The 53322-nt window shown below is 65.8% G+C and carries 60 protein-coding genes (1 of these 60 only partly in view); 28 read left to right on the forward strand and 32 right to left on the reverse strand.

Annotation, left to right across the window (positions count from 1 at the left end; translation table 11 throughout):
• On the reverse strand, nucleotides 1–262 hold a 262-nt coding region (locus tag OEJ36_RS23715; protein ID WP_263403616.1), incomplete at its 3' end, for a hypothetical protein.
• Nucleotides 263–292: 30 nt separating this feature from the next.
• Between OEJ36_RS23715 and OEJ36_RS23720 the strand changes: the two genes are divergently transcribed.
• The 5 genes from OEJ36_RS23720 to OEJ36_RS23740 all read left to right on the forward strand — a co-directional run bounded on the left by OEJ36_RS23720 (nucleotide 293) and on the right by OEJ36_RS23740 (nucleotide 3150).
• On the forward strand, nucleotides 293–1003 hold the full coding sequence (locus OEJ36_RS23720) for an FKBP-type peptidyl-prolyl cis-trans isomerase (RefSeq protein WP_263403617.1): 711 nt from the start codon (nucleotides 293–295) through the stop codon (nucleotides 1001–1003).
• Between the two features lie 422 nt (nucleotides 1004–1425).
• On the forward strand, nucleotides 1426–1869 hold the full coding sequence (locus OEJ36_RS23725; RefSeq protein WP_263403618.1) for a YkvA family protein: 444 nt from the start codon (nucleotides 1426–1428) through the stop codon (nucleotides 1867–1869).
• 134 nt (nucleotides 1870–2003) lie between these two features.
• Nucleotides 2004–2318, forward strand: a complete 315-nt coding sequence (locus OEJ36_RS23730) for a helix-turn-helix domain-containing protein (protein ID WP_021221315.1) — start codon at nucleotides 2004–2006, stop codon at nucleotides 2316–2318.
• Nucleotides 2315–2680, forward strand: coding sequence for a hypothetical protein (locus OEJ36_RS23735; RefSeq protein WP_021221314.1), 366 nt, complete (start codon nucleotides 2315–2317; stop codon nucleotides 2678–2680). The genes OEJ36_RS23730 and OEJ36_RS23735 overlap by 4 nt, the downstream gene beginning before the upstream one ends.
• Nucleotides 2680–3150, forward strand: coding sequence for a sel1 repeat family protein (locus tag OEJ36_RS23740; protein WP_263403619.1), 471 nt, complete (start codon nucleotides 2680–2682; stop codon nucleotides 3148–3150). The genes OEJ36_RS23735 and OEJ36_RS23740 overlap by 1 nt, the downstream gene beginning before the upstream one ends.
• Nucleotides 3151–3172: 22 nt before the next feature.
• Here OEJ36_RS23740 and OEJ36_RS23745 read toward each other — a convergent pair whose 3' ends face one another.
• Together OEJ36_RS23745 and OEJ36_RS23750 are read right to left on the reverse strand one after the other, a co-directional pair.
• On the reverse strand, nucleotides 3173–4918 hold the full coding sequence (locus OEJ36_RS23745; protein ID WP_263403620.1) for a bifunctional diguanylate cyclase/phosphodiesterase: 1746 nt from the start codon (nucleotides 4916–4918) through the stop codon (nucleotides 3173–3175).
• A gap of 93 nt (nucleotides 4919–5011) precedes the next feature.
• Nucleotides 5012–7096 (reverse strand): carboxy terminal-processing peptidase, encoded by a 2085-nt coding sequence (locus OEJ36_RS23750; RefSeq protein WP_263403621.1) that lies wholly within the window; start codon nucleotides 7094–7096, stop codon nucleotides 5012–5014.
• Nucleotides 7097–7224: 128 nt separating this feature from the next.
• Between OEJ36_RS23750 and OEJ36_RS23755 the strand changes: the two genes are divergently transcribed.
• The 3 genes from OEJ36_RS23755 to ahpF all read left to right on the forward strand — a co-directional run bounded on the left by OEJ36_RS23755 (nucleotide 7225) and on the right by ahpF (nucleotide 10626).
• Nucleotides 7225–8187: an NAD(P)H-quinone oxidoreductase gene (locus OEJ36_RS23755; protein ID WP_263403622.1), complete on the forward strand. Its 963-nt coding sequence runs from the start codon at nucleotides 7225–7227 to the stop codon at nucleotides 8185–8187.
• Nucleotides 8188–8365: 178 nt separating this feature from the next.
• A complete protein-coding gene (gene ahpC / locus OEJ36_RS23760; protein ID WP_021221309.1) occupies nucleotides 8366–8929 on the forward strand; it encodes an alkyl hydroperoxide reductase subunit C in 564 nt (187 codons plus the stop codon).
• A gap of 140 nt (nucleotides 8930–9069) precedes the next feature.
• Complete coding sequence (gene ahpF, locus OEJ36_RS23765) at nucleotides 9070–10626, forward strand: alkyl hydroperoxide reductase subunit F (protein ID WP_021221308.1); 1557 nt, start codon at nucleotides 9070–9072, stop codon at nucleotides 10624–10626.
• Between the two features lie 102 nt (nucleotides 10627–10728).
• Here ahpF and OEJ36_RS23770 read toward each other — a convergent pair whose 3' ends face one another.
• The gene (locus OEJ36_RS23770; RefSeq protein ID WP_263403623.1) at nucleotides 10729–11280 is read right to left on the reverse strand and encodes an RNA 2'-phosphotransferase; all 552 of its coding nucleotides are present in this window, start codon (nucleotides 11278–11280) and stop codon (nucleotides 10729–10731) included.
• Nucleotides 11281–11410: 130 nt separating this feature from the next.
• On the opposite strand from OEJ36_RS23770, the gene OEJ36_RS23775 reads away from it, so the two are divergent.
• Together OEJ36_RS23775 and OEJ36_RS23780 are read left to right on the forward strand one after the other, a co-directional pair.
• Nucleotides 11411–11653, forward strand: a complete 243-nt coding sequence (locus OEJ36_RS23775) for a DUF465 domain-containing protein (protein WP_263403624.1) — start codon at nucleotides 11411–11413, stop codon at nucleotides 11651–11653.
• 13 nt (nucleotides 11654–11666) lie between these two features.
• Complete coding sequence (locus OEJ36_RS23780) at nucleotides 11667–11849, forward strand: hypothetical protein (protein ID WP_263403625.1); 183 nt, start codon at nucleotides 11667–11669, stop codon at nucleotides 11847–11849.
• A 3-nt stretch (nucleotides 11850–11852) separates the two neighbouring features.
• Here OEJ36_RS23780 and OEJ36_RS23785 read toward each other — a convergent pair whose 3' ends face one another.
• Complete coding sequence (locus OEJ36_RS23785; protein ID WP_263403626.1) at nucleotides 11853–12245, reverse strand: VOC family protein; 393 nt, start codon at nucleotides 12243–12245, stop codon at nucleotides 11853–11855.
• A 122-nt stretch (nucleotides 12246–12367) separates the two neighbouring features.
• Between OEJ36_RS23785 and OEJ36_RS23790 the strand changes: the two genes are divergently transcribed.
• Entirely contained in the window at nucleotides 12368–12853 is a 486-nt protein-coding gene (locus tag OEJ36_RS23790; RefSeq protein ID WP_263403627.1) for a GNAT family N-acetyltransferase, read from the forward strand.
• A gap of 63 nt (nucleotides 12854–12916) precedes the next feature.
• Here the strand turns inward: OEJ36_RS23790 and OEJ36_RS23795 are convergent, their stop codons facing one another.
• Genes OEJ36_RS23795 through OEJ36_RS23820 form a run of 6 tightly spaced genes read right to left on the reverse strand, consistent with a single transcriptional unit; the run spans nucleotide 12917 to nucleotide 18100 of the window.
• Nucleotides 12917–13570, reverse strand: coding sequence for an HAD family hydrolase (locus tag OEJ36_RS23795; protein WP_021221301.1), 654 nt, complete (start codon nucleotides 13568–13570; stop codon nucleotides 12917–12919).
• Nucleotides 13570–14559, reverse strand: a complete 990-nt coding sequence (locus OEJ36_RS23800; protein ID WP_263403628.1) for an ABC transporter ATP-binding protein — start codon at nucleotides 14557–14559, stop codon at nucleotides 13570–13572. The genes OEJ36_RS23795 and OEJ36_RS23800 overlap by 1 nt, the downstream gene beginning before the upstream one ends.
• On the reverse strand, nucleotides 14556–15353 hold the full coding sequence (locus tag OEJ36_RS23805; protein WP_263403629.1) for an ABC transporter permease: 798 nt from the start codon (nucleotides 15351–15353) through the stop codon (nucleotides 14556–14558). Before OEJ36_RS23805 ends, OEJ36_RS23800 begins: the two co-directional genes overlap by 4 nt.
• A complete protein-coding gene (locus tag OEJ36_RS23810; RefSeq protein ID WP_043245477.1) occupies nucleotides 15340–16200 on the reverse strand; it encodes an ABC transporter permease in 861 nt (286 codons plus the stop codon). The genes OEJ36_RS23805 and OEJ36_RS23810 overlap by 14 nt, the downstream gene beginning before the upstream one ends.
• A complete protein-coding gene (locus tag OEJ36_RS23815) occupies nucleotides 16179–16985 on the reverse strand; it encodes an alkaline phosphatase family protein (protein WP_263403630.1) in 807 nt (268 codons plus the stop codon). The genes OEJ36_RS23810 and OEJ36_RS23815 overlap by 22 nt, the downstream gene beginning before the upstream one ends.
• A 56-nt stretch (nucleotides 16986–17041) precedes the next feature.
• Nucleotides 17042–18100: an ABC transporter substrate-binding protein gene (locus OEJ36_RS23820; protein WP_263403631.1), complete on the reverse strand. Its 1059-nt coding sequence runs from the start codon at nucleotides 18098–18100 to the stop codon at nucleotides 17042–17044.
• Nucleotides 18101–18401: 301 nt separating this feature from the next.
• Here OEJ36_RS23820 and OEJ36_RS23825 point away from each other — a divergent pair, with 301 nt between their 5' ends.
• Complete coding sequence (locus OEJ36_RS23825) at nucleotides 18402–19118, forward strand: UTRA domain-containing protein (protein WP_021221295.1); 717 nt, start codon at nucleotides 18402–18404, stop codon at nucleotides 19116–19118.
• Between the two features lie 181 nt (nucleotides 19119–19299).
• Here OEJ36_RS23825 and lpcA read toward each other — a convergent pair whose 3' ends face one another.
• The 7 genes from lpcA to minC form a co-directional block, all read right to left on the reverse strand.
• Nucleotides 19300–19887, reverse strand: coding sequence for a D-sedoheptulose 7-phosphate isomerase (gene lpcA / locus OEJ36_RS23830; protein ID WP_263403632.1), 588 nt, complete (start codon nucleotides 19885–19887; stop codon nucleotides 19300–19302).
• A 14-nt stretch (nucleotides 19888–19901) separates the two neighbouring features.
• A complete protein-coding gene (locus OEJ36_RS23835) occupies nucleotides 19902–21191 on the reverse strand; it encodes a M18 family aminopeptidase (protein ID WP_043245473.1) in 1290 nt (429 codons plus the stop codon).
• A gap of 122 nt (nucleotides 21192–21313) precedes the next feature.
• Nucleotides 21314–21889, reverse strand: coding sequence for a class I SAM-dependent methyltransferase (locus OEJ36_RS23840; RefSeq protein ID WP_263403633.1), 576 nt, complete (start codon nucleotides 21887–21889; stop codon nucleotides 21314–21316).
• A gap of 4 nt (nucleotides 21890–21893) precedes the next feature.
• Entirely contained in the window at nucleotides 21894–22529 is a 636-nt protein-coding gene (locus OEJ36_RS23845) for an RluA family pseudouridine synthase (protein ID WP_263403634.1), read from the reverse strand.
• A 65-nt stretch (nucleotides 22530–22594) separates the two neighbouring features.
• Nucleotides 22595–22849, reverse strand: a complete 255-nt coding sequence (minE, locus tag OEJ36_RS23850) for a cell division topological specificity factor MinE (RefSeq protein WP_021221290.1) — start codon at nucleotides 22847–22849, stop codon at nucleotides 22595–22597.
• Complete coding sequence (gene minD, locus OEJ36_RS23855; RefSeq protein ID WP_263403635.1) at nucleotides 22846–23661, reverse strand: septum site-determining protein MinD; 816 nt, start codon at nucleotides 23659–23661, stop codon at nucleotides 22846–22848. The genes minE and minD overlap by 4 nt, the downstream gene beginning before the upstream one ends.
• Nucleotides 23662–23760: 99 nt before the next feature.
• Entirely contained in the window at nucleotides 23761–24507 is a 747-nt protein-coding gene (gene minC / locus OEJ36_RS23860; protein WP_263403636.1) for a septum site-determining protein MinC, read from the reverse strand.
• Nucleotides 24508–24649: 142 nt separating this feature from the next.
• On the opposite strand from minC, the gene OEJ36_RS23865 reads away from it, so the two are divergent.
• Nucleotides 24650–25570: a lipid A biosynthesis lauroyl acyltransferase gene (locus OEJ36_RS23865; protein WP_263403637.1), complete on the forward strand. Its 921-nt coding sequence runs from the start codon at nucleotides 24650–24652 to the stop codon at nucleotides 25568–25570.
• A gap of 55 nt (nucleotides 25571–25625) precedes the next feature.
• Nucleotides 25626–26822 (forward strand): patatin-like phospholipase family protein, encoded by a 1197-nt coding sequence (locus OEJ36_RS23870; protein WP_263403638.1) that lies wholly within the window; start codon nucleotides 25626–25628, stop codon nucleotides 26820–26822.
• On the opposite strand, the gene OEJ36_RS23875 is transcribed toward OEJ36_RS23870, so the two are convergent.
• The 3 genes from OEJ36_RS23875 to OEJ36_RS23885 form a co-directional block, all read right to left on the reverse strand.
• On the reverse strand, nucleotides 26819–27667 hold the full coding sequence (locus OEJ36_RS23875; RefSeq protein ID WP_263403639.1) for a pirin family protein: 849 nt from the start codon (nucleotides 27665–27667) through the stop codon (nucleotides 26819–26821). The genes OEJ36_RS23870 and OEJ36_RS23875 overlap by 4 nt on opposite strands.
• Nucleotides 27668–27811: 144 nt before the next feature.
• The gene (locus OEJ36_RS23880; protein WP_411861048.1) at nucleotides 27812–28579 is read right to left on the reverse strand and encodes a VacJ family lipoprotein; all 768 of its coding nucleotides are present in this window, start codon (nucleotides 28577–28579) and stop codon (nucleotides 27812–27814) included.
• Nucleotides 28572–29867, reverse strand: a complete 1296-nt coding sequence (locus OEJ36_RS23885) for a serine/threonine protein kinase (RefSeq protein WP_263403640.1) — start codon at nucleotides 29865–29867, stop codon at nucleotides 28572–28574. Before OEJ36_RS23885 ends, OEJ36_RS23880 begins: the two co-directional genes overlap by 8 nt.
• Nucleotides 29868–30103: 236 nt before the next feature.
• On the opposite strand from OEJ36_RS23885, the gene OEJ36_RS23890 reads away from it, so the two are divergent.
• Nucleotides 30104–30484, forward strand: coding sequence for a hypothetical protein (locus OEJ36_RS23890; RefSeq protein WP_021221281.1), 381 nt, complete (start codon nucleotides 30104–30106; stop codon nucleotides 30482–30484).
• Nucleotides 30485–30882: 398 nt separating this feature from the next.
• Here OEJ36_RS23890 and OEJ36_RS23895 read toward each other — a convergent pair whose 3' ends face one another.
• Together OEJ36_RS23895 and OEJ36_RS23900 are read right to left on the reverse strand one after the other, a co-directional pair.
• On the reverse strand, nucleotides 30883–32433 hold the full coding sequence (locus OEJ36_RS23895) for a beta (1-6) glucans synthase (RefSeq protein WP_263403641.1): 1551 nt from the start codon (nucleotides 32431–32433) through the stop codon (nucleotides 30883–30885).
• Nucleotides 32434–32554: 121 nt separating this feature from the next.
• Nucleotides 32555–32779 (reverse strand): DUF2061 domain-containing protein, encoded by a 225-nt coding sequence (locus OEJ36_RS23900; RefSeq protein WP_263403642.1) that lies wholly within the window; start codon nucleotides 32777–32779, stop codon nucleotides 32555–32557.
• 228 nt (nucleotides 32780–33007) lie between these two features.
• On the opposite strand from OEJ36_RS23900, the gene OEJ36_RS23905 reads away from it, so the two are divergent.
• Both OEJ36_RS23905 and OEJ36_RS23910 read left to right on the forward strand, forming a co-directional pair.
• Nucleotides 33008–33319, forward strand: a complete 312-nt coding sequence (locus OEJ36_RS23905; RefSeq protein WP_263403643.1) for a DUF485 domain-containing protein — start codon at nucleotides 33008–33010, stop codon at nucleotides 33317–33319.
• Nucleotides 33316–34983, forward strand: coding sequence for a cation acetate symporter (locus tag OEJ36_RS23910; protein ID WP_263403644.1), 1668 nt, complete (start codon nucleotides 33316–33318; stop codon nucleotides 34981–34983). Before OEJ36_RS23905 ends, OEJ36_RS23910 begins: the two co-directional genes overlap by 4 nt.
• 301 nt (nucleotides 34984–35284) lie before the next feature.
• Here the strand turns inward: OEJ36_RS23910 and OEJ36_RS23915 are convergent, their stop codons facing one another.
• The gene (locus OEJ36_RS23915) at nucleotides 35285–35443 is read right to left on the reverse strand and encodes a DUF3309 family protein (protein WP_021221276.1); all 159 of its coding nucleotides are present in this window, start codon (nucleotides 35441–35443) and stop codon (nucleotides 35285–35287) included.
• Nucleotides 35444–35668: 225 nt separating this feature from the next.
• On the opposite strand from OEJ36_RS23915, the gene OEJ36_RS23920 reads away from it, so the two are divergent.
• The 8 genes from OEJ36_RS23920 to OEJ36_RS23955 all read left to right on the forward strand — a co-directional run bounded on the left by OEJ36_RS23920 (nucleotide 35669) and on the right by OEJ36_RS23955 (nucleotide 42157).
• Nucleotides 35669–36040, forward strand: coding sequence for a DUF2784 domain-containing protein (locus OEJ36_RS23920; protein ID WP_263403645.1), 372 nt, complete (start codon nucleotides 35669–35671; stop codon nucleotides 36038–36040).
• Between the two features lie 137 nt (nucleotides 36041–36177).
• A complete protein-coding gene (locus tag OEJ36_RS23925; RefSeq protein ID WP_263403646.1) occupies nucleotides 36178–36990 on the forward strand; it encodes an SDR family oxidoreductase in 813 nt (270 codons plus the stop codon).
• Nucleotides 36991–37196: 206 nt separating this feature from the next.
• A complete protein-coding gene (locus OEJ36_RS23930; RefSeq protein WP_263403647.1) occupies nucleotides 37197–38327 on the forward strand; it encodes a CynX/NimT family MFS transporter in 1131 nt (376 codons plus the stop codon).
• 90 nt (nucleotides 38328–38417) lie between these two features.
• Nucleotides 38418–38846 carry a hypothetical protein gene (locus tag OEJ36_RS23935; RefSeq protein ID WP_111260484.1) on the forward strand — a complete coding sequence of 143 codons (429 nt, stop codon included), beginning with the start codon at nucleotides 38418–38420 and terminating at the stop codon, nucleotides 38844–38846.
• An 89-nt stretch (nucleotides 38847–38935) separates the two neighbouring features.
• The gene (locus OEJ36_RS23940) at nucleotides 38936–39268 is read left to right on the forward strand and encodes a YnfA family protein (RefSeq protein ID WP_021221271.1); all 333 of its coding nucleotides are present in this window, start codon (nucleotides 38936–38938) and stop codon (nucleotides 39266–39268) included.
• A 137-nt stretch (nucleotides 39269–39405) separates the two neighbouring features.
• The gene (locus OEJ36_RS23945) at nucleotides 39406–39714 is read left to right on the forward strand and encodes a hypothetical protein (RefSeq protein WP_263403648.1); all 309 of its coding nucleotides are present in this window, start codon (nucleotides 39406–39408) and stop codon (nucleotides 39712–39714) included.
• A gap of 278 nt (nucleotides 39715–39992) precedes the next feature.
• Nucleotides 39993–41507 (forward strand): sensor domain-containing diguanylate cyclase, encoded by a 1515-nt coding sequence (locus tag OEJ36_RS23950; protein WP_263403649.1) that lies wholly within the window; start codon nucleotides 39993–39995, stop codon nucleotides 41505–41507.
• 224 nt (nucleotides 41508–41731) lie between these two features.
• Nucleotides 41732–42157 carry an organic hydroperoxide resistance protein gene (locus OEJ36_RS23955; RefSeq protein WP_021221268.1) on the forward strand — a complete coding sequence of 142 codons (426 nt, stop codon included), beginning with the start codon at nucleotides 41732–41734 and terminating at the stop codon, nucleotides 42155–42157.
• Between the two features lie 81 nt (nucleotides 42158–42238).
• Here OEJ36_RS23955 and mmsB read toward each other — a convergent pair whose 3' ends face one another.
• The 6 genes from mmsB to OEJ36_RS23985 form a co-directional block, all read right to left on the reverse strand.
• On the reverse strand, nucleotides 42239–43132 hold the full coding sequence (gene mmsB / locus OEJ36_RS23960; protein ID WP_021221267.1) for a 3-hydroxyisobutyrate dehydrogenase: 894 nt from the start codon (nucleotides 43130–43132) through the stop codon (nucleotides 42239–42241).
• A 29-nt stretch (nucleotides 43133–43161) separates the two neighbouring features.
• Entirely contained in the window at nucleotides 43162–44265 is a 1104-nt protein-coding gene (locus OEJ36_RS23965) for an enoyl-CoA hydratase/isomerase family protein (RefSeq protein ID WP_263403650.1), read from the reverse strand.
• 34 nt (nucleotides 44266–44299) lie between these two features.
• A complete protein-coding gene (locus OEJ36_RS23970) occupies nucleotides 44300–45118 on the reverse strand; it encodes an enoyl-CoA hydratase (protein ID WP_184487789.1) in 819 nt (272 codons plus the stop codon).
• A gap of 10 nt (nucleotides 45119–45128) precedes the next feature.
• A complete protein-coding gene (locus OEJ36_RS23975) occupies nucleotides 45129–46292 on the reverse strand; it encodes an isobutyryl-CoA dehydrogenase (RefSeq protein ID WP_263403651.1) in 1164 nt (387 codons plus the stop codon).
• Nucleotides 46293–46298: 6 nt separating this feature from the next.
• Entirely contained in the window at nucleotides 46299–47546 is a 1248-nt protein-coding gene (locus tag OEJ36_RS23980) for an ABC transporter substrate-binding protein (RefSeq protein ID WP_263403652.1), read from the reverse strand.
• Between the two features lie 95 nt (nucleotides 47547–47641).
• Nucleotides 47642–49135: a CoA-acylating methylmalonate-semialdehyde dehydrogenase gene (locus OEJ36_RS23985; RefSeq protein WP_021221262.1), complete on the reverse strand. Its 1494-nt coding sequence runs from the start codon at nucleotides 49133–49135 to the stop codon at nucleotides 47642–47644.
• Nucleotides 49136–49266: 131 nt separating this feature from the next.
• Between OEJ36_RS23985 and OEJ36_RS23990 the strand changes: the two genes are divergently transcribed.
• Entirely contained in the window at nucleotides 49267–50148 is an 882-nt protein-coding gene (locus OEJ36_RS23990) for an AraC family transcriptional regulator (protein ID WP_021221261.1), read from the forward strand.
• A 6-nt stretch (nucleotides 50149–50154) separates the two neighbouring features.
• On the opposite strand, the gene OEJ36_RS23995 is transcribed toward OEJ36_RS23990, so the two are convergent.
• The gene (locus OEJ36_RS23995; protein ID WP_263403653.1) at nucleotides 50155–51006 is read right to left on the reverse strand and encodes an HDOD domain-containing protein; all 852 of its coding nucleotides are present in this window, start codon (nucleotides 51004–51006) and stop codon (nucleotides 50155–50157) included.
• Nucleotides 51007–51131: 125 nt separating this feature from the next.
• Here OEJ36_RS23995 and ung point away from each other — a divergent pair, with 125 nt between their 5' ends.
• Together ung and OEJ36_RS24005 are read left to right on the forward strand one after the other, a co-directional pair.
• Nucleotides 51132–51827, forward strand: a complete 696-nt coding sequence (gene ung / locus OEJ36_RS24000; protein WP_263403654.1) for a uracil-DNA glycosylase — start codon at nucleotides 51132–51134, stop codon at nucleotides 51825–51827.
• A gap of 108 nt (nucleotides 51828–51935) precedes the next feature.
• Nucleotides 51936–52475: a hypothetical protein gene (locus OEJ36_RS24005; protein WP_263403655.1), complete on the forward strand. Its 540-nt coding sequence runs from the start codon at nucleotides 51936–51938 to the stop codon at nucleotides 52473–52475.
• A 7-nt stretch (nucleotides 52476–52482) separates the two neighbouring features.
• Here OEJ36_RS24005 and OEJ36_RS24010 read toward each other — a convergent pair whose 3' ends face one another.
• Nucleotides 52483–53322: the 3' portion of a DUF6279 family lipoprotein gene (locus tag OEJ36_RS24010; protein ID WP_263403656.1), read on the reverse strand. 27 nt of this gene lie beyond the right edge of the window; only the last 840 of its 867 coding nucleotides appear in the window; its start codon lies off the right edge, out of view; its stop codon occupies nucleotides 52483–52485.

Below are 53322 nucleotides of genomic sequence, written 5' to 3' on the forward strand. Positions count from 1 at the left end.
ACCGGCCTGTCACGCCGGGGGTCGCGGGTTCGAGTCCCGTCCGCTGCGCCATATATAGAAAGCCCTCAGGTAGCGATACCTGGGGGCTTTTTCTTTGCCTGCGAAAAAGCCTCCCGACGTCCCGTCCCGCCTCCGCAAAAAAATGCTGGCAATTCATGCGTTTCTCGCCGTCCAGCGCTGAACTATTTGCCTGTTCTTCGATCCTATATGCCCATAGCCACTGGTCGCAGGGGCCTGCTAAGCTCGCGACTTCATAGAACATGCCATCACGGCGGACAGACAAGGAATCAGCATGAAACAACATCGGTTGGCAGCGGCTGTGGCTCTGGTGGGCCTGGTGCTCGCGGGCTGCGATTCGCAGACCAGCGTCGAGCTCAAGACTCCGGCACAGAAGGCCTCCTATGGCATCGGCCTGAACATGGGCAAGAGCCTGGCCCAGGAAGGCATGGACGATCTGGATTCCAAAGCTGTCGCCCAGGGCATCGAAGATGCCATCGGCAAGAAGGAACAGCGCCTGAAGGACGACGAGCTGGTCGAAGCCTTCGCCTTCCTGCAGAAGCGTGCCGAAGAGCGCATGACCAAGCTCAACGAGGAATCCGCCAAGGCGGGCAAGAAGTTCCTCGAAGAGAACGGCAAGCGTGAGGGCGTGACTACCACCGCTTCCGGCCTGCAGTACGAAGTTGTGAAGAAGGCCGATGGCGCGCAGCCCAAGGCCACCGACGTGGTGACCGTTCACTACGAAGGCAAGCTGACCGATGGCACCGTCTTCGACAGCTCCATCCAGCGTGGCAGCCCGATCGACCTGCCGGTCAACGGCGTGATCCCGGGTTGGGTCGAAGGCCTGCAACTGATGCACGTTGGCGAGAAGTACAAGCTCTATATCCCGAGCGAGCTGGCCTACGGCGAGCAGAGCCCGAGCCCGGCGATTCCGGCGAACTCCGTTCTGGTGTTCGACCTGGAACTGATCGGCATCAAGGACCCGGCTGCCGCTCCCCAGCAGTAAGCCGTTGTCTTTCGAGACGCCCCGCATTGCGGGGCGTTTTCGTTTCTGCGGTCGGGGCCACTCTTTCGGATAGCCGCGCTGCGTTTCGGTAACCGTTTTTGCCGGTGCGGTCGCGGAGCGAACCTGACGCTGACTGCTGGGTCTGAACGAAGGTGTTCCGGCATCCTGGTGTTACGGTTATGCACATGACCGAGTAACCACGGGACTTGTCACTGCGGTTTGCTGTCGCAGGCGCTGGTCGATTTTCAACCAGTTGATTTTGTTGGTGTTTTTAGCTTGGCCAAAAAATCGCCGATCTGTAGCGAAGCCGCGTGGCGCGGGCTTTTGCAGGTTGTCGGGATAAACTGCTAACAAGGTTATCCACAGCTTCTGTGGGTAACCGCCCATAGGCCCGTTCCCATGCGGTTTGCCGAGGAGCGACCATGAAAATACCCCCGAATCTCGAGCGTTACCTGCCCATTGCGCGGCGTTTCCTGGCGCGCGGAAGATTGCCTGCGTTGTTGCTGGCGGTGACCCGCAAGAGCGCGAAACAGAGCGGCCGCCTGGGTGCGGTGAAGGACGACCTGCAGGTGTTACTGGCCCTTTGCGTGGCGCGCCTGCGTGGCCAGTACCGTGACATCAGCCCCAAGGCGCTGCTCTCCATCGTCGCCGGCCTGGTGTATTTCCTCACCCCGGTGGATGCCATCCCTGATTGGGTGCTCGGTGTCGGCCTGATCGATGACCTCGGCGTGCTCGCCTGGGTGCTCAAGACCTGGAGCGCCGAGATCGACGCCTTCCGCCATTGGCGCGAGGTGCAGACGCCGGAAGTGAGCGCTTCCCTGGAGCGCATACCGGCTCGTGAAGAGGTGATCGACGAGGTGCTCTGAGGCCGGCGAAGTGCAGGCGCACACGGTTCACAGCTTGTTCACTGATGGCCCCCGGAGGCTGATTCGCCCTGTTAATATGGCGATCTGCAAGGAAAGTGCTGAAGCTGTCGGCACTGCTGTCCACGGGAGTTTCAATGAACGTGCAAGTGATCATGCGTGACGGTGAAGCAGAGTACGCAGTGTTGCCCTGGGCTGATTACCAGGCACTGCTACAGGCTGCCGGACAAGCCACCCAGGCGCCCAGCAGCGCCGCCGCCACCCCTGCTTTCTCGCAGCTGCAGGCATTGCGTGAGGCGCAGGGGCAGAGCCAGGAACAATTGGCCCGCGCCGTTGGTATCAGCCCGGTTTACCTGGCCCTGATCGAGAGCGGCGAGCGCGAGCCGGATACGGCCATCAAGCGCTCGCTGGCCCATATTCTGGGTGTCGCCGGTTGGGAGTCCGAATCTTGAGCGTGCGCATCAGCCGCCAGCACTGGCAGGCCTTGCTCGGTGAGCTCGAAGATGCGCGCCGCCAGCGCCACCTGCTGACCTATCGCGCGTTGGTTGAGCGGCTGCAGCTCCCCACCCCCGCGATGCAGACCCTTACCGCTGCGCTGGAGCACCTGGCTGCACTGGATGCCCGGGCCGAACGCCCGCTGCGCAGCTCGCTGGTGATCAGCCAGGGTGCCAGCCGCCTGCCGCGCACCGGCTTCTTCGAATGCGTGATACGCCTGGGGCGTTTTCCCGGCCCGCCGGATGGCATCGCCGCGGCCTCCTGGCATGCCGCGGAAGTGGTCCGGGTATTCGAGTTCACCTACCCCGAGGAAGTCTGATGCTGCTGTGGAAGCTGCGGGCCCATGTTGGCTACCGGGTCGCCCGCTGGTTGCTGCGTTGGCCTTCGCTGGTCCGCCAGCCGCGTGCCTGGAACTGGATGCAGGGCCAGTACGCGCGCATGGCGAACCTCGGCGATGTGGCTGCACAGAGCTTCTATGGCCATCTCCTGCTGCACCGTGGCCAGGGCTTCGGTGCTCGGGAAGAGGGCATCCGCATGCTGCGCCTGGCGGCCCACGCCGGTGACGGCAAATCCGCCTACCAGCTCGGTGTGGTGACCTTGGCAGGCGATACCCGTAACCCGCCGGACGCCGGTGAAGCCGCGTCCTGGTGGGCGCTCGCCGAGGCCGCCGGGCACCCGCTGGCGGCCAAGCGCCTGGCCGACCTGTACCGTGATGGTGGGCCCGGCCTGGCACCCGACCCAGCCGCTGCCGAGCGCATGGCTGCCAGCGCCGCGCAACGGGGCTTCTGACCCCACCGCCGATCACCTCGGATCAAACCGCGTCGATGATGTGCAGGCTGTAGCCGGGCACTTCCTTGGCGTGGCGCTTGGCTTCCGAGGCGAGGGCGGCGAGCTGGCTGGCATCCAAGTGGGCGCAGGCGTCGGCACTGAGATTGACCACGCCGATGGACAGTGACAGCAGCGGGAACTCCTCGCGCTCGCCACGGCGGTTGTGGGCGATGAAGCAGCCCGCTTGCAGGTGGTCATTGCGATAGAAGCGCCGGCACTGGCCCTGGAAATCCTCCAGCAGGTAGTTGAGCTTGGCGCGCCAGTCTTCCGAGCCCAGCACCAGCATGAAGTCGTCGCCGCCGATATGGCCGACGAAGTCCCGCGCGGGATCGACGCGCTCGTTCAGGCATTGCGCCAGGCACAGCAGCACTTCATCGCCCTTGGCGTAGCCGTAGAGGTCGTTGAAGGGCTTGAAGCTGTCGATGTCCACGTAGCAGACCATCGCCGGGCGGCTCTGCTGCAGCAGGCGCGCCAGGCACTGCTGGATGGGCACGTTGCCAGGCAGCAGGGTCAGCGGATTGGCATGGCGGGCCTGCTGGATCTTCATCTCGGTGATCAGTTTCAGCACGTCGATCACCCGCCCCAGGCCCAGGTAGCGGCCTTCGGAAACGATGATGAAGTCTTCCTCGATACGCTGACGCGCGCGACTGGTGAGCAGGCGGCTGACCCGCTGCAGGGACTGGCTCAGCTCCACCGCGAGGAAGTCGTCGCTCATCAGCCGGCTGATGGGTTTGCGCGCGAACAGATCAGTGGCGAAGGGCTTGAGCAGGGCATCGGAAAGCAGGTGGCGATGGACGATGCCCACCGGCTGCTGTTGGGCGTCGATCACTGCCAGGGAGTTGAGGTTGGCCTGGGCGCGGAAGGCTTCCAGGACCACGGCGATGGGGGTGTTCTGGTCCACCGCTGCCTGCTCGTTGAGCAGGGCCTGCAGGTCGGAGCCATCGTCGGCGAGGGTGCTGGTGCTCTCCAGTTGTGGCAGCAGCGGCCGGGCATCCCGGGGCGGCTGCTCCTGGGGGCGGCAGAGCAGGTAGCCCTGGACCAGATCCAGGCCCATCTCGGCGAGTACTGCCAGTTCTTCGGGCAGTTCGATGCCTTCGGCGATCACCTGCGCTCGCGAAGCCTTGGCCATCTTGAGGATGGAGCCGACGAATTCGCGCTTCACCGCGTCCTGGTGGATGCCGTCGATGAAGTGGCGGTCGATCTTCACGTAGTCGGGGCGCAGTTCCGACCACAGGCGCAGACTGGAGTAGCCGGCACCCAGGTCATCCAGGGCGATGGAGAAGCCCATGGCGCGGTAGTGGTGCAGGGCGGTGTCCAGCAGGCCGAAGTCCTCGGTGGGGGCGTGCTCGGTCAGCTCGATCACCACCTGGCCCGGCGGGATGCCGAAGGACTGCAGCAACTGCAGGGTGCGACCGGGCTGGTGAGCCGGGTCGAGCAGGGATTCGGGGGACACGTTGAGGAACAGCTTGCCGTCGAGCTTCAGCTCGTGGAAGCGCGTGCAGGCGCGTTTGCGGCAGGCCATTTCCAGCTCGCTGAGGCGCCCTGCATGACGGGCGACGGCGAACAGGGTGACGGGGGAGTGCAGGGGGCTGTTGGAGGGGCCTCGGGTAAGGGCCTCGTAACCCAGGATGCGGCGTTCGGAAAGCGAGATGATCGGCTGGAAAAGGCTGTTCAGGTCGCCGTGAGCGAGGATCTGGCCCAAGGCGCTCAACTGCTCGGTGACTGTCATGTTGGCTCTCGTGAATGCGGCTCAAAAGCAAAGGGGCCGCATCAGCGGCCCCTGCATTTCACGACAGTTTCGTGACGTTCTGATGACGTTCGATCAGTGCTTGGCGACCGTCGAATTCAGACCCAGGTAGTCGAGCAGGATCTGCCCGGTCTCGGTCAGGTAGGCATCGTCTTCCGGCTTGGTCTTGTCATCGTCCAGCGGCAGCGCGTCCTCGTCTTCCTTCTTCAGTTCCTTCAGCGGCTCCTCACCCTTGCCCTTGCGACGGGTGTTTTCCATCGCCAGCTGCTTGGCCTCGATATCGGCCTGCTGGGCACGACGCTTGGCCTCGTTGAGGGTGATGGTGGTTTCCTTCATCAGCTTCTGGGCCAGGGCCAGGCGCTCGCGGCTGTAGACGAAGTCGGGATTGTGCGCAGTGCGCGAATCGTGACGGGCCTTGAGCTCGGAGAGGAAGGGCTTGAAGGGGTCGACCTCGGGCTTGATGGCCGGGCGGATGCTGTCCCAGGGCATGGCCTCGGGCAGCGCGCTTTCGCCGATTTCCTTGGTGTCGACCACCGAGGGGTACTCGATGTCCGGGATCACGCCCTGGTGCTGGGTGCTCTGGCCGGAGACGCGGTAGAACTTGGCCAGGGTCAGCTTCAGCTCACCATGGTTCAGCGGCTGGATGGTCTGCACGGTGCCCTTGCCGAAGGTCTGGCCACCGATTATCAGCGCACGGTGATAGTCCTGCATGGCGCCGGCGAAGATCTCCGAGGCCGAGGCAGACAGGCGGTTCACCAGCACGGCCATCGGACCCTTGTAGAAGATGCCGGTGTTCTCGTCGGCCAGCACGTCGACACGGCCGTCGCTGTTGCGTACCAGCACGGTCGGGCCCTGGTCGATGAACAGACCGGTCAGCTCGGTGGCTTCCTGCAGAGAGCCGCCGCCGTTGTTGCGCAGGTCGATGACCACGCCGTCGACCTTCTCCTTCTGCAGCTCGCCGAGCAGCTTCTTCACGTCGCGGGTGGTGCTCTTGTACTCGGGATCACCGGCGCGGAACGCCTTGAAGTCGAGGTAGAAGGCCGGCACTTCGATCACGCCGAGCTTGAAGGTGTGGCCTTCATGTTCGAGGTTGAGCACGGACTTCTTCGCGGCTTGCTCTTCGAGCTTCACTGCCTCGCGGGTGATGGAGACGATCTTGCTGCTCTGGTCGTTGGGCGCGTTGTTCGCGGGGACCACTTCCAGGCGTACCACCGAGCCTTTCGGGCCACGGATCAGCTTGACCACTTCGTCCAGGCGCCAGCCGATCACATCGACCATCTCGCCCGTGCCCTGGGCGACGCCGACGATCTTGTCGGCGGGGGCGATCTGCTTGCTCTTCTCGGCGGGGCCGGCAGGCACCAGGCGCACCACCTTGACGTGCTCGTTGTCGCTTTGCAGCACCGCACCGATGCCTTCCAGCGACAGGCTCATGTTGATGTCGAAGTTCTCCGCGTTATCCGGGGAGAGGTACTGGGTGTGCGGGTCGTAGGTCTGTGCGAAGGCGTTGATATAGGCCTGGAACACATCCTCGCCACGGGTCTGCTCGAGGCGCGAAAGCTGGTTCTTGTAGCGCTTGACCAGCAGCTCCTGGATCGCCTTCGGCTCTTTATTGGCGATCTTCAGGCGCAGGACTTCGTCCTTCACGCGCTTGCGCCAGAGGTCGTCGAGGGCGGCACGGTCCTTGGCCCAGGTGGCCTTCTCGCGGTCGGTCTCGAGGCTCTCGTCGACGCTGAAGTCGATCTTGTCGACGCCCTTGTCGAGCATCGCCAGGGCGAAGTCCAGGCGCTCCTTGAGGCGGTCGAGATGACGCTTGTAGATGGTGAAGCCCGGGTCCAGGTCGCCGCTCTTGAGGAAGTCGTCGAACTGGGTTTTCCACTGGTTGAATTCGGCGATGTCGCCGGCGGTGAAATACATCTTCGCCGGGTCGAGGAGCTTGAGGTAGCCCTCGTAGATCTTCACCGAGCGCTCATCGTTGAGTGGCGGCTTGTTGTAGTGGTGGCGCTTGAGCAGCTCCACCACATTGAGGCTGGCTATCACCTGCTCACGGTCGGGCTGGATGGAGTCCCAGCTGTCGCTTGCCGAGGTGGTGGACGCATGCAGCGGCAGAACGCTGATGCTGAATACAAACGCAAGGGCGGAGCAGATCAGTGAACGCTTCATGCTGATTCGACGTCGGGGGAGGTGATAACGCATATTAGGCCGTATTTGAGGGCGCCGGGTTCCATCGGCGCAAAGCAAAAGCCCGGCGGTCAGCCGCCGGGCGAGTCCTGGGTCACTATGGAGGCAGCGTGAAAGCATTGCAAGGCGTTGAAGGGCGCGTGGAATGGGCTGAACGCCCCATTCCTGACTGTGATGTGGGGCAGGTCCGCATTCGTGTGGCGGCCGCGGGATTGAACCGCGCCGATCTGTTGCAGGCGGCGGGGCATTACCCTCCGCCTCCCGGTGCGAGCGACATCATCGGCCTTGAGTGTTCGGGCGTGATTACCGAAGTGGGGGCGGGTGCGGCGTGGAAGGTGGGCGACCGTGTCTGCGCGTTGCTGGCTGGCGGCGGCATGGCCGAAGACGTGGTGGTGGATGCTGGTCACGTGCTGCCGGTGCCCGAGGGCCTCAGCCTGGCGGAGGGCGCAGCGCTGCCGGAGGTGTACGCCACTGCCTGGCTCAACCTGTTCCAGCTGGCCGGCCTGAAGCCCGGTGAGAAGGTGCTGTTGCACGCGGGGGCCAGCGGCGTCGGCTCCGCCGCCATCCAGCTGTGCAAGGCCTTTGGCAGCCCGGTCTGGGTCAGCGTCGGTTCTGCCGAGCGCCTGGCCTATTGCGAGGGCCTCGGCGCCCAGGGCGGCGCACTGCGCGGCGAGACGCTGGAGAGCCTGCGCGACTTCGGCCCCTTCGATGTGATCCTCGACCCGGTCGGCGGCAACTATGCCGCGCTCAACCTCGACTTGCTGGCCCGCGATGGCCGCTGGGTGAATATCGGCCTCATGGGCGGCCGCAAGGCCGAGCTGGATATGGCCCTGGTGCTGGGCAAGCGCATCCAGCTGATCGGCTCGACCCTGCGCAACCGCGACGACGCCTTCAAGGCCGACCTGCTGCGTGATCTTGGCCAGCATGCCTGGCCGCTGTTCGCCGAAGGCCGCCTGAAGCCGCAGCTGGAACAAAGCTTCGCCGCCAAGGACGTGGAAGCCGCCTTCGCCGCTCTGAACAGTAACCAGGTGTCGGGTAAGGTGGTTGTCGTACTGGACGAATCCCTCGTCTAGTTTCCTTTCGATACCCTGGGTGACAGGCTGGAAGGCCCGTGGTTACTGGGCTTCAGAGCGATATAGGAAATCAATGAGGTCGATTCCTTCAATCAATAAGCTCTTTACAGCGCAACCACCTAGTATTCGTCTGGTAAATTTCTCAACCCACACTTCCAACTCATAAGAGGTCCACTCGATGTCTCTGATCAACACCGCAGTTCAACCTTTCAAGGTCAACGCTTTCCACAACGGCAAGTTCATCGAAGTCACCGAAGAATCCCTCAAGGGCAAGTGGTCGGTCCTGATCTTCATGCCGGCAGCCTTCACCTTCAACTGCCCCACCGAGATCGAAGACGCCGCCAACAACTACGGCGAGTTCCAGAAGGCCGGTACCGAGGTCTACATCGTGACCACCGATACCCACTTCTCCCACAAGGTTTGGCACGAGACTTCCCCGGCAGTGGGCAAGGCCCAGTTCCCGCTGATCGGTGACCCGACCCACCAGCTGACCAACGCCTTCGGCGTGCACATCCCGGAAGAAGGCCTGGCTCTGCGCGGCACCTTCGTGATCAACCCGGAAGGCATCATCAAGACCGTTGAGATCCACTCCAACGAAATCGCTCGTGATGTCGGCGAGACCCTGCGCAAGCTGAAAGCTGCCCAGTACACCGCTGCCCACCCGGGTGAAGTCTGCCCGGCCAAGTGGAAGGAAGGCGAGAAGACCCTCGCTCCGTCCCTGGACCTGGTTGGCAAGATCTAAGCTACAAAACGCAGTACCTCCCCCCGGTGGTCGGCCTCATGCCGACCACCCTGCAAAAAGCCCGAATCCGAGCGAGCAGGGCGGACGCGCACGCGTCCGCCGCGGGGTCCCCTTTGCCCGAAACAAGCAGGAGCCGAATCATGTTGGACGCCAATCTTAAAACCCAGTTGAAGGCCTATCTGGAAAAGGTCACCCAGCCGTTCGAGATCGTCGCGTCCCTCGATGACAGCGACAAATCCAAGGAGCTGCGCGACCTGCTGCACGACATCGTCGGCCTGACCGACAAGATCACCCTGCGCGAAGACGGTGGCGATGCCCGCACGCCTTCCTTCTCGCTGGAACGCCCCGGTGCGGATATCAGCCTGCGTTTCGCCGGCATCCCCATGGGCCACGAATTCACCTCCCTGGTGCTGGCACTGCTGCAGGTCGGCGGCCACCCCTCCAAGCTCGAAGCCGATGTGATCGAGCAGGTGAAGGGCATCCAGGGCGAGTTCAACTTCGAAACCTACTTTTCGCTGTCCTGCCAGAACTGCCCGGATGTGGTCCAGGCGTTGAACCTGATGGCCGTGCTCAACCCGAACATCCGTCACGTCGCCATCGATGGCGCGCTGTTCCAGGATGAAGTCGAGCAGCGCCAGATCATGTCGGTGCCGAGCATCTACCTGAACGGCGAGCTGTTCAGCCAGGGCCGCATGGGCGTGGAGGAAATCCTCGCCAAGATCGACACCGGCGCTTCCGCCCGTGATGCCGAGAAACTCAATGCCAAGGACGCCTTCGACGTTCTGGTGATCGGCGGTGGCCCGGCCGGTGCATCGGCCGCCATCTACGCCGCCCGCAAGGGCATCCGTACCGGTGTCGCGGCCGAGCGTTTCGGCGGCCAGGTGCTGGACACCATGGCCATCGAGAACTTCATCTCCGTGCAGGAGACCGAAGGCCCGAAACTGGCCCGTGCCCTGGAAGAGCACGTCAAGCAATACGACGTCGACATCATGAACCTGCAGCGTGCCAGCCAGCTGATCCCGGCCAAGGCCGAAGGCGAGCTGCATGAAGTGAAGTTCGAGAGCGGTGCCAGCCTCAAGGCCAAGACCGTGATCCTCTCCACCGGCGCCCGCTGGCGCGAAATGAACGTACCCGGCGAGCAGGAATACCGTGGCCGTGGCGTCGCCTACTGCCCGCACTGCGACGGCCCGCTGTTCAAGGGCAAGCGCGTGGCGGTGATCGGTGGCGGCAACTCCGGCGTGGAAGCAGCCATCGACCTGGCCGGCATCGTCGCCCATGTCACCCTGATCGAGTTCGACAGCCAGCTGCGTGCCGACGCCGTGCTGCAGAAGAAACTGCGCAGCCTCGGCAACGTCGACATCATCACCAGCGCGCTGACCAGCGAAGTGAAGGGCGATGGCCAGAAGGTCACCGGCCTCACCTACAAGGACCGCAACTCCGACGAGTTCAAGGCCCTGGAACTGGAAGGCATCTTCGTGCAGATCGGCCTGCTGCCCAACAGCGATTGGCTCAAGGGCACCGTCGAGTTGAGCCAGCGCGGCGAGATCATCGTCGACGCCCGTGGCGAGACCTCGCTGCCCGGCGTGTTCGCTGCCGGCGACGTGACCACCGTGCCCTACAAGCAGATCGTGATTGCGGTCGGCGAGGGTGCCAAGGCCTCCCTGAGCGCCTTCGACCACCTGATCCGCACCACCTGATCCACCCCGCTCCAACAACAAAGGCAGCCCTCGGGCTGCCTTTTTTCATGGCCGTTCTGACCTTGTAGCCCGGGCTTCAGCCCGGGACGGTGATGTCCGCGCTCACCCCTCCCGTTTGAGGTAATCCACCGGCACCCGCGCCGTCAGCCACACGCCGTTTTCCGCCTGGTGGAATTCGAAGCCGTCCTCGTGCATGGCGCTGGCCGCGATCTCGAGGATCACCGGCTCGCCATAGCGTTCGCCCACCTGGGTGGCGGTTTCACGGTCTTCGGAGAGGTGCACGTGGTGACGTGAGCCGGCGATCAGGCCCTTCTGCAGGATGCTGTCGACAAAGCGGCTGGCGGTGCCGTGGAACAGCCGCTGCGGCGGCACCACGGCGTCGTACTGGCGCTGCACCGAGGCGGTCGAATGGCCTTGTACGGCGCGAATGCGCCGGCCGTCCTCGGAAATGGCGAAGCGCTTCTTGTCGTTGTTCGCCACCACGCGACGGATCGCCAGCTCATCGAGTTCCTTGCCCGTGCGTGCGGCACCGGTGATCAGCGCCTCGATATCGGCCCAGCCTTCGCTGTCCAGCTGCAGGCCGATGGCCTCGGGTTTGTGCCTCAGTACAAAGCTGAGGAAGCGGCTTACCTCGACATCCGGTCCATTGCTCATGGTGAGCTCCTGCATCCTGCGTGATTGAGGGGCAGATTCTGCCACGACGGCAGGACCGACCAAATACCTCGAACCTTCACCGGCCACCTCCCTCACAACTCCTGACGACCACGAAACCACGAGGTGGAACATGCCCGTCAAACATGACCTGAGCCAGGACATCGGCATCGATGCCCGCGAGCTGGAGCAGCGCAAGCGCGACGACCGCAAGCTGGTGCGCCTGATCGACGACTACGAGTCGGCCGACCTCAAGCTGGTGGAGCTGGGCTCCAACGCCGGTCTCGGCGTATCGGACGAGGATATGCACAGGCTCAAGGCCGAGCGCCTGCTGGCCAAGGACCGCATCGTCCAGCGCCTGAAGTACGGCACCTGAGGGAGGGCGCGCCATGATCGACAGGGACCCGAGCGTTACCGAGGACGGCGAGCTGCCCGAGATCACCCCCGACGAGGAAGTGGAGAACCAGGCCGAGGTGGAGCGCCTGCAGAAACCGCGCGACCCCCAGCCTGACCTGCGACCACGCCACCACGAGCCAGAGCTGCCCGGCGAGGGCGACAATACGGTGCCTTGAGCGTCACTCGGCCCGGTGGCAGCAGACGCACAGCTTGTTGCCATCCGGGTCGCGGAAATAGGCCCCGTAGTAGTCGGGGTGATAGTGCGGCCGCAGGCCTGGTGCTCCTTCGCAATGGCCGCCATTGGCCAGTGCCAGGGCGTGGCAGCGGTCGACGCTGGCGCGGTCCGGCGCCAGCAGGGCGACCATCTGGCCATTGCCCACGGCCGCTACCTCGCCATCGAACGGCGCGCCCAGCACCAGCAACGGACGCGGTGCATCCGCCGGCATCCAGCCCGCCCAGGGTCGGGACAGGTCGCAGAATTTCTGCGGCAGCCCCAGTGCCTCCATCAGCGGTGTGTAGAAGGCCAGGGCACGGGTGAAGTCGTTGGTACCGATGCAGACATGGGACAGCATGAGCGACTCTCCTGGGCGGCCACGAACGCCGATTATGCTCGGCCCTCTTTCTTGCTGGCCAGCCGGCGCCTAGCATGTTCGCCTTCGCGCCTCGGCGCCGACACCCCCTGAAAGGAATTCCCGTGAGCCTGCATATCCGCGATGCCGTGCGCAGCGATGCCCCCCAGATTCTCGCCTTCATCACCGAACTGGCCATCTACGAGAAGGCCGAACACGAAGTCATCGCCACCGTCGCCGATATCGAGCAGAGCCTGTTCGAGGGCGACACCCCGGCCCGCGCGCTGATCTGCGAGCTGGACGGCACGTCCATCGGCTTCGCCGTGTATTTCTACAGCTACTCCACCTGGCTGGGCCGCAAGGGCATGTACCTGGAAGACCTCTACGTTTCTCCCCAGCAACGCGGCGTCGGTGCCGGCAAGGCGCTGTTGCGCCACCTTGCGCGCCTGGCCTGCGACAGCGGCTGCGGCCGCCTGGAGTGGAGCGTGCTGGACTGGAACGAGCCCGCCATCCAGTTCTACCAATCCATCGGCGCCAGCCCCCAGGACGAGTGGGTGCGCTACCGCATGGCCGGCGACGAGCTCAAGGCTTTCGCCCACGGCGATAGCTGAGTTCTCGGCAAACCAGGCACGCGGGTTTCACCCGCCCTACGGCATGTCGCAGGGCGGGGTGACTCAACGCCAGTCGAGGATCGGCCAGCCGGCCTGTTCGGCGTGTTCGCGCAGGGCCGGGTCGGGGTTGACCACGCGGGGGTTGCTGACCAGCTTGAGCAGCGGCAGGTCGTTGCGCGAGTCGGAGTAGAAGTAGGCGCCGTCGAGGCTTTCGCCTTCGGCCTCGAGCCAGGCGTGCAGGCGGGTGACCTTGCCCTCGCGGTAGGTGAGCACACCGCGGGTGTTGCCGCTGTAGTGGCCGTGTTGCTCTTCCAGGTCGATGGCCAGCACCTCGTCGATCTTCAGCCGTTCGGCGATGGCGCTGACCAGGAAGTGCGCGGAGGCGGAGATCACCAGGATGCGGTCGCCGGCTTCGCGGTGGCTGGCCAGGCAGCGGGTGGCGTCGCTGTGGAAGATGGGTTCGATCACGTCCTCGACGAAGGGCTCGACGACGAAGGCCACTTCCTCCGGCGTGCGGCCCACCAGGGGCGAGAGGCTGAAGGCCATGTAGTCCTCCATCGCCAGCTTGCCTTCGGCATAGAGCGCCATGAGCTCGTGGTCCTTCTTGACGAAGGACTCACCGTCCACCCAGCCGATGGCGGCCATGTGTTCGCTCCACAGGCTGGCGCAGTCGCCGTCGATGAGGGTGTCGTCGAGATCGAAGATCGCCAGGGTCATCACGCCACCTCCCGGATCGCGTTGTCGTCGATGGACAGGCCGATGCGCTGGCCCTTGCCATGCAGGTCGTCGGCGCTGCGGTTGAGCACGTCCACCACCAGTTCCACACCCCGTGCTTCCACGCGGTAGCGGATGACGTTGCCCAGCAGGCTGTGGCTGCGGACTTCCGCCTCGATGGCGCCGTCGCGGCTCAGCGAGATGGCTTCCGGGCGGATGGCGATGCGGCTGGCCACCGGGCGCGCCAGCAGGCGTGCGGCGTCTTCGGCTTCGAGCAGGTTGTAGTTGCCGATGAAGCCGGCGGCGAAGGCGTCCACCGGGGCGGTGTAGAGGGTTTCGGCGTCGCCGCTCTGGACGATGCGCCCGGCATTCATCAGGAAGATGCGGTCGGACATGGTCAGCGCCTCCTCCTGGTCGTGGGTGACGAAGATGGTGGTCAGCCCCAGCTCCTGCTGGATGCTGCGGATCTGCTCGCGCAGGTGCTTGCGGATGCGCGCGTCGAGGGCCGAGAGCGGCTCGTCGAGCAGCAGCAGGCGCGGGCGGGTGACCAGGGAGCGGGCCAGGGCCACGCGCTGGCACTGGCCACCGGAGAGCTGGTGCGGGTAGCGGTCGGCGTACGTGTCCAGCTCGACCATGGCCAGGGCTTCCTGCACGCGGCGGGCGCTTTCTTCCTTGCTGGCCTTCTGCATGCGCAGGCCGAAGGCGACGTTCTGCGCGGCGGTCATGTTGGGGAACAGCGCGTAGCTCTGGAACACCATGCCGATGCCGCGCTTCTGCGGCGACAGCGGCACCAGGTCCTGGCCGTCGAGGATGATTTTGCCGCCATTGACCTCGGTGAGCCCGGCGATGCAGCGCAGCAGGGTGGATTTGCCGCAGCCGGAAGGGCCGAGGAGGGTGACGAACTCACCCTGGCCGATCTCGCAGTTGATGTCGCTGAAGATCGAGGTGGCGGCATAGCTTTTGTGCAGCCCCTGAATGCTCAGAAAACTCATGATTTGTCCTTGTTCAGGCGGTTGGCTGCCCAGGTGAACAGCAGCACGAAGAAGAAGTAGGAGATCACCAGGGCGCTGTTGAAGTGGCCGCTGCTGTTCTTCATGTTGTTCAGGTAGACCTGCAGGGTTTCGTAGCGCGTGCCCACCAGCAGGTTGGCGAAGACGAACTCGCCGAAGAGGAAGGAGAACGACAGGAACAGCGAAACCATCAGGCCCTTGCGCAGGTTGGGTAGCACCACCAGCAGCGCGGCCTTCCAGGTGCTGGCGCCGAGCAGGTGGGCGGCGTCCATCAGGTCACGCAGGTTGATCGCCTGCAGGTTGTTGGTGATGGCCCGGTACATGAACGGTAGCGCCACGGTGAAGTAGCAGCCGATCAGGATCCACGGCGTACCGACCATGGCCAGCGGGCCGGAACCATAGAGCTGCAGCAGGCCCACCGAAGACACCACCGGCGGCACCGCGAAGGGCAGCAGGATGAGGATGTTCATCAGCGCATCGAGCTTCGGGAAGTGGTAGTGCACCACGAACAGCAGCGGCAGGATCAGCACCACCGACAGTGCCAGGGCGCCGAAGCACACCAGCAGCGATTGGCCGAAGGCAGTGAGGAAGCGGGCGTCGCTCCACAGCGCCAGGTACCACTTGAAGGTCAGGCCATCGGGGAGGATGGAGGCCGACCAGCTGGTGGACAGCGAATAGAGCAGGGTGCCGGCCAGGGGCAGCAGCAGGATCAGGAACAGCAGCCAGACCACGATGCGGTGGTAGAGGTTGCCTGCAGGGGCTTCAGCGCGCGACATGGTAGCTCCTCTTCAGCAGCCACTGGTGGACCACGGTGATCAGCGCCATCAGGCCCACCAGCACCATGGCCAGGGCGCTGGCGAGGTTGGGGTTGAGGGCGATGTCGCCGGCGACCATGGCGGCGATGCGGATCGGCAGCACGTTGAAGTTGCCGGTGGTCAGGGCGTAGACGGTGGCGTAGGCGCCCAGGGCGTTGGCCAGCAGGATGATGAAGGTGCCCAGCAGCGCCGGGGTCAGCACCGGCAGGCCGATGTGCCGCCAGAAGTCCCAGGTGCTGGCGCCGAGCAGCGAGGCGGACTCGCGCCAGTCCGCGCGCAGGGCGTCGAAGGCGGGGTAGAGCAGCAGCACGCCGAGGGGGATCTGGAAGTAGGTGTAGAGCACGATCAGGCCGGTCTTGGAGTAGAGGTTGAAGTCCTCGATCAGCCCGCTCTGCTTGAGCAGCAGGGTCAGTGCACCGTTGAAGCCCAGGAGGATGACGAAGGCGAAGGCCAGGGGCACGCCGGCGAAGTTGCTGGTCATGTTGGAGAAGGCCATGACGAAGTCGCGCAGGCGGCTGTCCACCTGGCGCAGCGAGTAGCTGCCGAGGATGGCGATGAAGATGCCGATCAGGCTCGACCAGAAGGCGATCTGCAGGCTGTGCTTGATCGCCTGCAGGTAGAACTTGGAGGCGAACACCTTGGCGTAGTTGCCCAGGCCCCAGCCTTCGGGGCTGTTCAGGCTGTTGATCGCCACCCAGGCCAGTGGCGCGATCTGGAAGGCGATGAAGAAAATGGCGAATGGCAGCAGGCACAGCAGCGCCAGCCATTTGCCGCGGTTGGCTGAATTCACTTCAACAGCTCCCGGCATACAGGTTTGTCGTGGGGCACGCCCAGCAGTTCGCAAAGGGTGCCGCAAAGGTCGGTCTGCTTCGGCTGCGCATAGCCGTCGAGGCTGAAGGCGTCGCCGAGGACGAACAGCGGCACTTCGCGCTCTTCGGTGAGCAGGCCGTTGTGCGAACGGTCGTTGTTCATGCCGTGGTCGGCGGTCACCAGCACCTGGTAGCCGGCATCGAGCCAGCGCTGCAGGTACTCGGCGAGGATGATGTCGGCGACCCGCGCGCTGTTGCGGTATTGCGGCGTGTCGAGGCCGTGCTTGTGGCCGGCGTCGTCGATGTTCATCGGGTGCACCAGGAGGAAGTCCGGTGCGTGGCGCAGGCGTAGGCTCTCGGCATCGGCGAACAGGTGCGCGTCCGGGTAGTGGTCGGCCCAGTAGAAGTGGCCATGCTGGATGGGCAGTTCGGGCGCCTCGGTGTGGCGGTCGCGGGCGGCGTCGAAGGGCGAGCGGTTATACAGCTCGCTGAACCAGTGGTAGGACGCGGCGGCGGTGGTCAGCCCCGCGTCGCGGGCGTAGTGGAACACGCTGCGCTGGTTGGACAGGCGCGAGACGTCGTTGTGCACGATGCCGCTGTCGATGGGCGGCACCCCGCTGAGGATGCATTCGTAGAGGGGGCGGGACAGCGCCGGCAGCTCGCATTCCAGTTTGTACAGCGCGGCCCGGCCGGCGGCGCAATAAGCCTGGAGGTGGCCCATGGCGTGTTGTGCGACGCCGTGGTTGAGGCCGTCCAGCAGGACCAGGATTGCTTTGTGCTTCATGAGCGGGCACCCAGATGTGACGAGGCGCCGGCCAGGGCCGGCGCCCGTGCGTCACATTATTCCATGTTGATGATGACGTTTTCCTGCCACAGGCTCGGCAGTGCCTTGGAGGTTTCTTCCCAGGCCTTGGCGTCCTTGATCGGCTGCACCTTGGCGTACTGCTCGTTGGGCAGCAGCTTGGCCTGCACTTCGGCCGGCAGGGTCAGGTGCTCGGCGCGGATCGGGCGGGCGTTGCCCTTGGCCAGGTTGATCTGGCCGGCGTCGCTGAAGATGTACTCGCGAGCCAGCTTGGCGGCGTTCGGGTTCTTGGCGTACTTGTTGATGATGGTGGTGTAGCCGGAAATCACCGAACCGTCGGAGGGGATCAGCACCTCGAAGCGGCTGGGGTCGATCTGGTCGCGGTAGGACAGGCCGTTGAAGTCCCAGACGATGCCGACTTCGACTTCGCCTTTCTCCAGGGTCTGGATGGTCGGGTTGGACAGGGACAGGCGGCCCTGTTCGGCGATCTTGGCGAAGAGGTCCAGGCCCGGCTGGATGTTCTTCTCGTCACCGCCCTTGGCGATGGCGGCGGCCAGCACGCCGTTTACGGCCTGGGCGGCGGCGCTGACGTCACCGATGGCGACCTTGTACTTGCCTTTCTCCAGGTCGGCCCAGGATTTCGGCGGTTCTTTCACCAGCTGCTTGTTGATGATGAAGGCGATGGAGCCGGTGTAGGCGAGGGCCCAGTGGCCGTCCTGGTCCTTGGCCCACGCGGGGACCTGGTCCCAGGTGCTGGGCTTGTAGGCCTGGGTGACGCCCTGCTGGGCAGCAATGGGGCCGAAGGCCGCGCCGACGTCGCCGATGTCGGCGGTGGCGTTGTCCTTCTCGGCGGCGAACTTGGCGATTTCCTGCGCCGAGCTCATGTCGGTGTCCATGTGCTTGAGGCCGAACTTCTTCTGCAGGTCGACCCAGGTGTCCTTCCAGTTCGCCCAGCTGTCGGGCATGCCCACGCTGTTCACCGCGCCTTCCTTGCGGGCGGCGTCTTCCAGGGCCTTCAGTGCAGCGTCATCCGCCATGGCCTGGGTGCTCAGGGCCAGGGTGGTTCCAATCAGTGAAGCCAGCAGCAGGCGTTTCATATGAAGCTCCTTAGCAGGGTTGAGTATTGGTCTAGATCAGCAAGACCCAGGCCAATCTAAAGGCCATAGATGACGGTTTCATTGCACCGCGCGGCTCTGCGGGCCCCGTTCTTCCGGCGTCAGCAAGCGTAGACCATGGCCGCACGTCCCATGGTGCTTGGTGTGGGACGGTGTCGCTGGCATGCACCCTGCACGTCGCAGGTGCTGTCACGGGACAGTCATCTAGGCTGCATAGGATGGTCACACCACCGTCGGCATCGCACTTTTATGGTGCTGGTCTATTCCAGATTGGAGTTTTTCGATGCGCGAAGAGGCGCCCCGTACCGTTACCGCCATCTGCCGAGCGCTGCAGGAGCAGATCGAACACGGCCTGCTGCCCCTGGGCGGCAAGCTGCCGGCCGAGCGCAAGCTGAGCGAGCTGTTCGACACCACCCGCATCACCCTGCGCGAGGCATTGGGCCAGTTGGAGGCGCAAGGGCTGATCTACCGCGAGGAGCGCCGCGGCTGGTTCGTCTCGCCGCCACGGGTGGCCTACAACCCCCTGGTGCGCAGCCACTTCCACGCCATGGTCGGCGAGCAGGGCCGGGTTCCGGCCACCGAAGTGCTCAGCGCACGGCTGATGCCGGCGACTGTGGAAGTCTGCGAACTGCTGGAGCTGCCGGCGCTGTCCAGCGTCTACCAGATCCGCCGGGCACGGCGCATCGACGGGCGGCTGGTGCTCTACGTCGAGCATTACCTCAACCCGCAGTACTTCGCCGGCATCCTCGATTTCGACCTGACCCGCTCGCTGACCGATCTCTACGGCAGCGAATACGGCATCCGCTACGGCCGCGTGCGCTTCGACATGGTGCCGACGGCCTTGCACCCCGAAGCCGCCTCGACCCTCAAGGTCGCCCCCGGCAGCCCGGCGCTGCGCATCACCCGCGTCAACCGCGATCAGCACGGCCGGCTGATCGACTGCGACCTGGAGTTCTGGCGGCACGATGCGATCCACGTCAGCGTGGAGGTGCCGGAATAAGGGCAGCTGCAAGCGGCAAGTTTCAAGCTGCAAGTGGTGGGGCGAAGGGGAGGTTGCAGCGGGGTAGCCCGGGCTCAGCCCGGGAACCGGAGGGAAGGGCGGGCCTGCGGCCCGCTGGGCGAATGAATTCGCCCCTACACGAGCGGTCTTGCCGCTTGAGGCTTGTCGCTTGTCGCTGCTTCTAAACGTAGTTCTCGGGGGAGAGCTTGCGCTCCACCAGCTCGATGAGGATGTGCACCACCTTGATGTGCAGCTCCTGCACGCGGTCGGCGAAGTCGCCGCCGGGGGCGCAGATGCACACGTCGGCGAGGCCTTCGAGCAGCGAGCCGGGTTTGCCGGTGAGGGCGACGACCTTCACCCCCAGCGCCTTGGCGGCTTCGGCGGCCTTGATCACGTTGGGGCTCTTGCCGCTGGTGCTGAAGGCCAGCAGCACGTCACCTTCGCGACCGTGGGACTCGATGTAGCGCGAGAAGATGTGGTCGTAGCCGAAGTCGTTGGCCACGCAGCTGATGTGGCTGGCGTCGCTGATGGAGATGGCGGCGATGCCCGGCCGGTTCTTGCGGTAGCGCCCGGTCAGTTCCTCGGCAAAGTGCATGGCGTCGCACATGGAGCCGCCATTGCCGCAGGAGAAGGCCTTGCCCTTGTTCTCGAAGCTTTCCACCAGCAGTTCCGCCGCGCGCTCGATGCTGCGCAGGGCCTGCTCGTTGGCGATGAAGTTGTCCAGCGCCGTCCGGGCTTCCTCGAGGCTGTTGCGGATGTGGCTGAGCATGCGGCTGTCTCCGTTCAGGGCAGGTCGTGGCTGGAGTAGAAGGCGGCCAGCACCTTCACTAGGTGGGCGAGGTCATGGCTGCCGGCCAGTTCGCGGATGGAGTGCATGGCGAAGGTCGGCAGGCCGATGTCCACGGTGCGCACGCCCAGCTGGCTGGCGGTGATGGGGCCGATGGTGGAGCCGCAACCCATGTCGCTGCGGGTGACGAAGCTCTGCACCGGCACTTCGTTTTCCAGGCACAGGTGGCGGAAGAAACCGGCGGTTTCGCTGTTGGTGGCGTAGCGCTGGTTGCTGTTGATCTTGATCACCGGGCCGGCGTTGAGCTTGGGCCCGTGGTTGCCGTCGTGCTTGTCGGCGTAGTTGGGGTGCACGCCGTGGGCGTTGTCGGCCGAGACCAGCAGCGAGCGCTGGATGGTGCGGGCGAACGCATCGCCCTCGGGCATCAGACGGCGCAGCACCTGCTCCAGGAAGGGGCCGTCGGCGCCACAGGCGGAGCAGGAGCCCACTTCCTCGTGGTCGGTGCACACCAGCACGCAGCTTTCGTCGCCTTCGGCAGCAAGCAGGGCCTGCAGGCCGGCGTAGCAGGAGAGCAGGTTGTCCAGACGCGCACCGGCGATGAAGTCGCCGCCAAGGCCGATCACGGCGGCGCTCTGGGTGTCGTAGAAGCTCAGTTCGTAGTCCAGCACCGCATCGGCGCTGACGCCGTGCTCCAGGGTCAGTTGCTCGGCCAGCAGGTCACGGAACTCGCGGGTCTCGCCGGTGGCCAGCTGGGCCAGGATCGGCGGCAGTTCGGTCTGGGCGTTGATGGCCCAGCCCTGGTTGGCTTCACGGTTGAGGTGGATGGCCAGGTTGGGGATCACGGCGATGGGCGCCTGGAAGTCCACCAGCTGGCTTTCCACCTTGCCGGCGGCGCGGTAGGTGACGCGGCCGGCCAGGGACAGGTCGCGGTCGAACCAGGGCGCCAGCAGGGCGCCACCGTAGACTTCGACGCCCAGTTGCCAGAAGCCCTGGCGGTGCAGTTCCGGGTTGGGCTTGACCCGCAGGCAGGGGCTGTCGGTGTGGGCGCCGACCAGGCGCAGGCCGCCGTCGAGCATGGGGCGCTTGCCCAGTTTGATGGCGATCAGCGAGGAGTCGTTGCGGGTCACGTAGTAGCGCCCACCGGCCTCGGCGCGCCAGGCATCACGCTCGTCGAGGTGCACGTAGCCCGCGGCCTCCAGGCGCTGGGCCAGGCTGCGGGTGGCATGGAAGGGGGTGGGGGAGGCCTTGAGGAAATCGATAAGGCCCTGGTTCAACTCTTCGCGCATAACGGACTCCAGACAGCGATGGGCCGGAGTTTATCGCATCGGGCTTGGTGATTAGGAGGCGCAGGCCGGTGAATTTTCACCATGGCGGCGATAGCAGGGTTCTTGTGCCGGCCGTCGTGGTTTCAGCGGTGCCGCGCGACCACTGAAAACAGGTGCCAGCGCTTGGTGCGGCCACGGGCGGTGCTGCCTTCGCGGTCGATCACTTCGAAGTGCAGCAGCTCCCAGTCGGCGAACAGCTGCCGTACCTGGTCCTCGCTGAAGATGCTCAGCTCGGGGCCGGCCCAGTCGTCACGCTCGCCGAACAGGTTGCCGCAGAAGATACCGCCGCCTGCCAGGGCATCGTCGATGCGCTGCCACAGGGCGGGGAAGTCCGCCGGGGCGCAGAAGGGCAGGGCGAAGGCGCTGTTGACGATGTCGGCGGGCGGCAGCTCGCAGTCCTCGAAGCGGGCGCAGAGCGGTTGCAGGCGCGGCAGCTGATCGGGCGACACCTGGCCGAGCAGGCGTTCGATGGCTTCGGGCTCGCGGTCGATGGCCAGCACCTCCCAGCCACGGCGGAGCATTTCCAGGGTGTCGCGGCCGGCGCCGCAGCCGAGGTCGATGCCACGGGTGCCCGGGCGGCCGAGGGCCTCGATGGCCATCAGCAGGGCCGGCCAGGGCGGGGCGCTTTGGGTGCGGTCGTAGTAGAGGCTGTCGGTCATCGCCTCAGAACGGCGCCGGGCACTCGAAGCGCAGGCGCTCGCCGGTGACCGGGTGACTGAAGGCGAGCATGCTGGCGTGCAGGCACAGGCGCTCATGGGCGGCCAGGGCTTCGTCGTGGGCGTAGAGGCGGTCGCCCAGCAGCGGGTGGCCGATGGAAAGCATGTGCACGCGCAGCTGGTGGGAGCGACCGGTGATGGGGGTCAGCTCGACGCGGCAGTGGTTGCCGCAGCGCTCCAGCACCCGCCAGAAGGTCAGGGCGTGGCGGCCCTGCTCGTGGTCGACCACATGGCGCGGCTTGGTCGGCGGGTCGTAGCGCAGGGGCAGTTCGATGCGCCCGCTGTCCTGTTCCGGCTGGCCCCAGCAGAGGGCGGTGTAGGCCTTCTCGGTCTCGCGGTCGTGGAACTGGCGGGACAGCTCGCGGTGGCTGTCGGGGTTGCGGGCCAGGAGGATGATGCCCGAGGTCTCCCAGTCCAGGCGGTGGACGATCAGCGCTTCCGGGTAGCCGTTCTCCTGCAGCCGGGTGATCAGGCAGTCCTTGTTGTCATCGGCGCGGCCCGGCACGGAAAGCAGCAGGGTCGGCTTGTTGATGACCAGGAAGGCCGGGTCCTGGTGGAGTATTTCGATCTGCGAGAGAGGCATGGTTCTATTCCGGAAATGAAGACGGCGGCCGCAGCCGCCGTCCAGCACACCAGCCCGATCAGTGATCAGCGATCGGGCAGGGTGATGTTCAACTCGAGGATGGAGCAGTTGCCCTGGTCCTCGAGCAGGACCTGGACCTGGTCCTGGTCGATGTTGACGTACTTACGGATCACCTCAACCAGTTCCTTCTGCAGCGCCGGGAGGTAGTCCGGCTGGCTGCGCTGGCCGCGCTCGTGGGCGACGATGATCTGGAGTCGTTCTTTAGCGATCGAAGCGCTGTTCTGCTTCTTCCGCTCGCGAAAGAAGTCAAGAATATTCATTCACGGCCTCCAAAAAGGCGTTGCAAGAGTCCTTTCTTCTGCACGTCGAGGAACCGGTGGGGCAGTTCCTTGCCGAGCAGGCGATCGACGGCATCACTGTACGCCTGGCCGGCGTCGCTTTGCTCGTCGAGGATGACCGGAACACCCTGGTTGGATGCCTTGAGCACCGCCTGGGATTCCGGGATGACACCGAGCAGGTGGATGGCGAGGATTTCCTCGACGTCCTCGACACCGAGCATTTCGCCCTTGGTGACGCGCTCCGGGTTGTAGCGGGTGAGCAGCAGGCGCTCCTTGATCGGCTCCTCGCCCTTCTCGGCGCGGCGCGACTTGCTGGCCAGCAGGCCGAGCATGCGGTCGGAGTCGCGTACCGAGGAGACTTCCGGGTTGGTCACGACGATCGCCTCATCGGCGTAGTACATGGCCAGGTGGGCACCTTTCTCGATGCCGGCGGGGGAGTCGCAGACCACGTATTCGAAGTTCTGCGCCAGCTCTTCGATGACCTTGCCGACGCCTTCGAGGGTCAGCGCGTCCTTGTCGCGGGTCTGGCTGGCGGCCAGGACGTAGAGGTTCTCGAGACGCTTGTCCTTGATCAGGGCCTGGGTCAGGGTCGCTTCGCCGTTGATGACGTTGACGAAGTCGTACACCACGCGGCGTTCGCAGCCCATGATGAGGTCGAGGTTACGCAGGCCGACGTCGAAGTCGACGATGACGGTTTTGTGCCCGCGCAGAGCGAGGCCGGTGCCGATGGCGGCGCTGGTGGTGGTTTTGCCCACGCCACCCTTGCCGGACGTGACAACGAGGATCTTGGCCAAGGTGATTCACCCCAAATAATAAGAAAAGCGGGAACTTGCAGGCCTTGGTCGGCCGTCCTGGCTCCCGTTCAGGTCCCTGAAAATTCGCGGCAGTATCCGTTAAAGGCGGGTGATGTTCAACACATCTCCCGACAGGCTGACCTGCACCGAATGCCCCCAGAGCGGCTCGCGCCGCAGGTCTTCGGCGACCTTGTATTGACCGGCTACCGACACCAGTTCGGCGGCCAGTTGCTGGCAGAAGATCCGGGCCTTGGTATCGCCCTTTATGCCTGCCAGTGCCCTGCCACGCATGGGACCGTACACATGGATGTTGCCATCGGCGAGAAGTTCCGCACCCGGGCTCACGGGGGCGACCACCACCAGGTCGCCGCCGGGGGCGTAGATCTGCTGGCCGCCGCGCACCGGGGTGGTCACCACCTTGGTCGGGCGGGCCACGGGTTCGGCGGGCTTCTCCGGGGCTTTCGCCGCCTTCTTGGCGCCGGGCTCCACCGGGTCGATGACCCGCTCGCGAGCGCCCGAGGGCGGCAGCACGGGGATGTCGAGGCTGTTGGCGGCGGCGATGTGCTGTTCGTTGCTGGCGCGGATGGCCAAGGTGCGCAGGCCGTGGCGGCGGCAGACGTCGAGCAGCGCGGCGAGGTCCACTTCGCCTTCGCTGGCCGGCAGTTTGTCGAGGGCCATCACCAGCGGGGTGTTCTGGAAGAAGTTGGGGGCCTGGGCGACCTTGTCGGCCAGTTGCCGGTCGAGGCGTTCGAGGTCGTTGTGCGCCAGCTCCATCACGGTGATGGCGAGCATGCTGCCCTTGAGCTGGAACACGGGATCTTGGTCGAGAAGGTCAGCTTGGCTCATGGTCTTTCTGCTGGGTCTGATGGGCAGGACTTATAGCGAGAACGCCGGGCCGTCGCAAGACGCGCGGGGCGGGATGGGCGCCGGCCGGCAGCTATTTCTGTAGAATGCCGGCCTTTGTCCACGCAGCCCTACGGATCCACCGATGGAACGTCCCCGCTTCCGCGCCGCCTTCCTCCACCCGCGCTTCTGGCCCCTGTGGCTGGGCCTGGCGGTGCTGTGGCTGATTACCCTGTTGCCCTACCCGGTGCTGCTGCGCCTGGGGCGCGCCCTGGGCTGGCTGATGCTGCGGGTCGCCGGTTCGCGTCGACACATCGTCCGGCGCAACCTGGAGCTGTGTTTCCCCGCGTTGTCCGTTGCCGAGCGCGAGCGCTTGCTCAGGGAGAACTTCGCCTCCACCGGCATCGCCTTCTTCGAGATGGCCATGAGCTGGTGGTGGCCCGCCGCGCGCTTGCGCAAGCTCGCCCATATAGAAGGCCTGGAGCACTTGCGCCAGGCCCAGGCGGAAGGCCAGGGCGTGATCCTCATGGCGCTGCACTTCACCACCCTGGAGATCGGCGCCGCGCTGCTCGGCCAGGTGCACACCATCGACGGCATGTACCGCGAGCACAAGAACCCGCTGTTCGACTTCATCCAGCGCCAGGGCCGCGAGCGCCACAATGCGGAAGCCACCGCCATCGAGCGTGACGACGTGCGTTCCATGCTCAAGGTGCTGCGTGCCGGACGTGCCATCTGGTACGCGCCGGACCAGGACTACGGCCGCAAGCAGAGCCTGTTCGTGCCGCTGTTCGGCATCACCGCCGCCACCGTCACCGCCACCACCAAGTTCGCCCGCCTGGGCCGCGCCCGGGTGGTGCCCTTCACCCAGGAGCGCCTGGCCGACGGCTCCGGCTACCGCCTGGTGATCCACCCGCCGCTGGTGGACTTCCCGGGCGAAAGCGAAGAAGCCGATTGCCTGCGCATCAACCAGTGGATCGAGCAGGCCGTGAGCCGCTTGCCCGAGCAGTACCTCTGGGCCCACCGCCGCTTCAAGACCCGGCCGGAAGGTGAGCCGAAGCTCTACTGAGCAGCGCCGGCCCCACGCGGGCCCTATACTCGCGGAAAAACCTCGGAAGCCTTTCATGAGTGAACTCGCCGCAGCCAAGCCCGTGACCGGACTCATCCTCTCGGGCGGCGGCGCGCGAGCGGCCTACCAGGTGGGCGTGCTGGCGGCCATCGCCGACCTGCTGCCCGACTCGATGCAAAACCCCTTCCCGGTGATAGTCGGCACCTCGGCCGGCGCCATCAACGCCGTGGGCCTGGCTTGCGGCGCCCTGCATTTCAGCGAGGCGATCCGCCGTCTCACCGCCGTCTGGCAAGGCTTCCATACATCCCAGGTGTACCGCAGCGACTGGCCCGGCGTGCTGCGCCAGAGCGCGCGCTTCTTCGGCCACAGCCTGCTGGGGATGAACCGCCACGCGCCGGTGGCGTTGCTGGACAACGCCCCCCTGCGCAACCTGCTGGAGCGCGAGCTGGACTTCACCGGCATCGCCGCCGCCGTACGCCTGCGCCAGTTGCGGGCCGTGGCGGTGACCGCCTTCGGCTACGAATCCGGCCAGGCGGTGACCTTCTACCAGGGCCGCGCCACCATCGACCCCTGGTTCCGCCACCGCCGCGTCGGCGTGCCCACGCGTCTGGGGCTGGACCACCTGCTGGCCAGTGCGGCCATTCCGCTGATCTTCCCGCCGGTGCGGATCAACCGCGAATACTTCGGTGACGGCGCGGTGCGCCAGTCGGCGCCCATCAGCCCGGCCCTGCACCTGGGGGCCAATCGCGTCCTGGTGGTGGGGGTGAGCGGCAACCCGCGGGTGGGCAACGTCAACGATGGCGTGGTGCGTGCCAGTACGGGCAACCCGCCGAGCCTGGCGCAGATCAGCGGGCACATGCTCAACAGCACCTTCGTCGACAACCTGGAAAGCGACATCGAGCTGTTGGAACGCATCAACCAGTTGAGCCAGGCGATCCCGTCCGGGCTGCGCCCGCGCAACCTGGGCCTGAAGCCTGTGGAGGTGCTGGTGATTTCGCCGAGCCGGCCGCTGGACACCATCGCCGCGCGCCACCGACGGGAGATGCCGCGGGCGATCCGCACCTTCCTGCGCGGGCCGGGGGCGACCAAGGCCAGTGGCGCCGGGGTGATCAGCTACCTGCTGTTCGAACCCGGCTACTGCAACGAACTGATCGAGCTGGGCTACCAGGACGCCATGGCGCAGAAGGCCGATCTGCAAAGCTTCCTCGGCCTGGAAACGGCGTCGGTGGTGCCGACGCCGGTGACCTACTAGCCCGCCAGGCGGCCATCGCGGTAGTCGCGCAGGGCCTGTTCGATTTCCTCACGGGTGTTCATCACGAAGGGACCGTACTGCACGATGGGCTCCCCCAAAGGGCGACCGGCGAGCAGCAGCACACGGGCACCCTCGGTGCTGGCCAGTTCCAGCGCGCCCTGCTCCGAGAGGCGCACCAGGCGACCCTTGGCCACCGGGTTGCCGTTGACGTGCACCTCGCCCTCGTAGACGTAGAGCAGCACCCGCAAGCCATCCGCCAGGCGCGGGGCCACGCGGCCGCCGGCCTGCAGGTGCAGGTCGAACAGTTGCGGTTCGGTGTGCGGGCGTTGCACGGCGCCGTCCTGTTGCACCTCGCCGTCATCGAAGCGCCCGGCGATCACCAGGGCGTCGACGCCGCCCGAGGTGCGCAGGCGCGGGATCTCGTGCGGTGCGAAGTCGCGGTAGCCCGGGTCGCCCAGCTTGTCCTTGCCCGGCAGGTTGAGCCAGATCTGGAAGCCGCGCATCACGCCCTCCTGCTGCTCCGGCATCTCGCTGTGGATGATGCCGCGCGCGGCGGTCATCCACTGCACGCCGCCGTTCTCCAGCAGGCCGACGTTGCCCAGGTGATCCTCGTGGCGCATGCGCCCTTCGATCATGTAGGTGATGGTTTCGAAGCCGCGATGGGGGTGGGGCGGGAAGCCGGCGACGTAGTCGTCCGGGTTGGCCGAGCCGAACTCGTCGAGCATCAGGAAGGGGTCGAAGCGCGGGATGCCCTGCTCGGCGAAGACGCGGGTCAGGTTGACCCCGGCGCCGTCGGATGCGGGCTGGCCGGGGCGTTGTTCGATGATCTGGCGATAGCTGTTCATAGGAGCCTCCCTGGAAAAGAATGGGGCGATGCTAATCCAGGGAATCGAATCGATGGTGCGTGATTTTGCGTGGTTCCTATCGAACCGTTGGATGGGTGCTGTGCTCCGGGCTGGCGCCATGGTCGGCGCCAGCTCGGGGCTGCATCACTCGGCGATCTGCAGCTTGCGCGACTCGGTGTAGACGTAGCGGATCTTCTCGTACTCGAAGGGCGAGTTGAGCTGGCCGTAGCGGAAGCTGGTGGTGTAGCGCTTGTCCACCGCCCGCAGCAGGCTGATCTCCGGGTGGTCGCGGCTGACCTCGGGCACGTTGAGGAAGTTGATCTGGTTGTCCGCCACGAAGTCCACCACCAGGCCGCCGGTGTCGCGCAGGTTGGAGGGGCCGAGGATCGGCAGCATCAGGTAGGGCCCGCCACCGAGGCCGTAGAAGCCCAGGGTCTGGCCGAAGTCCTCGCTCTGCTTGGGCAGGCCCATCATCGTGGCCGGGTCCCAGAGCCCGGCCACGCCGAGGGTGGTGTTGAGCAGCAGGCGCCCGGTGACCTCCATCGAGCGCTGGCCCTTGAACTGCAACAGGCTGTTCAGCAGGTTGGGCACATCCCCCAGGTTGCTGAAGAAGTTGCTCACGCCACTGCGCACGAAGCGCGGGGTGACGTAGGTGTAGCCGCGCACCACGGGCAGGAACACCCATTGGTCGAAGCGGTAGTTGAAGTGGTAGACGCGACGGTTCCAGGACTCCAGCGGGTCGTAGACCTCCAGGGCGTCGAAGGTCGAGCGCTCGAATTCGCGCTGGTCGAGCCCGGGGTTGAACTGCAGGCGCTGGAGCGGCTCGGTGAAACCGTCCGGTCCCTGGCGTTCATCGGCGAAGGTGGAGGCGCTGGCCGCCAGCAGGGCGAGGAGGAGGACTTTCTTAGCCACGGAAGAACTCCAGCATGGCGTCGCTGTTGACGCGGTAGTTGAGGTTGCCGCAGTGGCCGCCATGGGGGTAGACGGTCAGGCGGTCGCCGAAGGTGCGGCGCAGGAAGCCCAGGTCGCCCGGGCCGAGGATGACGTCGTCGGCGTTGTGCATCACGGCGATCTTCTTGCTCTGTTTCAGGTAATCCTCCAGGCCGTAGAGGCTCACCTGGTTGATCAGCTGGGTGAGGCTGCCGCCATCGAAGCGGGCGCGCCAGAAGGGGATCAGCTGCTCGGTGATGTAGCAGTCGAAGTCGCACTGCAGTGCGCGCTTGAAGAAGGGCGTGAGGCTGGTGCCTTCGGTGATCGGCAGCTTCACCGGGGTGATCAGGCCGCGACGGTTGATCAGGTCCGAGGTGAAGGCGATGTCCGAGGAGGAGAAGCGGAAGGAGGTGCCGATGAGCATCGCCATCTGCTCGTCCGAGAGCTTCTGCTTGGATTGCTGGAAGTCGTAGAGCATGGCGTCGTTGATGTCGACGTAGCCCTGGTGCTGGAAGTAGCGGGTCAGCTTGCCCAGCACCACTTGGTAGAAGGTGGTGTTGTCGTCGATGCCCTTGACCCGGGTCTGCACCAGGCGGTCGAGGTTGGTGATGGAGGTGTAGAGGTTCACCGGCGGGTTGAGCAACAGCACGCGCTTGAAGTTGAAGCTGCGGCGGGTCTCGTCGAGCTGGCTGACGAAGGCCGCCTCGAGGGCGCCGAGGCTGTAGCCGGTGAGGTAGAAGTCGGTCACCGGCAGGTGCGGGTGTTGGGCGCGCACCGCCTGCATCACCCGGTAGAGGTCGTCGGCGTCCTCCCGGGAGAGCCCCGGCGTGGCGAAGCGCGAGGCGGCCGCCATGAAGTCGTAGCTGGTGGGCGAGGACAGCTGCACCACGTGGAAGCCGGCACCGTAGAAGAGCTTCTTCAGGTACTCGGCCAGGGTGCTGGAGTAGTGGGCACCGGTGCCGGCGATGATGAACACCAGTGGCGCGGCGTGGTCCTGCTGGGCCAGGCGGTAGCCCATGGTCTTCACCGGCCAGAAGTTGTCCGGCAGCTTGAACTCGCGTTCGGGGCGCAGCTTGAGGCTGTAGTCGGCCTGGTCGATGTCCTCGTCCGCCGGCAGCTCGGGGCGCAGCTCCGGTGGCGTGGTGGCGATGGTCGCCTCGAAGGGGTTGGTCAATGGAAAGCCATAGCCGGCAGCATCTATATCGGCCGCCCACAGCGGGGCACTCAGAAGCAGGCTGCCGAGCAGGGCAGCGAGGCGGAGACGAAGCATGAGGTTCAAGTCCCTTTGCAGGAAGTCGGGCTGAGGGGATACCGATGCTATGACAAGTGCGGGCTCGCCAAAGTGCCGTGAGGGAAGGCGAAATGCCTTCACTGGGCGCCGGACAGCATGCACCCGGCGCAAAGGCGGGTCCAGGCCTCCTTGTTAGCGCTGTTTACAGACTTTGTCTTGCATACGGCGAGCGTGCGTTTATCCTTGGCGCCGCTTTCAATTCTTCGGAGAGAACCATGTCACGCCGTCTGCCCCTGATCATCCTGCTGGTGGTCCTGTCGCTCTGGCTGGCGGCCAGCTATGGCCTGCGCTACGGCCTGATGGAGGACGGCCAGTGGGTCGGCCTGTGCGTCGACAATGCCCAGCGCTGGGAATGCCAGGTGCGCGCCAACCTCGGCCTGCTCATCCACTTCCGCGTCATCGCCTGGAGCGCCCTGGTGCTGTCCCTGGTGGCCTTCTTCGTACCCGGCCGCGCCGGCTGGGGCCTGGGCGTGGCCGCCATGCTCTTCGCCCTGCCGGCCCTGGTGCTCTACAGCGCCAGCCTCGGCGTGTTCGCCATCGTCATCGCCGCCCTGCGCCTGGTGCGCGCGCCGCGTGGTGGGCTGAGCATCGCCTGAAGACTCGGTGCGGGACGAAAAAGGACGCTTCGGCGTCCTTTTTTTCGCCTGCGGGTCGGGGCTGCATGCCAGGTTCGGCTTCGCTGCGTCGGGCTGTGTAGGGTGGATGGCGCTCTTCTCATCCACCAGGCGGTGCTGCCGGGGAACACCCTGCAGTGGCAGCCCTGCGGCCTGCTTGGCGACTGAAGTCGCCCCTACATGGCCTGGATGGGCTTGTAGGTCGGGTGCAACCCGGCGTTTGTGTGCGGGATGCCCTGGGGCGTTGTTGTAAGAGCGAATTCATTCGCGAAAGACCCTGCCCGCTGCATCGCGGTTGAAACCGCTCCCACGCCAGCAAGCCGGTTATCGCAGGCAATAAAAAAGGGATGCCGAGGCATCCCTTTTTCGTTGCTCCTGGCTCAGCGGCCGAGGCGCAGGCTGCGTACCAGGGCGAGGGTCAGCAGCAGGGCGGTGGCGGCCCAGCCGATCGCCTGGATGTTGCCCAGGGTCTCTTCATAGAGTTGCGGGATGATGCCCAGGCCGACGAACAGCGCCAGCAGGGCGATCTCGCGGCGTGGCGCCTTCACCGGGCGGCACAGGTAGACCACCGCCGGCAGCAGCAGCGCAGCGCTGGGGAAGCTGCGGTAGCGGGCGTCGAACACCAGGGCCAGCATCAGCACGGCACCGGCGAAGCCAGAGGCGGACAGCCACCAGCCGGCACGGGTGTCGAGCCAGGCGAACAGGCGGCCACGGGCGCCTTTGCGGGTCGACAGCGCCAGGGCGCCGTGCATCAGCACCACCAGGTTGAGGCCGACGATGAAGGCCGCCCAGGCCCATTCACCGGCGAAGCGGGCGGTGATGCGCGCCAGTTCGGCCCACATGCCGATGCAGCCGGCACCCAGTGCGGCCAGCAGGGGCAGTAGCAGGGCGGCGCGGCTGGAGGCGGGGCGCCCGGCGACGATCAGGGTGAGGGCGAAGATCAGCCCGCTGACGGAAAGCCACAGCGGCCAGTTCGGCAGGTTGGAAACCGGGCCGGCGAGCACGCCCTTCTCGGTGCGGTCAGCGCTGAACAGGCCCCAGTAGCCACCGACAGCGCCTTCGCTTTCACGCTTCCAGGGCTGGTCGAAGGCTTCGATCAGGTTGTAGCGCCAGCCGTTCTCTTCGGCCATGTGCACGAAACCACGGATGAACAGGGCTTCGTTGACGCGGCTGGGCAGGGCGGTTTCGCGCTGGCGGCCTTCGCTGGGCCAGCCGGTTTCGCCGATCACGATGTCCTTGGGTGCGAAGCGCGTGCCGAACTCCTCGCGGATGTCCTTCACGTGGGCCAGGGCCTCGTGGATGCCGGCGGGGTCGTCTTCCCAATAGGGCAGCAGGTGGATGGTGAGGAAGTCCACCGCCGGCGCGACTTCGGGGTGCTTGAGCCAGAATTCCCACACATCCGCGTAGGTGACCGGCTGCTTGACCTGGGCCTTCACCTGGCCGATCAGCTTGGCCAGCTGGGCACCGGTGACTTCCTTGCGCAGCAGGGTTTCGTTACCGACGATCACCGCCTCGACCACGTCCGGGTTGGCGTTGGCGGCCTTGATCAGCGCGTCGATCTCCTTGCCGGTGTCCACCGGGTTGCCGTTGACCCACGCGCCGAGCATCAGCTTCAGGCCGTGCTTGCGGGCCAGCTCCGGGATGGCTTCGAGGCCGGTCATGGAGTAGGTGCGCACGCAATGGAAGCGGGTGGCGAGCAGTTCGAGGTCGGCGTCCATGCGCTCGGGGCGCAGCACGAAGGGCTGGTCGAACGGCGACTGGTCCTTGTCGAACGGGCTGTAGGAGGCGCATTGCAGCTTGTGCGTCGGGGTGGCCGCATCGGGCAGGATCACCGGCTTGCCCTGGCCGTACCAGAGGGCGGCGAGCAGCAGCAGGGCGGCGATCGAGGCGAGCAGGTAGGGCAGAACGGGGAATCGACGGGTCTGGCTCATGGGCTAAGGGCGCGTGGTGGCGGCAAAGCCGCGCATCTTAGCGGATTCAGCTGTTCGGTAGGAATGCGCTGGCCACCTGCTAACTGGTTTCAGCGCATTACCGAGGTGTTTTCCGGCCCGCTCAGGCGTGCTGGTGCAGCCAGTTGCCCCGAAGCGCAGTCGAGCCTTCGGCCTTGGCCTTCTCGAAGCGCTTCCAGACCTTCTCGTGGACGTAGAAGCCTACGGAGTTGACCAGCGGCTCGACGATCGCCACCAGGCCGCCGATGGCGACGCTACCGGTGAGCAGGTAGGCAACGGTGAAGGCGATGCCGAAGTGCATGACGGTGAAGGTGACGGTCTTGAGCATGATGGGTCTCCCTGCAGATGGGAATGATTCCGAGTTGCGTGCAGAGTAGAGGCCCTGTTCCATGCAAGGAAATATGCATGGGAAATGGTGCTGATAGAGCGCCTATATGAATGGCCTACGACCTTGGTCGAGAAAGCCCCGACGCTACGACTAAGGTCGTCTGTTGTGTATGTACGAGCGTTCTAGAGTTGTTTTCACCACTAACGTGCTGTGTAGAGGACAACAACAATGAACGACAGCATCTACCAGCGGATTCACGAGAATCCGCGATTCCAGGAGTTGGTCGCCAAGCGCGAACGCTTCGCCTGGATTCTCTCCGCCATCATGCTCGGCCTGTACCTGGCCTTCATCCTGCTCATCGCCTTCGAGCCCCAGGTGCTCGGCACCAAGCTCAGCCCTGATTCCTCCATCACCTGGGGCATCCCGATCGGTGTCGGCCTGATCGTCTCCGCCTTCGTGCTCACCGGCATCTACGTGCGCCGGGCCAACGGCGAGTTCGACCGCCTGAACCGCGAAGTCCTCAAGGAGGCGCAGCAATGATCGCGCGCATCCTTTCCATCTGCGGCATCGTCGGCCTGATGGCCGTGGCCCCGGCCCTGTGGGCCGCCGGCGCCCTCGAAGGCGACGTGCAGCGCCAGCCGCTGAACGTCTCCGCCATCGTGATGTTCGTCGCCTTCGTCGGCTTCACCCTCTACATCACCTACTGGGCCTCCAAGCGCAGCAAGTCGACCGCCGACTTCTACACCGCCGGCGGCAGCATCACCGGTTTCCAGAACGGCCTGGCGATCGCCGGTGACTACATGTCGGCGGCGTCCTTCCTGGGTATTTCCGCACTGGTGTTCACCTCCGGCTACGACGGCCTGATCTACTCGATCGGCTTCCTCGTCGGCTGGCCGGTGATCCTCTTCCTGATCGCAGAGCGCCTGCGCAACCTCGGCAAGTACACCTTCGCCGACGTCGCCTCCTATCGCCTCAAGCAGAAGGAAATCCGCACCCTGTCCGCCTGCGGTTCGCTGGTGGTGGTGGCCTTCTACCTGATCGCCCAGATGGTCGGTGCCGGCAAGCTCATCGAGCTGCTGTTCGGCCTCAACTACCACGTGGCCGTGGTCCTGGTGGGCGTGCTGATGGTGCTCTACGTGCTCTTCGGCGGCATGCTGGCCACCACCTGGGTGCAGATCATCAAGGCGGTGATGCTGCTCTCCGGCGCTTCCTTCATGGCGATCATGGTGCTCAAGCACGTCAACTTCGACATCGGCACCCTGTTCAGCGAAGCCATCAAGGTTCACCCGAAAGGCGAGGCCATCATGAGCCCCGGCGGCCTGGTCAAGGACCCGATCTCGGCGATCTCCCTCGGCCTGGCGCTGATGTTCGGTACGGCCGGCCTGCCGCACATCCTGATGCGCTTCTTCACCGTCAGCGATGCCAAGGAAGCCCGTAAATCGGTGTTCTTCGCCACCGGCTTCATCGGCTACTTCTACATCCTCACCTTCATCATCGGTTTCGGCGCCATCCTCCTGGTCAGCACCAACCCGATGTTCAAGGACGCCACCGGCGCGCTGCTGGGCGGCAACAACATGGCGGCGGTGCACCTGGCCAACGCCGTGGGCGGCAGCCTGTTCCTCGGCTTCATCTCGGCCGTGGCCTTCGCCACCATCCTCGCGGTGGTCGCCGGCCTGACCCTGGCCGGTGCCTCGGCGGTGTCTCACGACCTGTACGCCTCGGTACTGAAGAAGGGCAAAGCCAACGAGAAGGATGAGCTGCGCGTATCGAAGATCACCACCGTCGCACTTGGCGTCCTGGCCATCGGCCTGGGCATCCTGTTCGAGAAGCAGAACATCGCCTTCATGGTGGGCCTGGCCTTCTCCATCGCTGCCAGCTGCAACTTCCCGGTGCTGATCCTTTCCATGTACTGGAAGAAGCTGACCACCCGTGGCGCCATGATCGGTGGCTGGCTGGGCCTGATCACCGCGGTCGGCCTGATGATCCTCGGCCCAACCATCTGGGTGCAGATCCTCGGTCATGCCGAAGCCATCTACCCCTACGAGTACCCGGCGCTGTTCTCGATCCTCGTGGCCTTCGTGGGTATCTGGTTCTTCTCCATCACCGACAAGTCCGCCGCTGCAGACGAGGAACGCGCACGCTTCTTCCCGCAGTTCGTCCGCTCGCAGACCGGCCTGGGCGCCAGCGGTGCAGCCGCTCACTGATCCACGTAACACTCCGTGACATTGGGCAGCCTTCGGGCTGCCCTTTTTGTTTGGGGCGGGGGTGGGCGAGAAAGAAAGGATCAGCAAGGGTGGATTACGCGGTTGGGGTCAGCTTCGGAGAGGCGGTGGGCTGAAGCCCACCCTACGCCCACCCTATGTGCATGCTACGTCCACCCGGTGCCTGGGTTGTGTGGCATATGGGCTGTGCAGGGGGAGGGGATGAGAAGGGAGAGGAGAAGAGAGGAGGGGGTGCTCGTCTCGCGAACCACATCCGCCAATGTGGCCCGGGAGAGAGCGGTCGTCAGATTCTGCCCAATATCATCAGAACCAGCAGGATGATCAGCAGGGTGCCGATGATGCCCGAGGGACCGTAACCCCAGCCACGGGAGTGGGGGAATACAGGCAGGCCGCCAATGAGCAGCAGGATCAGGATGACGAGCAGAATGGTACTGATACCCATGGTGGAACTCCTTCTATGAACCTTGTTCTTGGACTTCCCGGAGCCGCCGCACACTTCATGCATCGCTGCATGCAAGGTGAGTGACCGCTCCTGTAAATTCCGACTTCGCCTGTTTTGCAAAGGTTCATGAAAGATTCTTGCGCGGGCGTTTTTGCCGAATGAAAACAAGGGCTTGCCGACTATCAGAAGTTAGGGCGGGCCACGGAAACGAACGGGGATAGCAGGATGCTTTATCGGATTGCAGCGGACGCGGTGGTGCTTTTCCACCTGGGTTTCATCCTCTTCGTGCTGCTGGGTGGCTTGCTGGTGCTGCGCTGGCCGAAGCTGGCGCTGTTGCACTTGCCCGCCGCCTGCTGGGGCGTGACCGTTGAATGGCTGCACCTGATCTGCCCCCTCACGCCGCTGGAAAACACCCTGCGCCGCGCGGCCGGCGAGCAGGGCTACGAAGGTGGTTTCATCGAGCACCACGTGTTGCCGGTGATCTACCCGGCGGGCCTCACGCCGGGCATCCAGCTCTGGCTCGGCGGCATCGTCGTCGGCCTCAACCTGCTGGTGTATGGCGTTCTCCTGGTGCGCCTGCTACGTCGCGCCCGCTAGCGCCTGTCGAGGGTGCGCGCAAGGCGCCAATGCGTTGATTTGCCCCCGTCATTCAGCGCCCTGATTTCGCGCTTTGGCGGGTGACGCCTCGCTAAACTGCGGAGCACCAACGCACATACCAAGAAGGCAACCTCACCATGCAGAACCGCATCATGATCACCGGCGCTGGCTCCGGTCTGGGCCGTGAGATCGCCCTGCGCTGGGCCCGTGAAGGCAGCAAGCTGGCCCTTTCCGACGTCAACGAGCCCGGGCTGGCGGAAACCCTCGCACTGGTCCGCGAAGCGGGCGGCGACGGCTTCACCCAACGCTGCGACGTGCGCGACTACAGCCAGCTCACCGCCTTCGCCCAGGCCTGCGAGCAGAAGCTCGGCGGCATCGACATCATCGTCAACAACGCGGGCGTGGCCTCCGGTGGCTTCTTCGAGGAGCTGTCCCTGGAAGACTGGGACTGGCAGATCGCGATCAACCTGATGGGCGTGGTCAAGGGCTGCAAGGCCTTCCTGCCGCTGCTGCAGCGCAGCCAGGGCCGCATCGTCAACATCGCCTCCATGGCCGCGCTGATGCAGGGCCCGGCGATGAGCAACTACAACGTGGCCAAGGCCGGCGTGGTGGCGCTCTCGGAAAGCCTGCTGATCGAACTCAAGCAGGAAGGCGTCGGCGTGCACGTGGTCTGCCCGTCGTTCTTCCAGACGAACCTGCTGGACTCCTTCCGCGGCCCGACCCCGGCCATGAAGCAGCAGGTGGGCAAGTTGCTGGAAAGCTCGCCGATCAGCGCGTCCGATATCGCCGACTACATCTTCAACGAAGTGGCTGCCGGCACCTTCATGATCCTGCCCCACGAGCAGGGCCGCATGGCCTGGGCGGTGAAGCAGAAGAACCCGCAGATGCTCTACGACGAGATGGCCAACATGTCGGACAAGATGCGCGCCAAGGGCCGCCAGCAGGCCTGAGCCCGCCCGACCCGGCTCCACGCCCGTGGAGCCGGCTTTCTTGCCCTTGGGGTTCCACCGGGGGTGAGAATTTTCTGTCCGCTCGGTCAGATTGTGCGTGCCGACGTCTTGCCCGGCTGCGCTTGCGCAGAGTAGGGTTGCACCCCCGGCGTGCATGCCGACGACCTTCTGGACTCCCTGTGAAACCTGCTTCCCGAGCCCTGTTCATGCTGGCTCTGGTGCTGGCGGCGATCAACCTGCGCCCTGGCATCACCTCCCTTGCCCCCTTGATCGAACGCATCGCCAGCGAGCTCGACCTGAGCCGTGGGCTGATCAGCCTTACCACCGCGTTGCCGGTGCTGTGCATGGGCCTGCTGGCGCCCCTGGCACCGCGCCTGGCCATGCGCTTTGGCCTGGAACGGGTGATCGCCCTGTGCCTGCTGCTCATCGTCATCGCCTGCGGCGTGCGCGTGGCCGGGCACACCAGTGCGGTGCTGATCGGCAGCGCGGTGCTGCTGGGCGCCGGCATCGCCATCGCCGGACCGCTGGTGTCCGGGTTCATCAAGCGTCATTTCCATGACCAGGTCGGCCGCGTGGTCGCCTGGTATTCCCTGAGCATGACGATTGGTGGCGCCTCCGGTGCGGTGCTCACCGAGCCGGTGACCCAGGCGCTGGCCAACGAGTGGTCGATGGGCCTGGCGTTCTGGGCGTTGCCGGCACTGGCCGCGATGATCCTCTGGCTGTTCCTGCCCAACCGCGCGGAGACGAGCAGCGAGGCCGGTGGCTCCGGCGGGCTGCCCTGGCGTGAGCCGCGTGCCTGGTTGATCACCGCCTTCTTCGCCATCCAGGCGGGGCTGTTCTATGCCCTCACCACCTGGCTGGTGGCGCGTTACCACGAGGCCGGCTTCAGCGTGCTGCGCAGCAACAGCCTGTTCAGCCTGTTCATGCTGGTGGGGCTGCCCAGCGCCTTCATCCTGCCCTGGCTGGCCCAGCGCTACGACAACCGCTATCAGCTGTTGCTCGGTTGCGGCATCACCAGTTCGCTGTGCCTGGGGATGATCACCTTTGCCCCCGGCCTCTACCCCGAGGTCTGGGCGGTGCTGCTGGGGCTGGGGCTTTCCGGTTCCTTCGCACTGTCCATGGTGCTGCCGCTGTACGAGGTGAACACCTCCCTGGCGGTGAGCCGCTGGACGGCGATGATGCTCTTCGCCGGGTACAGCCTGGGCAGCCTGACGCCGGTGCTCGCCGGCCTCGGTCGCGACCTGGGCGGCAACTACCAGTTGCCCTTCATGGTCTTCACCGGCCTGGCGGTGACCATGTGCGTGCTGGCCTGGATGTTGGGCCGGCGCCGGGCCTGATGGGGCCTGGTCGAGGAAATCAGCGGCAATTCCTTTCCTGCCTGGCAGCCCTGTGATAGAAGGCTGCCACTGTTTTTCTGGAGTGCTCGCGTGGACTCTGAATCCATCGTCTATGGCTGCATCCGCGACTGGCCGTCGGACGACGACGAGGTGCGGCAACTGCGCCGCGCGACCAACCGCCGCGTTATCGAAAGCCTGCCTGCCGGTGACATCTGGCCCTTCCTCGGGCGCGAGATGTTCTCCTTCAGCGCCCACCCCGGCCAGGGGCTCTACCAGACCCAGGTGATCCACTTCGGTGCCAGCTATGCGGCGGTGGAGTACGAGTGGAACCTGTGGGTGCAACAGTTCGAGGCCCTGCTCAAGCAGCTCTACTGGGGCAGTGCGGTGGTGCACCTGGAGACCGAGCTCAACGGCACCCACACCTTCCGCTGGGAAAGCGAACAGGGCTTCCACAGCCCCCAGGAAGCCAACCTGCGCGTACGCTGCGCCTGGGAACGCGAAGGCGCGTTGCGCGGCTGAACACCGGGCGCGCTCCTTGCATTCAGCTCTTTGCAATGCGCTGCAGTGTGAGCCGCGCCCAGATCGGCTCCAGACGAGGACATCACCCCATGCTCAACTACCTCTGGTTCTTCCTCGCTGCACTCTTCGAGATCGCCGGTTGCTATGCCTTCTTCATGTGGCTGCGCCTGGATCGCAGCGCCTGGTGGATCGCCCCCGGGCTGCTCAGCCTGCTGTGCTTCGCCCTGCTGCTGACCCGTGTCGAAGCGGCCTACGCCGGTCGCGCCTACGCAGCCTATGGCGGCATCTACATCATCACCTCGCTGCTCTGGCTGGGTCTGGTGGAACGTACACGCCCGCTGGCCAGTGATTGGCTGGGCGCGGCGCTCTGCGTCGCGGGTGCGCTGGTCATCCTGCTGGGCCCGCGCTTCTCCCAGAGCTGAAGGTCTACCCGAGCTTTCGTCGAATCCTGATACAGATGGGGGTGGCAAGGCGCTCCCAGGCTGCTAGATTTTCGTCCTCGGTCTCGATCATCCTTTCGCCAGGCCCGGTTACCCAACAAGAACAGGACGGACCCGCCATGGATACTTGTCAGAGCATTTCCGCTGCCGAATTGAAGAACCTGGTCCATCAGCAACTGCACGACTGTTCCCCTGCCCAACAGGTGGTGTTCGCCGCCTGTCGCGTTCCCTTCTATGCCCACACCCGGCTGCGCCTCGGCGAGTTGGAGCCGGTGCTGGTCGTCGCCGAACTGCCCAGCGGTCTCCTTTACTTCGAAGAGGCGGACGAGGGTTTCGGCCTTGGCGTGGCGGACGAGCACGGCGTGCTCCATTGTCATGGCCACTACCAACTGGCACTGGCCCAGGCCCTGTCCCGCGCCGGCTTCTGAGGCGCTACGGGCTGCCGGGTACCCTGGCGGCCATTCTGCCGATGCATTGTTCCCAAAGCGTCATGCCTGTCGCCGGCTCGACAGCGCGGGTGCGCGCAAGGGGCACAATCGCGTAGCATCCACCTGCGTGATGGCATTTTGCAATCTTCCGCCTGCCGCCGTCATTTCAGGCCCGTTCCGGGCACCGCTGGCTAAGCTTCTTGTCTGAAGCGAAGAGCCGGCTTCAACCACCATCAACATCAGCCGCTGCATGCAGCCGGCCCACAGGGGAGCGACGGATGGAGAAAGTAGAAGCCAAACGCCTGGCGCTGTTCCTGCGGACGCGCCTGGCTCTGTGGCTGGCCTACTTCCTGATCCTGTTCGGTGGTGTGGTGGCCATCGGCGTCAACCTCTATCAGGTGTTCGATTCCCGCACGCACTACCTCAGCGAGGCGGACAAATCCAACGCCAACCTGGCCTACTCGGTTTCCCAGCACGCGGAGGAGACCATCAAGGAAGCCGACCTGATCCTCAGCGGCCTGGTCTACCTGCTGGAAAGCGCCGACCTGCATGACCAGCAGCGCATCAAGGGCCTGATCAACGCCTACAAGCTGCGGGCGCAGCAGCTCTCCGGCATCTACGTGTTCGACAGCAGCGGGCGTTGGCTCCACTACACCAGCGCGCCGCCGTCGCCCACCACCAGCAATGCCGACCAGGAATACTTCCAGCACCACCTCAACTCGGTGAGCCGCGATATCGAAGTCAGCTCGCCCATGCAGAGCCGTTCCACCGGCGAGTGGGTGCTGCCCATCTCGCGCCGCCTCAACGGCCCCCATGGCGAGTTCGCCGGGGTGGTGCTGGCGACCATCCGCATCAGCTACTTCAATGCCTTCTACAAGGACTTCGACATCGGCCGCAACGGCGCCATCCTCCTGGCCGAGAACGACGGCACCCTGGTGGTGCGGCGCCCGGTCATGGAGCCCGGGACCGGCAACCTGAAGGACAGCCCGCTGTTCATGGACGACCTGAAGAACTCGCCGGTGGGCACCGGCGCCGGCCTTTCCAGCCTGGACGGCCGCGAGCGCGTCTACGCCTACCGGGTGCTGGACGGCTACCCGCTGCTGGTGGTGGCCGCGATGCAGAAGAGCGAGGTGCTCACCGAATGGCGGCAGAAGGCCGTGGTGCTGGTGACCCTGGTCACCGGCCTGGTGCTGGCGCTGATGAGCATCGGCGTGGTGCTGGTGCGGCGTACCCGCAAGCGCCTGCTGGCGGCCCGCAGCATCCAGTTGGAGAACGAGGAGCTGTCGCAGCTGGCGGCGATAGACGGGCTGACCGGCATCGCCAACCGCCGGCAGTTCGACAAGACCCTCAACGAGGAATTCCAGCGCGCGGCGATCATCCGCCAGCCCATCTCGCTGCTGATGATCGATGTGGATAACTTCAAGCTGTTCAACGACACCTACGGCCACCGTGCCGGCGACCTGTGCCTCAAGGCGGTAAGCGAGGCGCTCAAGGTGATCAAGATCCGCTCCACCGACCTCATCGCCCGCTACGGCGGCGAAGAGTTCGCCATCATCCTGCCGCACACGGCGCCGGCCGGCGCCCAGGTGATCGCCGAAAGCGTGCGCGCCGCGGTCGAGACGAAGCACATAGAGCACCTGGGGGCCCAGGCCGGCGTGGTGACCGTGAGCATCGGCATCCACAGCATGATCCCCCGCCCCGACGACCTGCCCGAAATGCTCATCCAGAGTGCGGACACGGCCCTCTACGCCGCCAAGCACTCCGGGCGCAACAAGGTGCGCAGCTTCGGCTGAGTGCATCCCCACCCGCCGTTATCCTGTATTCGCTCGCCCCGGTAGGGCTGCGAGCCGCAGCCCGCCTGCTTATGCCATTCAATCGAGTGCTTATTGCCAATTCTTCTTTAAATTAATATTGCGCACAAAATAAATGCGCACTAATGTTCGCTCCATGGAATCGCTTAGCGCACAAATCTACAGCGAGCCAAATAACCCCCAATCGCCATCAAGAGGAACACATCATGAGCATCGAAAACGTCCTGTACCGCGCCTATGCAGAAGCCACCGGTGGCCGTGAAGGCCGCGCCATCTCCTCCGACGGCGTCCTCGACGTCTCCCTGACCACCCCGCGTGAACTGGGTGGCGCGGGCGGCGAGGGCACCAACCCCGAGCAACTGTTCGCCGCCGGTTATTCGGCCTGCTTCCTGGGTGCGATCAAGTTCGTCGGTGCCCGTGACAAGTACGCCGTTCCGGCGGACGCCTCCATCGAAGGCATCGTCGGCATCGGCGCCATCCCCACCGGCTTCGGCATCGAAGTGGAACTGCAGATCAGCCTGCCGGGCATGGACAAGGACAAGGCCCGTGAGCTGGTGGAAAAAGCCCACATCGTCTGCCCCTACTCCAACGCCACCCGCGGCAACATCGACGTCACCCTGACCCTGGTCTGAGGCGACGGTGGAATGAAAAAGGGCCCTTCGGGGCCCTTTTTGCGTTTGGAAGAAACAACGTTCGCAGGATGGGGCGAGCGGTCAGGCCTCGGGCTCGATAAACAGCTGCTGCACCACGGAGAAGTCCTGGCGGCCCTTGCCCTGCTTGAGCAGCATCTTGTAGAGCTGCAGCGCCAGGGCGCCCATGGGGGTGCTGTTCTGGGTGAGCTGCGCGGCTTCCTGGGCCAGGCCCAGGTCCTTGGCCATCAGCTCGGCCATGAAGCCACCCTGGTAGCCGTTGCTCGCCGGCGCCGCAGCCATCACGCCGGGCCAGGGGTTGTAGCGCTCCAGCACCCAGTTGCCGCCGGAGCTCTGGCGCATGATCTCCGCCAGGGCGCTGGGGTCGAGGCCGTTGGCCACGCCCAGGGCCATGGCTTCGGCGGTGGCGATCATCTGCACCGCCAGCACCTGGTTGTTGCATACCTTGGCCACCTGGCCGGCGCCTTCCGGGCCGGCGTGGAAGATGTTCTTGCCCATGGCCGCCAGTACCGGGCGGGCCTTTTCCAGGGTGTTGCCGTCGCCGCCGACCATGAATGTCAGGGTGCCGCCGGCGGCGCCAGCGGTGCCACCGGAAACCGGTGCGTCCAGCAGGTCGATGCCCAGGGCCTTGGCCTGGGCGTGCACCTTGCGCGCCGAGTCGGGGGCGATGGTCGAGCACTCCAGCACCAGGGTGCCGGCGCGGATGAAGGCGAGCAGGCCGTCATCGCCCAGGTACAGGCCCTCCACATGGCGGCTGGCGGGCAGCATGCTGACCACGATCTCGACGCCGGAAACGGCATCGTGGGCATCGTTGGCGGCCTTGGCACCTTCGGCCACCAGTTCGTCCACCGCGCTTTGCACCAGGTCGAAGACCTTGAGCTCATGGCCGGCCTTGAGCAGGTTGCGGGCCATTGGCAGGCCCATGTTGCCGAGGCCGATGAAGGCGATCTTTTTCATTGTTGTTCTCCTTGGCCGTTGTGGATGGGCTAAAGCGCTGCCAGCGGATGGGGGCCATCCCACACCGCTTCGAAGTGCGCCTCGATCACCGCGCGGGGGATGGCGGCGGCATCGGGCCAGTGCCAGCGCGGCGTGTTGTCCTTGTCGATCAGGCGCGCCCGCACGCCTTCGGAGAATTCCGGGTGGCGGCAGCAGTTCAGGCTCATGGCATATTCCATGCGGAACACTTCGCCCAGGGAGAGGTAGCGGGCACGGCGGATCTGTTCCCAGACCAGGTGCGCGGTGAGCGGGCAGCCGCCCGCCAGGGTCTTGGCGGCGCGGGCGAGGAGGGCGTCATCGTCGTGCTGCAGCGCGGTGATGGCCTTCCAGGCGGTCGGCAGGTCGGCCACGTCCAGCAGGGCGTCGATGCGCGCCCGGCGAGGCAGCCACTGGGCCGCCGGCAACTGGCCGCGGGCCTGGTGTTCCAGGGATTGCAGCAGGCTGGTGAGCTGCGCGCCGGCCTGCTCGCGCCAGTTCAACTGCACCAGGCCGTCGAGCAGCTCGGCTTGCTGGTCTTCCAGCAGGAAGCGGTCGGCGAGACCCAGGTCCAGGGCGTCATGGGCGTTGATGGTGCTGGCGGTAAGGCCGAGGAACAGCCCCAGGCGGCCGGGCAGGCGGGCGAGGAACCAGCTGCCGCCGACGTCCGGGTACAGGCCGATGTTGATCTCCGGCATGCCCAGGCGGCTGGAGGGGGTGACGATGCGGATGGCCGCGCCCTGCATCAGGCCCATGCCGCCGCCCAGCACATGGCCGTGGGCCCAGCAGATCAGCGGCTTGGAGTAGGTGTGGATGCGGTGGTCGAGGCGGTATTCGTCGGCGAAGAAGCGCGCCGCCAGCGGGGGCACCTCGCCGGGGTGTTCGCGACAGGCCTCCACCAGCTTGCGCACATCGCCGCCGGCGCAGAAGGCGCGCGGGCCGTTGCCGCGCAGCAGCACGCAGACGACCTCCGGGTTGCTTTCCCATTCCTGCAGCCGGGCGTCGAGGGCCTCGATCATCGGCAGGCTCAGGGCGTTGAGGCTGGCTTCGGCATCGAGGCTGGCGATGCCGATGCGGGCGCCGTGCAGGCCGACGCGTTCTTCGAACTGGATATTCATCACTTCTCCCAACGGGTGTCTTCGGGCTGGCGGCTCAGCGGTTGCGCCATTGCGGGTCGCGCTTCTCGAGGAAGGCGTTGACCCCTTCGCGGGTGTCCTCGGCGTCGAACAGGTCGACGAAGCGCTCGCGCTCCTCCGGCAACCAGGTGTTCGGCCCGCGCTGGCGCGCGCCTTCGATCAGCGGCTTGATGGTGCGCACCGCCACCGGGCTCTGCCGCGCCACCTTGGCGGCCAGCAGCAGGGCGGCGCCGCGTGCTTCGCCGGTGTCCACCACCTGCTCCACCAGGCCGATGCGCAGGGCGGTTTCCGCGTCCACGCGCTCGCCGCAGAGGATCATGCGCTTGGCCCAGCCTTCGCCCACCAGCCAGGACAGCGCCTGGGTGCCGCCAGCGCAGGGCAGCAGGCCCACGGCCGCCTCGGGCAGGGCCATCAGCGATTGCCGTTCGGCGATGCGGAGGTCGCAGGCCAGGGCGCATTCCAGGCCGCCGCCCATGGCGTAGCCGTTGATCGCGGCGATGGACACGCCACGGAAGTCGCGCAGGGTTTCGAAGGCTTCGCCGAAGCGCCGGGCCATCTCGCGGGCGCGGGCCTTGTCGCCGTCGGCGAAGAGGTTGAGGTCGGCGCCGGCGCTGAAGAACTTCGGCCCCTGGCCGGTCACCACCAGGGCGTAGACGTCGTCGTCGCGGTTGAGGTGCTCGACCACCTGCTTGAGGCCGATCAGCGAGTCGCGGTCCCAGGTGTTGGCCGGCGGGTGGTTGATGGTGATCAGCGCGGTGTGCCCGTGCTTTTCCACGGTGAGCTTGTGGGTCAGGTCGAAAACGCCGGCTTGGTACGGCTCTACGGCAGTGCTCATGGAGTGCTCCTTACAACAGGCGGTCGATGCTGCCGCCCTGTTCCAGTAAACGGCGCGCCACGATGACGCGCATGATCTCGTTGGTGCCTTCGAGTATCTGGTGCACACGGGTGTCACGCACCCAGCGCTCCAGAGGGTAGTCATTCAGATAGCCATAGCCACCATGGAGTTGCAGTGCATCGTTGCAGATGTCGAAGCACTGGTCGGTGGCGAAGCGCTTGGCCATGGCGCAGTAGAGGCTGGCTTCGGCGTGGCGATGGTCCAGGCGGTGGGCCGCCAGGCGCACCATCTGCCGGCTGGCGGTGAGCGCGGTGAGCATGTCGGCGAGCTTGAACTGCAGGGCCTGGAACTCGGCCAGGGGCTTGCCGAACTGCTTGCGCTCCTCGACGTAGCGCAGGCTCTGCTCCAGCGCCGCCTGGCCCGCGCCCAGGGAACAGCTGGCGATGTTCAGGCGGCCACCGTCCAGGCCCTTCATGGCGTAGACGAAGCCCTGGCCTTCCGGGCCGATGCGGTTGCCGGCGGGGATACGCACGCCCTCGAAGGTGATGGTGCGGGTGGGCTGGGCGCGCCAGCCCATCTTGTCTTCGTTGCGGCCGTAGCGGATGCCCTCGGCGTCGGCCGGCACCAGGAAGCAGGAGATGCCCTTGGCGCCGTCTTCGCCGGTGCGTGCCATGACGATCAGCACCTGGGTGCTGCCGGCCCCGGAGATGAAGCACTTGCTGCCGTCCAGCACGTAGTGCTCGCCGTCGCGGCGCGCACGGGTGCGCAGGTGGGCGGCGTCGGAGCCGGCATCCGGCTCGGTGAGGCAATAGGACGCCAGGTGCTCGCCGCTGATCAGCCCCGGCAGCCAGCGCGCCTTGAGCTCGGCATCGCCGAAGGAGGCGAGCATCCAGGCGGCCATGTTGTGGATGGTCAGGTAGGCGGTGGTGGCGACGCAGCCGGCGGCCAGCTGTTCGAAGATCAGCGAGGCGGACAGGCGCGAGAGGCCCAGCCCGCCGTCGTCCTCGTCGATGTACAGGCCCAGGTAGCCCTGCTCGGCGGCGCGGCGGATCACCTCCACCGGGAAGTGGTGGTCACGGTCCCAGTCCGCTGCGTTCGGCGCCAGCTCGTGGCGGGTGAAGGCGGCGGCGCTGTGTACCAGCAGGCGCTGTTCATCACTGAGTTCGAAGTCCATGGCGTCTCATTGCAAGGTCGGGGGTTGGTTGCCGGCGCGCCGCTCGGCCTGCCAGTCGGCGAGGCTGGGCAGGGCGCTGCTGGCGTCGAGGCGGTCGACGATTTCGAAGAAGTCCTGCTTGAGCGGGTCCTTGAGCACCTCGTCACGGCTCTTCACCCGCACGGCATAGACCGTCTGCAGGTTCTGGTGATCGAAGGGGCGCCATTGCTGCTCGTCCTTCAGCAGGCTGTATTTATGGCCTTCCAGCGCCTTGATCAGTGCCTCGCTGCTGAGGCTGCCGCTGCGTTTGGCGGCATCGGCCCATTGCTGGACGATGCTGTAGGCCGAGGCGGCGGAGCTGGAGGGGTACATCTGGTAGCGGGCCTTGAAGGCTTCGACGAAGGCCATGCCGCGCTGGGATTTCTCCAGGGCCGGCACGCGCCAGGTCCAGGGTTCGGTACCGAGCACGCCCTGCATCAGGTCGGGGCCGGCCTGCTCGATGATGCCCTGGGTGAGGTTCGGCGCGACGATCTGCATGCGTTCGGTCAGGCCCATGTCCTTGGCGATGCGCATGGCGCGCACCAGGTCCTCGCCGAACAACACCAGGGCCAGCACCTGGGCGTCGCTGGCGGCGGCCTGGGTCAGGGCGTCCTGGTAGTCGGTGAGGCGTGCGCCGGGGAAGGGCACGTGCACGCCGGCGTGGCGGGCAGGGTCCTGGCTGGCGGTGGCCTGGCGCAGCGAGGCCTCGGTGGTGTGACCCCAGGTGTAGTCGGCGGTGACATAGAAATAGCGTTTGTCGGGCAGGGTCTTGTTCAGGTACTGGCCGAGCACCTTGGCGCTCATCCAGGCGTTGTTGCACTCGCGGAACATGTAGCGATGGCCGTTCTTGCCGGTGGTGTCGTTGGAGTAGGTGAGGGTGCCGAAGTACAGCAGGCCGTGATCACGGGCACGCTCGCCAGCGGCGATGGCCACCGCGCTGGAGGCCCCGCCGAAGAGCATCACCGCGCCCTCGGCGGCCAGCGTGTCGACGTTCTTAACCGCTTTTTCCGGGCGTGAGGCGGAATCCTTGCCGGACAGGCGCAAGGGGCGGCCGAGCACCCCGCCGGTGGCGTTGAGCTCGTCGATGGCCAGCAGGGCTCCACGCATCTGCGCCAATCCCTCTTCCTTGTATGAGCCGGTGCGCGGGTAGTTGAGCCCCAGGGTGATGGGCTCAGCAGCCTGCGCACAGGCGGTGATTCCGGCCCAGAGGGCCAGAGTGGCAGTCAATCGGCGCATTGCAGTTCTCCTTGTTTTTGTTCTGCAGGGAACCTTTTACGCCGCTCGTTTTTAACGTGAGATCATCTTTTGGTCTAACAGGGCCGACGCACTTCTCACTTCAACTGAATGGTCATGTTCGGCCCGCTCACGGGGCTGTCGTCGAACCAGCGGCTGGTGACCGTCTTGGTCTCGGTGTAGAAGCGCACCGCCTGTTTGCCGTAGGCGTGCAGGTCGCCGTAGAAGGAGCCCTTCCAGCCGGTGAAGGAGAAGAATGGCAGCGGCACCGGAATCGGCACGTTGATGCCCACCTGGCCCACTTCCACCGCATGCTGGAAGTGCCGTGCGGCACCGCCGGAACGGGTGAAGATGCTGGTGCCGTTGCCATAGGGGCTGGCGTTGACCAGTTCGATGGCGGCGTTGAGGTCGTCCACCTCCATGCAGGCCAGCACCGGGCCGAAGATCTCTTCGCGGTACAGGCCCATCTTCGTGGTCACGCCGCGGAACAGGGTCGGGCCCAGCCAGTTGCCATCGGGGAAGCCCGCCACTTCGCAGTGGGAGCCGTCCAGCAGGCAGTCGGCGCCTTCGGCCTTGCCCTCGGCGATCAGCCGTTGCACGCGTTGCTTGGCCTGCTGGCTGATCAGCGGGCCGTAGGCCGCGTGGGCGTCCTGCCAATGGCCGGGCTTGAGCTCGGCCATCTGCGCGGCCAGCTCGGGGATCCACTCCCGCGCCGCGCCGACGAACACCGCCACGCTGATGGCCATGCAGCGCTGGCCGGCGGCGCCGCAACTGGCGCCCAGCAGGTTGCTGAGGACCTGGTCCTTGTTGGCGTCGGGCATGATCACCATGTGGTTCTTGGCGCCGGCGAAGGCCTGCACGCGCTTCAGGTGCGCAGTGCCGGTGCGGTAGATGTGCTGGCCCACCGGCACCGAGCCGACGAAGGAGATGGCGCGGATGTCCGGGTGGGTGAGCAGGGCGTCCACCTGCTCGCGGCCGCCGTGCAGCACCTGCAGCACGCCCTTGGGGGCGCCGGCTTCGAGGAACAGCTCGGCGAGGCGGTTGGGGGTCAGCGGGTCCTGCTCGGACGGCTTGAGGATGAAGGTGTTGCCGCAGGCGATGGCCAGGGGAAACATCCACAGCGGGATCATCGCCGGGAAGTTGAAGGGGGTGATGCCGACGCACACGCCCAGGGGCTGGACCCAGCTGGCGGTGTCGATCTCCCGGGCCACGTTCTCCACCGTCTCGCCCATCATCAGGCTGGCGATGTTGGCGGCATGCTCGGCCACCTCGATGCCGCGCCAGACGTCGCCCTTGGCATCGGCGAAGGTCTTGCCGGTCTCGCTGGCGAGGATTTCGGCCAGCTCGTCGTGGTGTTCCTTGAGCAGGTGCTGGTAGCGCAGCATCAGCCGCGCCCGTTCCGACACCGGCACTTCGCGCCAGCTGGTGAAGGCCTGCTTGGCGCTGGCGATGGCGGCCTCGATTTCCTCGGGCGTCGCCTTGGGCGCCAGGGCCAGCACGGCCTGGGTCGCGGGATCGGTGACTTCGATCAGCTCGCGGGAGCGGCTGTCGCGCCATTCGCCGTCGATGAGTTGCGGAATCGTCCTGGTCATCTCGTCCTCCACCCGTGCCGGGCGTCTTGTTGTTTTCTTGTCGTTATAGCGGCGCGCACGGCAGATGTGGATTGACGATCTTGTCGCCTGGATGGACGATCTTGTGATTGCAGGCCCAGACAAGAACAACCATGAGCCGCTCCGTGGAAACCTCCAACTGGCCGCTGCCGGCCAATGGTGTGCGCTTCACCACGCCACCGCGCCTGCGCCGCCTGCTGGCGCGCAACCCGCTGACGGCGGGCTGTTACCCCCTGGCCCTGGGCTTCTACCCGGAGGCTGGCGGGCACCGCATGCTGCGCTTGGCGCCGGACGATCACCTGCTCATCTACTGCCGTGCCGGCCAGGGCTGGCTGGAGACCGGGGATGGACGATTGGACGTGGTCGGCGGCGACCTGCTGCTGCTGCCCAAGGGGCGCATGCACGCCTACGGCGCCGACCCGCAGCGGCCCTGGAGCATCTATTGGGTGCACTTCGAAGGGGAGTTGGTGGAGGACTTCCTGCGCCCCCTGGGCCCGGCCGGGCTGCGCCGCATCGGTGCCCAGCCGCGCCTGCTGGCGGATTTCGATGCCCTGCTGGGGCTGCGCCGCCATGGGCTCAACCCGCTGCATTTCGTCCACGCCGCCCACCAGCTGCAGACGCTGCTGACTTCGCTCGCCGTGCTGCCGGCGCGCGGGGTGCTGAAGTCCGGGCGTGTGCTGGACATCGACGCGGTGCAGGCGGTGATGCGCGCGCACCTGCACGACAGCCTCAACCTCGACCAACTGGCCGCGCAGTTCAAGCTGTCGCGCTTCCACTTCGCCAAGACCTACCGCGCGCTGACCGGGCACGCGCCGATCCAGGATTTCATCCAGTTGAAGATGGCCCACGCCTGCCGCCTGCTCGACGAGGGCGAGCAGGGCATCCGCCAGATCGCCGAGCAGTTGGGCTACGAGGACGTCTACTACTTCTCGCGGCTGTTCCGCAAGGTGGTGGGCATGGCGCCCAGCCATTACCGGGCGCTGCACCAGGGCTGATGGGGCTCAGCCGGCGCCCTTGCCGCCCAGCAGCTTGAACCAGAAGCCCACTTCGCTGGCCAGCTCGGCGCGCACCGCCTCCGGTGGCAGGTCGTCGATGCGTTCGCCCAGCAGGCGCTGCCAGGCGGGCAGTTGCACCAGTTGCTCGTCGTCCAGCTCGTGGGCGGCCAGCTGGCGGGCCACCTGCACCACGTCCACCAGGTCCGCAGAGCCCTTGTGCGCGCGGCACCAGTCGCTGCGGTTGCGCGCGCAATCGATGAGCAGCGGCGGCAGCTTCCAACTGGTCAGTACGATCACCCCGACGTCGGCGGAGAGCTGGTCGCAGAGGCGCTGCAGCTCGTCTTCCTCGCGGGGGACCTCCGGCCAGCGCTCCAGCTCGTCGAGCAACGGCAGGCTGCCGATGTCCTGCACCAGACCGGCGAGCAGGGCGTCTTCCAGGGGCATGCGCGTCAGCAGCTGGGCCAGGCAGGCGCTGTGGGCGGCGCAGAGCAGGGCGGCGTTCCAGCGGGCGCGGAAGACCTTCTGCAGGGCCGGGTCCTGGCTGGTGAACAGGTGCTGGATGGCGAAGCTGAGCACCAGGTTGTTGAGGCGCTGCATGCCCAGGCGCGCGATCACCTCCTGCAGGTTCACGCCCTGGCGCAGGTTGCGCAGCAGGGGCGTTTCGGCGAACTGCAGCAGGTAGGCGGCCAGGGGCGGGTTGCTGTGCAGCAGGCGGGTGACCTGCTCCAGCGAGGCGTGCTCGGAGGCCAGCAGCTTGCGCAGGCGCAGCGAGGTTTCCGGCATCTGCGGCACCTTGGCGTTGCCCTTGAGGAAGCTGCTGTAGAGCGAGAACTTCAGGCCATCGTGGCGGTTGTCCATCGGATGCGATCTCCATGTTCCACCTTGATTGACAAGAGTAGAGGGCATTTTTTAGGGTGCCCGACCATTGAGCGGCCTTCGCCCGCCTCATCCGCGCCGCAAGGCGCCAGAGAACTGGAAGAGACATGACCGAGACCGTTGATCGGATAAAGCTCGAAGCGGGTTGGAAAGAGGCCCTGCGTGACGAGTTCGACAAGCCCTACATGAAGACGCTGGGCGAGTTCCTGCGGGCCGAGAAGGCCGCCGGCAAGGTGGTGTTCCCGCCCGGCCCGCTGATCTTCAACGCGCTGAACTCCACGCCGCTGGACGAGGTGAAGGTGGTGATCATCGGCCAGGACCCCTACCACGGCCCCGGCCAGGCCCACGGCCTGTGCTTCTCGGTGCAGCCGGGCGTGCCCATCCCGCCGTCGCTGCTGAACATCTACAAGGAGCTCAAGCGTGACCTGAACATCGACATGCCCAATCACGGCCACCTGCAGAGCTGGGCCGAGCAGGGCGTGCTGCTGCTCAACACCTCCCTGACCGTGGAGCAGGCCCGCGCCGGTTCCCACGCCAACCAGGGCTGGCAGCCCTTCACCGACCGGGTGATTGAGGTCGTCAGCGCGCACCAGCCGAACCTGGTGTTCCTGCTCTGGGGCTCCCATGCACAGAGCAAGCAGCGCCTGATCGACTCCACCAAGCACCTGGTGCTGCGTTCCGCCCACCCCTCGCCGCTGTCGGCCTACCGCGGCTTCCTCGGCAACGGCCACTTCAGCCGCTGCAACAAGTTCCTCGAACAGCACGGCCTGGCGCCCATCGATTGGAGCGTGCCGCCGCTCTGACGCCGCTGGCGCATGGCGTCACGCGCTTTGGCGCGAGCCGCCATGCGCCGGGTCAGCCCCGCGCTGTAGCCTGCCGTGCATTCCCATTGGCTCACGACAGGACGCCCCATGCCCGCTTCCACCCCGATGCTGATCCTCCATGTCGGCGGCGAGCTGCTGCTGGCCGCAGCCTGCCTCCTGGCCGCCTGGCTCCACGGCCGCGAGCGCCAGGGCTGGCGGGCGGCGGGCTTCGTTTCCATGGCCCTGGCGGCGTTGGCGGGGGCGGTGCTCTACGCAGGCTTCACCGCCGTCGACGAGCTGCATCGCCAGCTGGCCTTCGTTTCCTCGCGCATCGGTCTGCCATTGATCGCGTTCGTCTGGCTGCAGGACGCGCGGCGTCATCTGGCGCTGCTGGCCCTGGCAGCGGCGATGCTGCTGGTGCCGCCCCCTGTGGCGCTGGTGGGCAATGCGCTGGCCCTGGTGGCGCTGGCCTGGCCGGGGCGTTCCCGGCGCTGGCCGCTGGCGGTGGCCGGCTCCCTGGCGTTCCTGCTGGCGGGGCTGGGGATCGGCACCCAGGGCGACTGGCTCGGGATTCCCCGGGTCGACCTGTTCCACCTGTGCCTGTCAGTGGCGGTGCTGGCCTGGATCGGCGCGCGCCTGCGCGGCTGAGGCGGGCTCAGGCCGTCGGGCACTGCAACTGGCGGATGTCCTGCTGCAGGTCATGCAGGCGGCTGCGCAGGCGCTCGCGCTGGCTGGCGCTGGATGCATTGAACAGGTCGGCGAGCAACTGCGACAGGGCCACCTGCCCACGTTCGAAGTGCGCCCGGTAGGCGTCGCTCCAGAAGGCTTCGCGGTCCTGCAGAAGCGCTGCGACACGCGGTGCGAAATCCTGACTGTCGCGCTCGGCGAGGGCGCTGCGCAGGGCTGACTGCCAGAGCTTGCGGTTATCCACCCACAACAGGTTGCTGTCGCCCAGGCCCTCGGCCCAGGCATCCACCTTCGCCTGCTGCTGCGCGGAGAGCGTGCCGAACCAGGGCTTGAGGCGTTTCTCCATGCGTTCGCGGCGCTGCTCGACCTGTTCGTCGCGCGGGATCAGGTGCTCCTTGCGCAGCTTCTGCTCCTTCTTGTCCAGCGAGGCGTTCAGTTCCTCCACCTGCTTTGAGTCGAGCCCCTGCAGCAGCGAAACGCTGGTGGGGGTGATCTCCACGGCGACGGCGTCGATGGCCTCCTTGAAGCCCTGCATGTGCTCGAGCAGTTGCCCGGCATCCAGCCGCTCGGCCTGGCCCAGGGGTTCCACTTCCTGCAGCCAGGCGGCGTAGCGCGGCAACTGGGTGCTGCAGTGCCAGCGTAGGTGCGCCTGGATGCGCGGTTCCAGCCACGCGCGCTGGGCCTTGTTCAGGCTGACGTAGTCGCCGATGGACCAGGGGATCAGCCAATCGAGGTTGCGGTAGGCGAGGTCCAGGCGGCTGCAGGCGCCAAGAAGCAGCAGCGCCGCGAAGAGCGGCAGCCAGCGGAG

Origin of the sequence: Pseudomonas sp. PDM13 (genome assembly GCF_025685765.1) — a bacterium.
Lineage (GTDB): Bacteria > Pseudomonadota > Gammaproteobacteria > Pseudomonadales > Pseudomonadaceae > Metapseudomonas > Metapseudomonas solani.

Bases quoted from the DNA above. Each gene is read 5' to 3' on its own strand.
- OEJ36_RS23720 (WP_263403617.1), top strand. From the start codon at position 293: ATGAAACAACATCGGTTGGCAGCGGCTGTGGCTCTGGTGGGCCTGGTG.
- OEJ36_RS23725 (WP_263403618.1), top strand. From the start codon at position 1,426: ATGAAAATACCCCCGAATCTCGAGCGTTACCTGCCCATTGCGCGGCGT.
- OEJ36_RS23730 (WP_021221315.1), top strand. From the start codon at position 2,004: ATGAACGTGCAAGTGATCATGCGTGACGGTGAAGCAGAGTACGCAGTG.
- OEJ36_RS23740 (WP_263403619.1), top strand. From the start codon at position 2,680: ATGCTGCTGTGGAAGCTGCGGGCCCATGTTGGCTACCGGGTCGCCCGC.
- OEJ36_RS23745 (WP_263403620.1), bottom strand. From the start codon at position 4,918: ATGACAGTCACCGAGCAGTTGAGCGCCTTGGGCCAGATCCTCGCTCAC.
- OEJ36_RS23750 (WP_263403621.1), bottom strand. From the start codon at position 7,096: ATGAAGCGTTCACTGATCTGCTCCGCCCTTGCGTTTGTATTCAGCATC.
- ahpC (WP_021221309.1), top strand. From the start codon at position 8,366: ATGTCTCTGATCAACACCGCAGTTCAACCTTTCAAGGTCAACGCTTTC.
- ahpF (WP_021221308.1), top strand. From the start codon at position 9,070: ATGTTGGACGCCAATCTTAAAACCCAGTTGAAGGCCTATCTGGAAAAG.
- OEJ36_RS23770 (WP_263403623.1), bottom strand. From the start codon at position 11,280: ATGAGCAATGGACCGGATGTCGAGGTAAGCCGCTTCCTCAGCTTTGTA.
- OEJ36_RS23775 (WP_263403624.1), top strand. From the start codon at position 11,411: ATGCCCGTCAAACATGACCTGAGCCAGGACATCGGCATCGATGCCCGC.
- OEJ36_RS23780 (WP_263403625.1), top strand. From the start codon at position 11,667: ATGATCGACAGGGACCCGAGCGTTACCGAGGACGGCGAGCTGCCCGAG.
- OEJ36_RS23785 (WP_263403626.1), bottom strand. From the start codon at position 12,245: ATGCTGTCCCATGTCTGCATCGGTACCAACGACTTCACCCGTGCCCTG.
- OEJ36_RS23795 (WP_021221301.1), bottom strand. From the start codon at position 13,570: ATGACCCTGGCGATCTTCGATCTCGACGACACCCTCATCGACGGCGAC.
- OEJ36_RS23800 (WP_263403628.1), bottom strand. From the start codon at position 14,559: ATGAGTTTTCTGAGCATTCAGGGGCTGCACAAAAGCTATGCCGCCACC.
- OEJ36_RS23805 (WP_263403629.1), bottom strand. From the start codon at position 15,353: ATGTCGCGCGCTGAAGCCCCTGCAGGCAACCTCTACCACCGCATCGTG.
- OEJ36_RS23810 (WP_043245477.1), bottom strand. From the start codon at position 16,200: ATGCCGGGAGCTGTTGAAGTGAATTCAGCCAACCGCGGCAAATGGCTG.
- OEJ36_RS23815 (WP_263403630.1), bottom strand. From the start codon at position 16,985: ATGAAGCACAAAGCAATCCTGGTCCTGCTGGACGGCCTCAACCACGGC.
- OEJ36_RS23820 (WP_263403631.1), bottom strand. From the start codon at position 18,100: ATGAAACGCCTGCTGCTGGCTTCACTGATTGGAACCACCCTGGCCCTG.
- OEJ36_RS23825 (WP_021221295.1), top strand. From the start codon at position 18,402: ATGCGCGAAGAGGCGCCCCGTACCGTTACCGCCATCTGCCGAGCGCTG.
- lpcA (WP_263403632.1), bottom strand. From the start codon at position 19,887: ATGCTCAGCCACATCCGCAACAGCCTCGAGGAAGCCCGGACGGCGCTG.
- OEJ36_RS23835 (WP_043245473.1), bottom strand. From the start codon at position 21,191: ATGCGCGAAGAGTTGAACCAGGGCCTTATCGATTTCCTCAAGGCCTCC.
- OEJ36_RS23840 (WP_263403633.1), bottom strand. From the start codon at position 21,889: ATGACCGACAGCCTCTACTACGACCGCACCCAAAGCGCCCCGCCCTGG.
- OEJ36_RS23845 (WP_263403634.1), bottom strand. From the start codon at position 22,529: ATGCCTCTCTCGCAGATCGAAATACTCCACCAGGACCCGGCCTTCCTG.
- minE (WP_021221290.1), bottom strand. From the start codon at position 22,849: ATGAATATTCTTGACTTCTTTCGCGAGCGGAAGAAGCAGAACAGCGCT.
- minC (WP_263403636.1), bottom strand. From the start codon at position 24,507: ATGAGCCAAGCTGACCTTCTCGACCAAGATCCCGTGTTCCAGCTCAAG.
- OEJ36_RS23865 (WP_263403637.1), top strand. From the start codon at position 24,650: ATGGAACGTCCCCGCTTCCGCGCCGCCTTCCTCCACCCGCGCTTCTGG.
- OEJ36_RS23870 (WP_263403638.1), top strand. From the start codon at position 25,626: ATGAGTGAACTCGCCGCAGCCAAGCCCGTGACCGGACTCATCCTCTCG.
- OEJ36_RS23875 (WP_263403639.1), bottom strand. From the start codon at position 27,667: ATGAACAGCTATCGCCAGATCATCGAACAACGCCCCGGCCAGCCCGCA.
- OEJ36_RS23885 (WP_263403640.1), bottom strand. From the start codon at position 29,867: ATGCTTCGTCTCCGCCTCGCTGCCCTGCTCGGCAGCCTGCTTCTGAGT.
- OEJ36_RS23890 (WP_021221281.1), top strand. From the start codon at position 30,104: ATGTCACGCCGTCTGCCCCTGATCATCCTGCTGGTGGTCCTGTCGCTC.
- OEJ36_RS23895 (WP_263403641.1), bottom strand. From the start codon at position 32,433: ATGAGCCAGACCCGTCGATTCCCCGTTCTGCCCTACCTGCTCGCCTCG.
- OEJ36_RS23900 (WP_263403642.1), bottom strand. From the start codon at position 32,779: ATGCTCAAGACCGTCACCTTCACCGTCATGCACTTCGGCATCGCCTTC.
- OEJ36_RS23905 (WP_263403643.1), top strand. From the start codon at position 33,008: ATGAACGACAGCATCTACCAGCGGATTCACGAGAATCCGCGATTCCAG.
- OEJ36_RS23910 (WP_263403644.1), top strand. From the start codon at position 33,316: ATGATCGCGCGCATCCTTTCCATCTGCGGCATCGTCGGCCTGATGGCC.
- OEJ36_RS23915 (WP_021221276.1), bottom strand. From the start codon at position 35,443: ATGGGTATCAGTACCATTCTGCTCGTCATCCTGATCCTGCTGCTCATT.
- OEJ36_RS23920 (WP_263403645.1), top strand. From the start codon at position 35,669: ATGCTTTATCGGATTGCAGCGGACGCGGTGGTGCTTTTCCACCTGGGT.
- OEJ36_RS23925 (WP_263403646.1), top strand. From the start codon at position 36,178: ATGCAGAACCGCATCATGATCACCGGCGCTGGCTCCGGTCTGGGCCGT.
- OEJ36_RS23930 (WP_263403647.1), top strand. From the start codon at position 37,197: ATGCTGGCTCTGGTGCTGGCGGCGATCAACCTGCGCCCTGGCATCACC.
- OEJ36_RS23940 (WP_021221271.1), top strand. From the start codon at position 38,936: ATGCTCAACTACCTCTGGTTCTTCCTCGCTGCACTCTTCGAGATCGCC.
- OEJ36_RS23945 (WP_263403648.1), top strand. From the start codon at position 39,406: ATGGATACTTGTCAGAGCATTTCCGCTGCCGAATTGAAGAACCTGGTC.
- OEJ36_RS23950 (WP_263403649.1), top strand. From the start codon at position 39,993: ATGGAGAAAGTAGAAGCCAAACGCCTGGCGCTGTTCCTGCGGACGCGC.
- OEJ36_RS23955 (WP_021221268.1), top strand. From the start codon at position 41,732: ATGAGCATCGAAAACGTCCTGTACCGCGCCTATGCAGAAGCCACCGGT.
- mmsB (WP_021221267.1), bottom strand. From the start codon at position 43,132: ATGAAAAAGATCGCCTTCATCGGCCTCGGCAACATGGGCCTGCCAATG.
- OEJ36_RS23965 (WP_263403650.1), bottom strand. From the start codon at position 44,265: ATGAATATCCAGTTCGAAGAACGCGTCGGCCTGCACGGCGCCCGCATC.
- OEJ36_RS23970 (WP_184487789.1), bottom strand. From the start codon at position 45,118: ATGAGCACTGCCGTAGAGCCGTACCAAGCCGGCGTTTTCGACCTGACC.
- OEJ36_RS23975 (WP_263403651.1), bottom strand. From the start codon at position 46,292: ATGGACTTCGAACTCAGTGATGAACAGCGCCTGCTGGTACACAGCGCC.
- OEJ36_RS23980 (WP_263403652.1), bottom strand. From the start codon at position 47,546: ATGCGCCGATTGACTGCCACTCTGGCCCTCTGGGCCGGAATCACCGCC.
- OEJ36_RS23985 (WP_021221262.1), bottom strand. From the start codon at position 49,135: ATGACCAGGACGATTCCGCAACTCATCGACGGCGAATGGCGCGACAGC.
- OEJ36_RS23990 (WP_021221261.1), top strand. From the start codon at position 49,267: ATGAGCCGCTCCGTGGAAACCTCCAACTGGCCGCTGCCGGCCAATGGT.
- OEJ36_RS23995 (WP_263403653.1), bottom strand. From the start codon at position 51,006: ATGGACAACCGCCACGATGGCCTGAAGTTCTCGCTCTACAGCAGCTTC.
- ung (WP_263403654.1), top strand. From the start codon at position 51,132: ATGACCGAGACCGTTGATCGGATAAAGCTCGAAGCGGGTTGGAAAGAG.
- OEJ36_RS24005 (WP_263403655.1), top strand. From the start codon at position 51,936: ATGCCCGCTTCCACCCCGATGCTGATCCTCCATGTCGGCGGCGAGCTG.